We start from the raw sequence: 56,565 nt of genomic DNA, 5'->3' as shown, positions 1-56,565 counted from the left end.
GGGCGCGGCCTTGGGCACACCGGCGGAACGCTCGACAAGCTCGAGTCCATCCCCGGGTGGCGAGCCGACCTCAGCGGTGAGGAGATGCAGCGCATTCTGGCCGATCCGTTGGTGGGTGCGGTCGTCTGCGCCGCCGGTGCCGATCTGGCTCCTGCCGACAAGAAGCTCTACGCGTTGCGCGACGTGACCGGAACCGTCGAGTCGATTCCGCTGATCGCCAGCTCGATCATGAGCAAGAAGATCGCCGAGGGCACCGGCGCACTCGTGTTGGACGTGAAGGTCGGCGCCGGCGCGTTCATGAAGAACATCGACGATGCGCGCGAACTCGCGACCGCGATGGTCGAGCTCGGAACCGATGCGGGTGTGCGCACTCTGGCGGTGCTGACGGCGATGGACACCCCGCTCGGGCTCACCGCAGGCAATGCGCTCGAAGTGCAGGAGTCGGTCGAGGTGCTCGCCGGAGGCGGCCCCGCCGACATCGTGGAGCTGACGATCACGCTGGCACGCACCATGCTCGCCGCGGCCGGGATCGAGGGCATCGATCCGGCCGACAAGCTCGCCGACGGGTCCGCCATGGACCGGTGGCGGACGATGATCGCGGCACAGGGCGGCGATCCCGACGCCGCGCTGCCCGTCGCCCGGGAGAGTCAGGAATTCACCGCGACGCAGGACGGCGTCGTCACCGGGTTGGACGCGATGGGCGTCGGACTCGCTGCGTGGCGGCTGGGGGCAGGCCGAGAACGTCAGGGTGAGCCGGTGCAGAGCGCGGCCGGTGTGCGGCTGCACGCCAAGCCGGGGGATCGGGTGCGGGCCGGGGATCGGCTCGCAACCCTGTACACCGACACTCCCGAGCGTTTCGAGTACGCGCAGCAAGCACTCGTCGGGAGCTGGGAAATCGGTGCAACGGCTGTCGAGCCGAGCCCTCTCGTCATCGACCGCATCGGTCGGTAACGAGCTCGGTCGGTAGCAGTCTCGGTCAGATCAGGTTCCCCGCCTCGGTCAACACGCTGCGCAGAATCTGTTCCATCTCGTCGAACTCCTTCTGACCACAGATGAGTGGCGGAGCCAGCTGCACTACCGGATCGCCGCGATCGTCGGCGCGGCAGTACAGCCCTGCGTCGAACAGAGCAGTCGACAGGAACCCGCGGAGGATGCGTTCTGCTTCGGCATCGCTGAACGTTTCCTTCGTGGCTTTGTCCTTGACCAGTTCGATGCCGTAGAAGAACCCTTCGCCGCGCACGTCCCCGACGATAGGCAGATCGTGCAGTTTCTCGAGCGTCGCGCGAAACGCCGGTGCCTTGTCTGCGACATGCGCGTTGATCCCCTCGCGCTCGAAGATGTCGAGATTGGCCATGGCGACCGCAGCGGAGACGGGGTGGCCGCCGAAGGTGTAGCCATGGGCGAAGCTGGACGTGCCGTCGTCGAACGGCTCGAACAGTCTGTCGGAGGCGATCATTGCGCCGATCGGGGAGTAGCCCGAGGTCAATCCCTTGGCGCAGGTGATGATGTCGGGAACGTATCCGAAGTCGTTGCAGGCGAACATCGATCCGATCCGTCCGAACGCACAGATCACCTCGTCCGAGACCAGCAGGACGTCGTAGCGGTCGCAGATCTCGCGGACCCGCTCGAAGTATCCGGGCGGGGGCGGGAAGCAACCCCCGGCATTCTGGACCGGCTCGAGGAACACCGCGGCCACCGAATCGGGGCCCTCGAATTCGATGGCCTCGGCGATGCGATCCGCAGCCCAGATTCCGAACGCCTTCGGGTCGGTATCCAGGGGAGCGGGAGCGCGGTAGATGTTGGTGTTCGGGACTCGGAACGCGCCCGGCGTCAACGGCTCGAAAGGCTCTTTGAGCGCGGGGATTCCGGTGATCGCGAGCGCACCCTGTGGGGTGCCGTGATAGGCGATGGCCCGCGAGATCACCTTGTGCTTGCCGGGCTTGCCGACCTTCTTGAAGTACTGCTTGGCCAGCTTCCACGCGCTCTCGACGGCCTCGCCGCCACCGGTGGTGAAGAAGACCCGGTTCAGGTCGCCGGGGGCGTAGCCGGCGAGGCGCTCGGCAAGTTCGATGGCTGGTTCGGTGACGTACGACCACAGTGGGAAGAAGGCCAATTCCTTTGCCTGCTTGGCCGCCGCCTCGGCCAATTCCTCGCGGCCGTGCCCCACCTGAACCACGAACAGGCCCGACAGTCCGTCGATGTAACTCTTGCCGTTCGAGTCCCAGATGGTCGAACCTTCGCCGCGGGTGATGATCGGTGGTGTGACCCCGGCACCGTGGCGGGTGAAGTGGCCCCACAGGTGCTTGGCTGCGGAGGCGTCGAGTTCGGCTGTCGTTCGTGTCATCGTGTTCCCCAATTGTATTGCTGCTTGACGAGTTTGAGATAGACCAGGGTTTCGGTACTGGTGACACCGTCCAGACTGCGGATCTGCTTGTTGAGAATCTGCAGAAGCTGTTCGTCGTCCTCGCACACCACTTCCACGACGACGTCGAACGACCCTGCGGTCAGGACGACGTAGTCGATCGCGTCGATGGCAGACAGTTCCTCGGACAGCGCATAACTGTCTCCGGTGCACTTGATGCCGATCATGGCCTGCCGTTTGAATCCGACCTGTACCGGATCGGTCACCGCGACGATCTGCATGACGCCGGAGTCCGTCAGCCGCTGAACACGTTGGCGAACAGCAGCTTCCGAGAGACCGACTGCTTTGCCGATCGCGGCGTACGAGCGTCGCCCGTCCTCCTGGAGTTGTTCGATGATCGCCTTGGAGACGTCGTCGAGTGCGATGGGTGGCTGCTCGGGCATGCGTCGATCTTGTCATTGTCGCGGTGGTGAACACAACCCTTCGACGATGAAATGCGTATCAATTGTCGATTCGGACGACAGAATCAGTTGTCACGAGGCGTGAAATGGAGAGAATCAGTAGCTTCGGCGGTACTGTGCAGGTATGGCGAACATTCCTGGTTGTTGGATCGACGGACGCGCGATGGACGGTAGTGGTCAGCGATATGCCGTCGACGATCCCGCAACGGGGTCGGTCTTGGCCGAGGTCGGGCTGGCGACGGCAGACGACGTCGATTCGGCACTCGCACATGCGCGGTCGGCATTTTCGGAATGGTCCGGCGCAACGCCCACTGAGCGCAGCGCGGTCCTGACGGAGTTGGCTCGGCTGGTTGCCGCCGATGCCGAGAACTTCGCGGCCGAGGAAGTGGCGCAGACGGGCAAGACCGTGCGGCTGGCAACGGAGTTCGACGTGCCGGGCAGCATCGACAACATCGAATTCTTCGCCGGAGCGGCACGGCACCTCGACGGCAAGGCCACGGCGGAGTACTCGGGCGAGCACACCTCGTCGATTCGCCGCGACGCCGTCGGAGTCGTCGGGTCGATCACCCCGTGGAACTATCCACTGCAGATGGCGGTGTGGAAGGCGATTCCGGCTCTCGCGGCCGGGTGCGCCATCGTGCTCAAGCCCAGCGAACTCACTCCGCTGACCACGCTGCGTCTGGCGCGCTTGGCCACCGAGGCGGGAGTTCCCGACGGCGTGTTCAACGTCGTCACCGGAACCGGAGAAGATGCCGGGGTCGCGCTGTCCTCGCACGAGGGCCTCGATCTGATGACCTTCACCGGCTCGACTCCCGTCGGCAGGCGAGTCATGGCACAGGCCGCCGTCCACGGCACTCGGGTGCAGCTCGAGCTCGGCGGCAAGGCACCCTTCGTGGTGTTCGACGACGCGGATCTCGATGCCGCCATTCACGGTGCCGTCGCCGGATCCCTGATCAACGGCGGCCAGGACTGCACAGCGGCCACCCGCGCCATCGTCGCCGAATCCCTCTACGACGACTTCGTTGCTGGAGTGGCCGAGTTGATGGGACGCGTCGTGATGGGAGACCCGACCGATCCGGCGACCGACATGGGTTCGTTGATCTCGATCGCTCATCGCGATCGTGTTGCGGCCATGGTGGATCGGGCTCGCGACACCGGAGCCAGGATCGTCACCGGTGGCCGCGTTCCTGAGGGCAGGGGTGCGTTCTACCCACCGACATTGGTCGCCGATGTCGGCGAGCAGGACGAAATCTATCGCGACGAGGTGTTCGGCCCGGTGCTCACGGTGTCCAAGCATCACGGTGACGACGATGCGATCCGGCGCGCCAACGACACTGCGTTCGGACTCGCCGCCTCCGCGTGGACCCGAGACGTGTATCGCGCAGGACGAGCGACGCGCGAGATCGCCGCCGGCTGTGTGTGGATCAACGATCACATCCCGATCATCAGCGAGATGCCACACGGAGGATTCGGAGCCTCGGGGTTCGGGAAGGACATGTCGAGCTATTCGCTGGACGAGTACCTCACCGTCAAACATGTCATGACCGACATCACCGGTGTGGCTCGAAAGGCTTGGCATCGAACGGTGTTCGCGTCGGCCGATCCCGAAGCACAGGAGGACGCCCGATGAGCGCATCATGGGCAACCGAACCCACCGACCGCGGCGTGGCGATGGTGGCGGGCGCGGCACCGGAGTCCTATTGGCTCGACCGTCCCGAACGGCCCGCTCCGCGCAGTCGGCACACCGGCTCTGCAACAGCAGATCTGGTGATAGTCGGCGGCGGATTCACCGGCCTGTGGGCGGCGGTGCATGCGGCAGAGGAGAACCCGAACCGGTCGATCGTGCTGCTCGAAGGCGACCGCATCGCCGAGGGTGCAACCGGTCGCAACGGCGGCTTCTGCGCGGCCAGCCTGACGCACGGACTGAGCAACGGGCTCGACCGGTATGCCGACGAACTCCCCGAGTTGCTGCGGATGGGCACGGAGACGCTCGACGCGATCTGCGCGACTGCGGAGAAGTACGGAATAGACGCCGACATCGAACGCACCGGCGAGCTCGACATCGCCAATTTCGACTGGCAGGTGGACGACCTGCGCGAGCTCGGTGACGAGGGTGCACGCCTGTCGCAGCCGATGGAATACCTCGACGCCGCTGCAGTGCAGTCCAGGATCACCTCACCGATGGCGCGCGGTGCACTGTTCGACCCCGATGTCGCGATGATCGACCCGGCCAAACTGGCCTGGGGCCTGGCCGACGCGGCCGAGTCGCTCGGTGTACACATTCACGAGAACACCAAGGCACTGTCGATCGACAAGTCCGGCAACGGTATTCGGGTGAAGACGGGCTACGGAACCATCGAGGCGGGCAAGGTACTGTTGGCCACCTCGGCATCGAAGTCGTTGCGACGAAAGCTCCGTCACTGGATCGTGCCCGTGTGGGACTACGTCATCATGACCGAGCCGCTGAGTCCGTCTCAGCTCGCCGACATCGGCTGGTCCGGCCGCGAAGGATTGGCCGACTCCGGCAACCGATTCCACTACTTCCGGTTGACGGCGGACGATCGCATCCTGTTCGGCGGGTGGGACGCGCACTACTTCTACGGTAGCGACACCGACCCTCGCCGAACCCAGCATCCCGAAGAGTTCGCATTGCTCGCCGAACACCTGCTGCAGATGTTCCCCGGCCTCGAAGGAATCCGCGCCACCCACGCCTGGGGCGGATCGATCGACACGTGCTCGCGGTTCAGTGCGTTCTGGGATCTCGGCATGAACGGACGGGTGGCGACGGTGGCCGGGTTCACCGGACTCGGCGTCGGCGCGTCCCACTTCGGAGCCCGCACCGCGCTCGACCTACTCGACGGCAAGGACACCGAACGAACGCGACTGAAGATGGTGCGCAGCATGCCGCTGCCGTTTCCGCCTGAGCCCATCAAGTCGATCGGAATCAACATCACCCGCGCGGCATTCGCCCGAGCCGACCGCAACGGCGGAAAGCGCGGCCTGTGGCTCAAGGGAATGGACGCGCTGGGTCTGGGCTTCGACAGCTGAGGGAGCGGCTGCGCCGCACGTGCGCGGAAACTCGACCCCTGCTACGAAGTTTCGCTCACATGCGGCGAAGCCGCTCTACTCGTGCGGAACGACGACCACCGGAACCGGGGCGGCCCGCAGTATCTTGGCCGCACTCGATCCGAGGAAGACCCGCTTGGGGCTCGCCAACCCACTCGATCCGAGGAACAGCACATCGCCCGGCTTCCAGTCGAGGTTGCCCATGGCCTCGTCCAACGAAGACCCGTCGGCGACGATCGACTGCAAGCCGTCGATATCGGGGAGAGTGCGGGCCGCGTGCTCGAGATTCTCCTGCGCGGCCGCGACCTGTCGTCGACGCGTGTCCAGTGAGGTCTCGTCGCTCGGTGCTCCGGTCGGTTCGAGAGACACCAGCGACACCAACCGGACCGGCACGTGCGCCGCGCTGGCAAGAGTGATCGCGAACGGCAACGGATTCGGTGCCGATGCCCGGGTGGGGACGGCGACGGTGAGGTCGGTGATCGGAGCGTCGGAGAGCCGGTAGCCCCGAGGGGCAAGTGCCAGTGGCACTTCGGAGGCGTGCAGAAGCTGACCGGCAACCGACCCGATCGAATGCCGATTCAACAGACCGTCGCCTGCGCCGCCGACGACGATCATGTCGGCATCGTTCTGTACGGCGAAGTCGATGAGGGCCCGCGCGAAAGATTCGTGCGAGAGCACGTGGGTGGTGACCGCGATGCCCGACGGGACCTGGGCAGCGGCGTCGTCCACCCAACCCTTCGCTTTCGCCTCCAGCACTTTTCGGTACGGTCCGCTGCCTTCCATGACCGGTTCGTCCACGGCCATGACCAGCACGATGTCGATGGAGGCGTCGAGAGCACGAGCGAGGGCGATGGCCAGGGCTACGCCGTCGTCGCCGCTGGGAGTGGCGAGGTAGCCGACGGTGATCTTCATGAGTTTCGGTCCTTCTCTTCTAGTAAGTGTCCGGAACCTTGACTTCGGTGGACGCGGTGAGTGTCTTGCCCTGGAAGAAGTCCTTGTTGCCCACGAAGCACAGCAGCATCAGCGGGATTCCGAGTACCAGCATGCCGACGCCGAGGACGAACACTCCGCCGATCGGTCCGTAGACGGTGTAACCGTAGTCGGGTTTGATCATGTCGATTGCGCTCTGCACGAACGCCCACGTCATCGACAGTCCGCCGAGAAACGGAAAGATGCCGCGCATGAACAGGTTTCGGACGGACGAGAAGAGCGTCCGGCGGAAGTACCAGGTGCACGCATACGCGGTGATGCCGTAGTAGAACGCGACCGCGAGCCCGAGCGAGGCCACCGAATCCTGCAATGCGTTGGCGCTGACGAAGGTGAGCACCAGGTAGAACAGCAGGGCCGCGGCCCCCATCACGAGTGTGCCGAAGCCAGGGGTCATGTACTTGGGGTGCACGCTGGCGAACCGCTTGGGAATGGCCTCGTACACAGCCATCGACAGAGTTCCTCGGGCAGTGGGCAGAATGGTCGTCTGAGTCGAGGACAGCGCCGAGATCGAGACGGTCAGCAACAACAAGGACGCCACGATCGAGCCGGCGACAGGATCTCCGAGAATGGTGAGTACATCGTCGACGTTGTCCGGGTTGTTCAGGCCGATGCCGGTATCGCCGAAGCCGGCGAACGACTGCACGGCGTATCCGACGAGAACGTACGTGGCGACGAGGATCAGCGTGGTGATCACCGCGGCACGTCCCGGCGTCTTCTCCGAATCCTTCGTTTCCTCGCCGACGGCCAGGCAGGCGTCCCATCCCCAATAGATGAAGATGCACAGGATGATGGCCTGGGCCGCGTCGGACATCGTCACCCCGGTGGGAACCAACCAACTCCACTGGGGCGTGATGGCCTGAGGTCCGGCGGTGCCGGTCCCCACCTTGACCAGTGCCGTCACCGACACTCCGATGAGCACACCGAACTGCACGACCAGCAGCACGTTCTGCATGCGTTCGCTGATCAGGATGCCGCGAAAACTGACGTAGGTCATCGAGACGATGAAGAACGAACCGAGTGCGACCTTGGCCGCAGTCGACTCCGCCAAGTCCGACAGACCGAGGAACTCGAACAGATAGATGGCAGCGATCTCGGCAACGTTGGCGAGCACGATGATCGCCGAGACTGCCAGCCCCCATCCCGCCATCCAGCCGACCCACGGGCCGAATGCCTTGGTGCCCCAGGTGAACGACGTTCCGCAGTCCGGGGTGTCGCGTCCCAATTCTCGGTAGGCGAAGGCCGTGAGCAGCATCGGGACGAAAGCGATGAGAAACATCGACGGTGCTTTGTCGCCGACGGCCAGGACGACGTAGCCGAGGGTGGCGGCCAGACTGTATGCCGGCGCCACCGCCGACAGTCCGATGACGATGTTGCCGACCAACCCGAGAGCGCCGGTGTTGAGTCCCTTACCCGGAATGGTGTTCGGCGGTTCCGCAATCGACATAGGTCTCTCCGAGGTTCGAGTCGACCGAGGACGTCGGAAGGAGACCCGACAGAATCGGTCGCGTGTGTTGGATGAACACTACGATTTCCGTCGCCGATTCGCTGTGTATCGACGGAATTGTTTTCATTGGAGTAACAATGCAACGAAATGGGTCGCAGAAGTAGCAGGGTTCGCCGGAATCCGCGGACTCGCCGAGGGGTTCCGGCGGACGCGCGTACGCACGGGCTGCGCGCTACCGTCGACACATGAGCACCACGGAGAACACACAGTCTTCGATCGGTGGCAGCGCGCCACTCGATCTCGCGTCGATCACGACAGCTCCGAAGGCGTTGCTGCACGATCACCTCGATGGCGGACTTCGACCGCAGACAGTGCTGGAACTGGCCGACGAGTGTGGTTACGACGGGCTTCCCGCCACCGACGGCGCTGCACTGGGCGAATGGTTCCGCGAGTCCGCCGACAGCGGCTCGCTGGTGCGCTACCTCGAAACGTTCGCGCACACGGTGGCAGTGATGCAGACTCCCGAGGGACTGTTTCGAGTAGCGCGCGAATGCGCCGAGGATCTCGCCGACGACGGCGTCGTGTATGCCGAGGTGCGCTTCGCCCCGGAGCAGCATCTCGAACGCGGACTGACACTCGACGAGGTCGTCACCCATACCCTCGCAGGTTTCGAGGCGGGGATCTCCGCAGCCAAGGTACGAGGCAAGAACATCACGATCGGCACCCTGCTCACCGCGATGCGACATGCGGCTCGCTCGCGGGAGATCGCGGAGTTGACGGTTCGATTCCGCGATCGCGGTGTCGTCGGCTTCGACATCGCCGGTGCCGAAGCGGGCTTTCCTCCCAGCCGCCACCTCGATGCCTTCGAGTACATGCGAGCAAGCAACGCACACTTCACCATTCACGCGGGCGAAGCCTTCGGTCTGCCGTCCATTCAGGAAGCAGTGGCGTTCTGCGGGACCGACAGGCTCGGTCACGGAGTTCGGATCACCGACGACATCACCCACGAAGCCGACGGCTCGCCCACGCTCGGTTTGCTGGCCGCATACGTGCGTGACACCCGAATGCCCCTCGAACTCTGCCCGAGTTCCAACGTGCAGACCGGCGCGGTCGAGTCCTTGGCGACACACCCGTTCGATCTGCTTGCACGCCTACGCTTTCGGGTCACCGTCAACACCGACAACCGGTTGATGAGCGACACCTCGATGAGTCGCGAGATGGTCAAGCTCGTCGAGACCTTCGGCTACGGCTGGAGTGATCTCGAGCGGTTCACCATCAACGCGATGAAGTCCGCGTTTCTACCGTTCGACGAGCGGCTGGCGCTGATCGACGACGTCATCAAGCCCGGTTATGCGGTCCTGATCGGCTGACCCTCCGCGCGAGGGCCGGTTGTTACTTCTTGCGGAGTCGGCCCTCGAACTCGCGCTCGAGCGCGCGCCATGCTTCGGCCTCGACGGCGAACGGCGCGCTCGGAGCGAGTCGATCGGGACTAGGTTCGAGGGTGTACGAGACGTACCAGCCCAACGGCGTCGACGTGGCGAGCGCCTCCTCGACGGATGTGTCACCGGCGAAATCGGCTGCATCGGTGAACAATTCGACGGCCAGATCCAGCTGATCGGCATCGACCGCAGTCGGGCCCTCGGCGAGATCGTCGGCCAGGCCGGGGAGCACGTACACGTTGTCGTCGGTGATTGTGATGTCGAGCGAGCCGTCGATGGCGGCGGTCTGAATGTCCGAGTACGTGCTGACCTGAGCGAGATCGTGGTCGTGATCATCGGCCAGGTACCGGGCGAGCGAGCGCTCGGAGCCGAACACGCTGATCGCACCGCCGCGGCCGAGGAACACCGGTTTGTCGCCGAGGTAGCAACGCAGGGTGTACAGCGTGTCGTCCGAGGTGATGATGCGAATCGGATCGATGCCGACAGTGGTCCAGAACGTCTCCTCGGCGGCCGCCGCGGCGATCGGATCACGATCGACATCGTCGTCTTCGGAATCGTCGTCTTCGTCTTCGTCGTCGTCGTCGGAATCGGAGTCGATGTCGTCCGTGGCGTCATCGGCGTCGACGGCATTCTCCGCCGCTGCTGTGATCTCGGCTTCTGCTACGGCAACGGCAGCGGAATCGACGTCGGGCGAGGTGACGATGGAGTCGACTGCGTCCAGTACGTCGTCCCAGTGTTTGGCAACCGCCGCTCCGATGCGATCCCACAGTTCGGCTCCCTCACGACCGAGGAAGTTCTCGACGCCTCCGCCGACTGCCCCCACGAACGGATTGGTTCCGAAAAAGCTTGTGACGGGCCGCAATTCGCATACATCACCGATGGAGGCGACGATGTCGAAGGTTGCCTGCAGTTCGGCGAGGACGTCGGCTTCGGGTTCCGAGGCCACCAGCTCCGGTACGGCCACCAGATCGAAGCGATGCAGATCGTCGGGCTCGAGCTCGTACGCCGCCAGAGCGGAGACCACCGGCCACGACGGATGGTCGGTGAGATCGTTGTCGTCGTCGGATCGGACGAACGCCGCGAGCTCTGCGACGGTCGAGAATCCGTACAGATCTTCCTCGTGTCCGAGGAATGCCTCCCACTCGTCGTCGCCTTCTCGCCACTCCGGTGCCCACAGTGTCGAGAAGTCACCGGCGGTGAGACCGAGTTCGATCGGGATGATGTCTCCAGCCATGGCGCGAAGCCTATCTCAGGAGTCTGTGAACGACGCTTGCAGAGTTTGCAGGATGCCTTCGCGGTGGTCGAGTGCCCCAGCGGCGGCCTCGGCAGCCACGGAGGTGATCGTCGACGCGAGTACGCGAGCGGTCACCGATCCGAGGTTCTCGGCGAGTTCGAGTTCGACCATGGCACCGGATCCATCGGCGACGACGGTCACCAGGTTGTCCGGAGAGGTGACTCGAAACCTGATGCGGTCCAGTCGCTCGTGAGTCTCGCGCAGGGTGTCCAGCCGGTGCTGGGCTCCGCCGACCAGAGCGTCGACTTCGGTGGTGTGCGTGTGGGTCATGCCTGCCTCAACCAACTCGCGGGGGCGACATCCTCGGCCGAGTCCTCGTTCGCAGCGGCAGCCACTCGGGCGCTCGTGGGTAATCCGAGGCGATCGAGAACGTCGGCAGGAACGCCGTCCTCGGCCAGCATGGTACGGCGCTGCGCGCGGGCCGCGGCGCTCGCCCGCTCGCTTTGCTGCAGAATCGTCGCCGCCAACGCGCCTCCGCCGTAACGCAGTTCGCGCTCGTCGATGGCAACTGCGATCGGTAGCCCGTGTTCGGTGGAGCGCACTGTCACCGATCCCGATCTGGTGCCCGATACCGCACTGACAACGGTGGTGTCCGAGTCCGTCACTGGCCGGCCCTTCATTCGGTCGGACGGTAGAAGCCCTTGAAGCCCATACCGCTGTTGGTCGTTCGGATCGGTCCGACCTGCACCGGATCTCCGGCTTCGACCAGCTGGCCGTTGCCGATGACCATGGCCACGTGGCCGTCCCAGACCGCAAGGTCGCCGGGCATCACCTCACCCGGTGCCACGGCCGAGCCGATGCCTTGTTCCTGCGCCAGACGGGGGATCTCGACGCCCTGTTGCGAGTACGCCCACTGAGTCAATCCGCTGCAGTCGAGCCCGCTGCCCGGAGTGGTACCGCCCCACGCGTAGGGCACGCCCTGTTGCGTCAATGCACTACGAACGGCACCCGCGGCCTCGGGGTTCGGTGCGGTGACGGTACTGCCGTCGGGCAACCGCACCTCGACGCCGCGACCGGCGCTGTCGGTCGACCGGGAAGAGTCGGCTGCCGGATCACCCAGATAGTTCAGTGCGCCACCGCCGCCACCACCCGGCACGTCGGCTCCGGTAGCAGGGGAGGACAACGACTGCGCGAACGTCTTCGCCAATTTCTCACCGGCCTCGATCACCTGCGACGTCGCAGGTGAGGTCATGAGATTCGAGGAAGATCCGGGTGCAGGTACCGGTCCTCCGCCCACGGGGGCGGGCACCGTCGGCGGAGCGGCGAGTGCCCCGACTTTCGCAGTGTGCGCGGCCAATTCGGCTCGAACACGGGCAACCACCACCAGGGCCCGCTCGAGGTGCTCGATGGCTGCCGAGATCAGCATGGTCTGCCCTACCGGCGTAGCGATGATCGGTCCGGCCGAGAGTGCGATGCCCACGAACGACGCCGCGATGGCCTGCAGTTCGAGGAAACCCTGGTTGGTATCGCGGCAGGCCTGATCGACGACGGCGGCGATTTCGTCGGCGTGGTCCGCGAGGGCGATCGCGGACGAGTGTGCGTTCTCGGCGTATCGAATTGCGGCGTCGGCGGCGGCACCGTTCCAATTCGCGGCGAGCTCGGTGATCGCGACCCTGCCGACTCCCTGCGCCGCCTCGATCGCTGCCGAGGACACACGAAGCACATCGGCCGGACCCCCGGTGGGAACCGCTCCGTTGCCGAAGGCACCGAGCAGGTCGACGATCGGACGGGCCAACAGATCGATCATGGCCGCTACCTCGCGTCCGGCGCGATACCGGCCGCCGAGCCCGCGACGGTTGCTCCGGTGCCGGCATCGGTGAGGGCGTACGACACCGCCGATGCCGTGGCCGCGGAACCGATGCTCGCCACCGCTCCGGCCAAGCGCACCACGGCGTCGGTGTGCGCAAGATGGGTACCGGTGACAGCACCGAGAAATTCCTGTCCGATCAGGCCGAACACCGGTGCGAGCACGGCTGGACCGCACGCAGCAGCGGCAGCGCCCGCCGCGGCGATCTGTTGGGCCATGGTCGACGCCACCGCACTGTATGCGAGGACCCCCTCGGTGTCGACGACGAGTTCGGCCATCAGTGCCCCCTGAGAAAGCAATCGATTCAGGGCCGCCGAGTGCGACGCCCAACTGGTTCGACGCGGATGCCCGCCATTCGGTTCCCCTGACTTGCCGTTCGCGTCCGACCACCGAAGTCCTATCCTGGACGGCATGGAAACACACGTGGTCGACCACCCACTGGCCGCAGCCCTGCTCACCACGATGCGGGACGAGCGCAGCGACAATGCCACGTTCCGGACGGCTCTTCGTCAACTCACCCACATGCTGGTCTACGAGGCCACCCGAGACGCCGCCATCGATACCTTCGAAGTGCGCACCCCCGTCGCCGTGACCGAGGGCACCAGGCTGGCACGCCCGCCGTTGCTCGTACCGGTTCTGCGTGCAGGTCTGGGCATGGTGGAGAAGGCCAGCAGTCTGATTCCGCAGTCCCGCGTCGGATTCGTGGGGATGGCCCGGGACGAACAGACGCATCAGCCCGTCCCGTACATGGAGTCCTTGCCCGACGATCTGTCGCAGACGCCGGTATACGTGCTGGACCCCATGCTGGCCACCGGCGGCTCCATGGTGCACACGATCGAACTGCTCGTCGGTCGCGGTGCGGCGGAGGTTACGGCCATCTGCGTCGTGGCCGCTCCCGAAGGTGTTGCCGCGCTGGAAGCCTCGGGCCTGCCGGTGCGATTGGTGGCAGCGAGCATCGACGACGGCCTGAACGAGAACGCGTTCATCGTCCCCGGCCTCGGTGACGCAGGCGATCGTCAGTTCGGTCCACGCTGACCTCCGCTACCGCCGCCCGCTTGGTCCTCGGGGTCTCCTGGCCCTCGGAGGCGGCACCTGCACCCCGCCCGAGATTACGGGTGCTCGATGTCGACACCGAGCAGATCGAGTTTCACGAACTGGTCGGCCGCACATTCGGTTACCGCGCGCCGGGTGCTTCGACCGATCGGTACTGCACCGGGCGCATGGCATTTCGGGCCGACGGCCCGCCGCGCTACGTGCCGTGCCCCGGCCGGGAGCGCGCCGTCGCGTCGGGCCAGTGCGCGACCTGCGCCGACAAGGACAGTTTTCGATTCGTGCACACCGTGCATCGCAGCGGCTTCGTCTCGCGTGATCTGGAAAAGCATGTCATGCAACCGCATTGGCTCTATCTGGCGGCATTCGCGAACGGTACCTTCAAGATCGGGACGGCAGCGGACACACGTAAGTGGGGTCGGCTCGCCGAGCAAGGAGCCATTTGTGCGCGGTACGTCGCCCACGCCGACGACGGGAAAGCTGTTCGGGTGGCCGAGGATCTCGTGACCGAGTCGATGGGGCTTCGGCAAGCAGTGCGATCCGCGGCGAAAGCGGCCTCGCTGTGTCTACCGATCGACGTCGAGAAGCTCGACGCCGCCACCGCTGCCCGGGCCGAGCAGGTCCGCGAGATGCTGACCGGCGCGGGCATCGCAGGGTGCACCCCGATCGACGAACGATGGACGCCGCCCGCCGGACGCGAAGCGTTGAGCGAGAACGTCAGTCGCGTCACCTACCCCGCGGATGTCGCGACCGGAGCTCATGGACTCGAAATCAGGACATGCGTCGGGCAGGCGGTGATCGCCACTGTGGACGACGACACCTACGTCGTGGATCTGGCAGCACTCAAAGGTCGGCGAATAGAACTCGGTGCCTTCACCTCGGATCTGCCCGCGGTGCAATCGGCCCTGTTCTGACTCCGGGGGTCCGTCTCGTCTAGAGCTGCTGGGCGAAGGTGGTCAGCTCGGCCAGCAGTTCGGCCGCCGTCGCCCGCGCTCGCGTCAGGTCCTCGGGTCTGTCGACCTGCTCGATCACTTCGAGGTACGCCTTGAGCTTGGGTTCGGTACCGGACGGCCGCACGATCACCCGCAGTCCCGATCCGCTGATTTCGACTGCGTCGGTGCGCAACTCATCGTCACGGTCACTGTAGTCCAGTACGGCGACAGGGCGGCCGGCCAGTGTCGTCGGCGGTTCGCTACGCAACCTGCGCATCATGTTGCCGATCTCGGCGAGGTCCTCGACCCGCCGCGACACCTGTGAACCCAGGTGCACGCCGAACTCGACCGCGAGCTCGTCGAGTACGTCGAGCAGGGTGCGCCGGTCCTGTTTCAGTCCGGCGGCCAGATCTGCGAGCACTACCGCTGCCGAGATGCCGTCCTTGTCGCGCACCACGTTCGGGTCGACGCAGTGCCCGATGGCCTCCTCGTAGGCGTACACGAGACCCTCGCCCGCGCGGACGAGCCATTTGAATCCGGTCAGGGTGCGGGCATAGCGGGCACCACGCGCCGGAGCGAGCGCGGAGAGCAGTTGTGACGAGACGATGGTGTTGGCCACCAACGGGTCGGCGGGCGCATAGGCGAGGAGATGGTTCGCGAGCAGTGCTCCGGTCTCGTCGCCGGTCAGCATGCGCCACCCGCTGTCCGTGGGCACCCCGACGGCACAGCGATCGGCATCGGGGTCGAGGGCTATCGCGATATCGGCGTCGATCTCGGCCGCGAGAGCGAGCACCGCATCGGCAGCGCCCGGTTCCTCGGGGTTGGGGAACGTGACGGTGGGGAACGCAGGGTCGGGCTCGAATTGTTCCTCGACCACCTGGACGTCGCGGAACCCTGCTCCACGCAGCGCCGCTGTGGCCAGCTCGCCGCCGACGCCGTGCAGCGCCGTGAGGGCGATGCGGATATCTCGGCGCGTCGAACGAGGCAGTGCAACAACCGAATCGAGGTAACGCGCAGCGATGTCGGTACCGCTGGGTTCGACGATCGAACGGGGAACGTCGACCGCGTCGCCGGTGGCGGCGATGAGCGTCTCGATCTCCGCGTCACTCGGCGGGATCAGTTGCGAGCCGCCGCGGAGGTACACCTTGTAGCCGTTGTCCGCCGCGGGGTTGTGTGACGCCGTGATCTGCACGCCGAGCTCGGCGTCGAGGGCACGTACCGCGAAGGCGACGACGGGAGTCGGGAGCGGTCGAGGCAGCAAGACCACCGAAAATCCCTGGGCGAACAGGGTTTCCGCGGCCGCGAAGGCGAACTGTTCGGAGCCGGTTCTGGCGTCGCGGCCGACGACGACGGTCGACCCGCCGAGGCCCTTCTCGATCAACCATGCTGCGATTCCGGCGGTGGTCTTCACCACTACCGCCTCGTTCATCCCGTTGGGTCCCGCGCGTACCGGTCCTCTCAAGCCCGCCGTGCCGAACGTCAGTGGGCCACTGAACCGATCGGTGAGTTCGGCGTCGGACAGGCTGCGCAGTTCGTCACGGGTAGTGGGGTCCGGATCGCCTGCGATCCAGCGCTGCACGCGTTCGGAAAGCTCCTCGGTCACAGCCGAGTGACCAATTCGTGCAGCAAGGCACCCATCCGGGCAGCGGAATCCTTACCGGCAGCGAGTACTTCGGTGTGGTTGAGGTGCTCGCCGGTCATTCCGGCCGCAAGGTTGGTGACCAGCGAGATGCCGAGGACTCGAGCGCCCTTCGCCCGTGCGGCGATCGTCTCGTGCACCGTCGACATACCCACGAGGTCTGCTCCGAGAGTGCGCAGCATCCGGATCTCGGCAGGCGTCTCGTAGTGGGGGCCGGGCAGACCTGCGTAGACGCCGTCTTCGAGAGACGGATCGATCTGGGCCGCAAGAGCGCGAAGTTCGGGGGAGTACGCGTCGACCAGATCGACGAACTCGGCACCGACGAGAGGCGAACGTGCGGTGAGGTTGAGGTGGTCGGAAATCAGGACGGGCTGCCCGACGCTCATGCCATCGCGAATTCCGCCTGCGGCATTGGTCAGCACGACGGTCGTCGCGCCTGCAGCGATCGCGGTGCGCACGGGGTGCACGACGCGTCGCAGGTCGTGACCTTCGTAGGCGTGGGTGCGGCCCTGCAGCAGCAGGGTGTGGGTACCGCCGACGTCCACCGAGGTGATGGTGCCCGAGTGACCCGACGCCGACGGCGGCGCGAAGCCGGGCAGGTCGGCCATGCGCACGGTCGCGGTGGGGGAGCCGAAGACATCGGCTGCTGCCTGCCAGCCGGAGCCGAGGACGATGGCCACGGAATGGGTGTCGACTCCGGTCGCCGCGGCGAGAGCGTCGGCGGCGGTGCGCGCGGCCCCCTCGGGGTCGGTCACGGGGTCGGTCTCATGTGCGTCGGTGGTTGCCACGATGAACAACAGTAGGAGATCGACGCGATGGATGTGCGACCGATGGAGGTTGCCACCAGCAAGTTACCCCCGAGTAGTATCCGCTGCATGCCTTATCTCGAACGCGACGGCGACGTCCACATCCTGTTCCTCGGTGCCCAGGACGGCGCGGACAATCCGGAGAATCGGTTCCACCCGGACTGGATCGACGCCGTCCACGCGTTGCTCGACGAGGTCGAGGCGTCGACCGGTCCGGCGGCACTGGTCACCACGTCGGCGGGCAAGTTCTACAGCAACGGTCTCGACACCGATTGGCTCTTCGCCAACCTGGACAAGATCACCTGGTACCTCGACCGTGTCCACACGCTGTACACCCGGCTCCTGGCGTTTCCGATGGCCACCGTCGCCGCGGTGCAGGGGCACGCGTTCGGAGCGGGCGCAATGTTCGCCACCTCGCACGACTTCCGTATCCAGCGCGCCGACCGAGGCTTCTACTGCCTGCCCGAGGTGAACCTGAACATGCCGTTCACCGTGGGGATGTCCGCGTTGATCAACTCCCGGCTGCCCAAGCAGACGGCCGTCGAGGCAATGACGACCGGTCGCCGCTACGGCGGTGCCGACGCCGTGACCGCCGGAATCGTCGAGGCGACGGCACCGGAGGAGTCTTTGGTGTCCGATGCGGTCGCGAAGGCTGCGGCGCTGACGAGCACCCGGGGTGCAAATCTTGCCGGTATCAAGGCACGTATGCACGTGGATCTGCTCGCCGCGCTGAACACCGCAACCGACGACAGCAACTTCAGCTTCGGAAAGTAGCAAGCCGGTCTCTGCCTGCAAGTCGGCACAGCCGTTCCGACACTCGGCCACGCTAGTGACACACTGTCTCTCGTGACGGACGAATCGAACAGTGCTGCTGTGGCCAGTGCCATGGACCGCGCCCTGGCCGCCGCGACCGGCGAACTGGTCGCACTGTCGCACTCGATTCATGCCGAGCCCGAGCTGGCGTTCGAAGAACATCGCAGCGTCGCCAAGATCCTCGAAACGCTCAGAGCCCACGATTTCGAGATCGAGTCGAACGTGGCAGACATGGATACCGCGTTCACCGCGTCGTTCGGCAGCGGGGACCTGGTGATCGGTATCTGTGCGGAGTACGACGCCCTGCCGGAGATCGGTCATGCGTGCGGGCACAACATCATTGCGGCGTCCGCGGTGGGGGCGGCGCTTGCATTGGCTCCGGTCGCCGACGCTCTGGGCGTCACCGTCCGAGTGCTCGGCACCCCGGCCGAGGAGACCGGCGGCGGCAAGGTGCTGATGCTCGAGCGCGGAGTGTTCGACGGCATCGGCGCGGCACTGATGGTCCACCCCGGACCCTTCGACATCGTCGGTGCGACGTCGCTGGCTCTGGCCGACGTCGCCGTGCAGTTCACCGGCCGCGCCGCGCATGCCTCGGCCGCTCCGGAATGGGGAATCAACGCAGGCGATGCGGTCACCATCTCCCAGGTGGCGCTCGGTTTGCTGCGTCAGCACCTGGCACCCGGTCAGCAGTTCCACGGCATCGTCAGCGATGGCGGGGCGGCGCCGAACATCGTTCCCGGCCATGCCGAGTTGCTCTACTACCTGCGCGCGAACACCACGGAGTCGCTCGAGGCGCTGACGACCAAGGCGTTCGCGTGTTTCGAGGCCGGGGCACTCGCCACCGGGTGTACTCACGAGATTCGTACGGTGTCACCGACATACGCTGCGTTGACGCCGGATTCGTGGCTGGTCGCGGCTTTTCGTCAGGAGATCGAAGCGTTGGGCCGATCGCCGTTGGCTCCGGATTTGGAAGGATTTCGCCCGTTGGGCAGCACAGACATGGGAAACGTGACGAATGTTCTACCTGGTATCCATCCCGTCGTCGGGCTCGACGCAGGCGGGGCGGTGACGCATCAGCCGGAGTTCGCCGCTGCGTGCGTCACCGAGTCCGCCGACCGAGCATTACGCGACGGAGCCCTCGGTCTGGCCAGAACTGCCGCGCGTGCTGCAGCCGATCCCAGCACTCGGGCCCGCCTGCTCGACGGCGTGAGCGCCCGATCGGCTGGGCAACAGTGAACACTCGTGAGGCCGCGATCGATCGGTGGATCGAGTCGCACACGGCAGATCTGTCGCTGTGGCGTCGGCACATTCACGCCAACCCGGAACTCGCTCGACGCGAATTCGGCACCACCGCATTCGTGATCGAACAACTGGAAGCAGCGGGCCTGTCACCCAAGCCCCTCCCCGGCGGAACGGGGTTGATCTGCGACATCGGACCCGACGGTCCTCGTGTCGCGTTGCGGGCAGACATGGATGCCCTACCGCTGCAGGAGAACACCGGCGCGGCGTATTCGTCGACTGTGCCCGGGGTGTCGCACGCCTGCGGCCACGACGCGCACACCACGGTGCTGCTCGCGACCGGGCTGGCGCTGGCATCGCTGCCGGATCTGCAGTACGGGGTGCGCCTGATCTTTCAGCCCGCCGAGGAGGTCATGCCCGGGGGTGCGCTGGACGCGGTGGCCGCGGGCGCGCTCGACGGTGTCACCAAGATCTTTGCGCTGCACTGTGATCCGCGGCTCGAGGTGGGGCAGGTCGGCGTACGTGTCGGTGCCATCACCTCCGCCGCCGACACCGTCGAGCTGCGGCTGGACTCACCCGGCGGTCACACGTCGCGGCCACACCTGACGACGGATCTCGTGTACGCGCTCGGCACGGTCATCACCGGCCTGCCCGGGATGCTGAGCAGGCGCATCGATCCTCGGACCAGCACGGTCATGGTGTGGGGAGCGGTGGTGGCGGGCCAGGCCCCCAACGCCATTCCGCAGACCGGCATGCTGACCGGTACCGTCCGCACCGGCGATCACGAGACCTGGGCGTTGCTCGAACCGTTGGTTCGCGAGATCGTCACCGGATTGCTGGCTCCCACCGGGGTGCAATTCGAGTTGCACTACCGCCGCGGCGTACCGCCGGTGGTCAACGACCCCTCGTCCACGCACACCTTCGAGAAGGCGATCACACGGGTCGGGGCAACCGCCCTCGCCGATACCGCGCAGTCCGGTGGCGGCGAGGATTTCTCGTGGTACCTCGAAAGGGTGCCGGGGGCGATGGCTCGGCTGGGCGTATGGCCAGGTACCGGCCCCCAACTCGACATCCATCAGCCCACGTTCGATCTCGACGAGCGAGCACTGGCCGTGGGTGTGAAGGTGATGACCGGAATCGCGCTGGATCCGAACTAGGGGCAGGGAACGAGATGGCTTTCGAAGTGTCGCCGATCGGAATCGTTCGATCCGACCGTGCCGAGGTGGTGGACGACAACTGGGGATCCGTCGAGTCCGTCATCGACCTCGACCGGACCGTGCTCGACGTCGACGCGACTCTCGGTCTTGCCGACTTCTCGCACCTCGAGGTCGTCTACGGCTTCCACCGATGTGATCCGGCCGCGACGACCACCGGCTCGCGCCACCCCCGCGGCGACACGACGCTTCCTCGGGTGGGAGTCCTCGCCCAACGCGTCAAGGACCGCCCCAACCATCTCGGAGTGTCGCGGTGCGAGATCGTCGACGTCGACGGACTGCGCATCCGAGTTCGAGGTCTCGACGCTATCGACGGCTCACCGGTCCTCGACGTCAAACCGTTCCTGCAGTCCATGGTTCCGGAGCGTGCGGACGTGACCGAGCCGGCCTGGGTGGCGTCGGTGATGAAGAACTACTTCTGATCTGCCCTTCGAGCTACGAGGCTGTGCCGGGACCCACGTTGCGGCTGTTGCGGGTTCGCAGGTCTCGCACGTATTCGGCTGGGGCACCGGCAATTTCGGCTGCTTCCGCCATCACTCCGAGATAGCGGGCCGACGGCAGGCCACCCTCGTAGGCATCGAGCACGTACATCCACGCCAGTACCGGCTCACGGCCGGTCTCGATGCGTAGTCGGATCTTGCGGTGAATGCCGAGTTCGGAGCCCTCCCAGCGATCCAGACTTTCCTCGTCCTCGTCCGATACGTCGTAGAGGACGACGAAGACCTGAGAGTCGGGATCCTCGACGATCGTGGCGAGTGCGCCTTCCCAGCCGATGTCGCCGCCGCCGAAGGTCAACCGCCATCCGTGCAGCCACCCGGTTCCCGACAGGGGGGAGTGTGGGCATCGCTGCAACATCTGCTCCGGATGCATGTTCGATCCGTAGGCGGCATAAATTGGCACGTCGGCCAGCCTAAACCGTATCGGTGCCGGTTGACGCGTCGTGGTCCTGTTTCGGTGAGTCGTCGCAGGTCCGGTCGCCTCCCGGGTCACCGAAGCCAGCCCTACCGACGCGCCGGGGCGGCCTCTGCAATACCGTTGAGGGGACAAAGCGAGAGAATTTCGAGCACGCGAGAAGAGGATCAATGACCCGGATTGTGATCATCGGTGGTGGTCCGGCAGGGTACGAAGCAGCATTGGTAGCCGCCCAGCACGGCGGACAGGTGACGCTCGTCGATTCCGACGGTATCGGCGGTGCCTGCGTTCTGTGGGACTGCGTGCCGTCGAAGACGTTCATCGCCTCGACCGGCATTCGCACCGAAATGCGTCGAGCCAGCGACCTGGGTATTTCGCTCGATCCATCGCAGGCCGCCGTTGCGCTTCCGAAGATTCACGACCGAGTCAAGAGTCTCGCGCAGGCTCAGTCGGCCGACATCGCCCACCGCGTCACCTCGGTCGGCGTCGAACTCCTGGCCGGCCGCGCCGAGATGATCGACACCCATGTCGGTATGGCCTCGCATCAAATCAAGGCGGTGTTGGCCGACGGCGAGGAACGCATCCTCGACGCCGACGTCGTCCTCATCGCGACCGGTGCCCGCCCCCGCGTGGTCAAGGGAGCCGAGCCCGACGGCGAACGCATTCTCAACTGGCGTCAGCTCTACGACCTCGAGGCCCTACCCGAGCACTTGGTTGTCGTCGGATCCGGTGTGACCGGTGCCGAGTTCGTCTCGGCCTACACCGAGATGGGCGTCAAGGTCACCGCGGTCTCGAGCCGCGACCGCGTCCTCCCACACGAGGACGAGGATGCCGCTCTGGTCCTCGAGGACGCGTTCAACGAGCGAGGTGTCACCCTCGTCAAGCACGCCCGTGCGGACTCGGTGGTTCGCACCGACGACGGTGTTCTCGTCACGCTGTCGGACGGTCGCACCGTCGAGGGCAGTCACGCGCTGATGACCGTCGGATCGGTTCCCAACACCTCCGGTCTGGGACTCGAGAAGGTCGGCATCGAACTCGACAAGGGTGGATACCTGCGAGTGGACCGCGTATCTCGTACCGCGGTCGCGGGCATCTACGCAGCCGGTGACTGCACCGGTCTGCTGCCGCTGGCCTCGGTCGCGGCGATGCAGGGACGCATCGCGATGTACCACGCACTGGGACAGGCCGTGAGCCCGATCAAGCTCAAGACCGTGGCCTCCGCGGTGTTCACGCGGCCCGAGATCGCGTCGGTCGGCGTCGCACAGTCCAAGATCGACGCCGGTGACGTACCGGCGCGCGTGGTGATGCTGCCACTGACCACAAATCCGCGAGCGAAGATGAGCGGGCTCAAGCGCGGTTTCGTCAAGATCTTCTGTCGCCCGGCCACCGGCGTCGTCATCGGCGGCGTTGTGGTCGCCCCGAGTGCGTCGGAGCTGATTCTGCCCATCGCGATGGCGGTGCAGAACAACCTCTCGGTCAACGACCTGGCCAACACGTTCTCGGTGTATCCGTCGTTGTCGGGATCGGTCATCGAGGCTGCGCGTCAGCTGATGGCGCACGACGATCTGGACTGATCTCACAATGTGAGAATTACGTTTCATATTTCGGTAGCACGTGAGACAGTCGAGAGAGCGGACACACCCGTCCGCTCTCTCCTCGACTCAGCGGATCCGCGGGCCGTTCCTTCGTTCCTGCTGCCCCGGAGTCTCTTTCATGTCTTCTACTCACCTCCCCGTCGGCTTGGCCCGACGTACCGCATCGTTGTCCAGCTCGGCCATCCGTGATCTTCTTGCCCTCACCTCTCGCGACGACGTCATCAGCCTGGCGGGAGGCCTGCCGGCCACGGATCTGATCCCCGTCGACCGCATCGCGGCTGCCGCCGACGCGGTACTGCGGAGCCCCGATGCCGTCCAATACTGCGAGACTGCCGGTCATCGCACGCTGCGCAGCGTGATCGCGGCCAGAGAGAGCGCCGTGCGCGGGGGAGTGACGGTTCCGACGGACACCGTCGTCGTCACGCACGGATCGCAGCAGGCCCTGACGTTGCTCGCGCAGGCGCTGATCGACCCAGGTGCCGTTGTCGTGGTCGACGAGCCCGCGTATACCGGTGCGCTGCAGGTGTTCTCGATCGCCGAGGCACGGATCGAGGCCATCGAAATCGACGCCGACGGGATGGACACCGCGGAACTCGAACGACGGTTGACGGCGGGGCTGCGTCCTGCGGTGGTCCACACGGTCGCCAACTTCCACAACCCTCGCGGGGTCACGATGAGCGAGCACCGGCGTCGGCACCTCGCGGCGCTCGCGGATCACTACGGATTCTGGGTGATCGAGGACGACCCGTACGGCGAGATCTGGTTCGCAGCAACAGGCTCTGTGCACGGTACGGGCGCACCGCCGCCGCCGATAGCCTGTTTCGGCGATCGTGTCATCCGGCTGTCGAGTGCGTCGAAGATCCTCGCTCCGACGCTGCGTGTCGGCTGGTTCGTCGCACCGCCCGCCGTGTGTGCGGCTGTGGAGCTCCTCAAGCAGGGTGCCGATCTGTGCGGTTCCTCGATGACGCAGCTGATGGCGGCGAACATGCTCGGCGACACTGCGTGGTTGGACGCACACTTGGCGATATTGCGTCGCGAGTATGCATGCCGTGCAACGGCATTGACGGATGCGCTCGATGCCGAGTTCTCCGCGCGGCTCACGGTCTCGCGCCCGACTGGTGGAATGTTCGCCTGGGCCACGTTCGAGGACGGGACCGATACGAGCGGGTTGCTCGCGGTCGCCCTGGAGCATGGAGTCGCCTTCGTTCCCGGCTCGGCGTTTGCGTCGGCCGAGCAGTACGGCCGCTCGCTCCGGTTGAGCTTCGCGGGATCGACCCCGGCAGAGCTGGCGGAGGCGGTGCGTCGATTGGGCGCTGCACACACGTCCATCCGCACTCGCTGACCTCGCGGAGCCCGGTCGGCAGGTTCTGCGCGTGGCGGACCTGGGGCGGTAACCTGACATGCACGTAGTGCGCGGGGTTTTTCGACGGATAGGGAGCGTCACAGTGAGCAACCGATCGAACACGAAGTTCCTCGGACCCACCCAGCGGGTGGAGGCGTGGGATCAGCTCGGAACCGAGCAGTTCGACGTCGTGGTCGTCGGCGGTGGCGTCGTCGGCTCCGGTGCGGCCCTCGACGCGGCGACGCGGGGTCTGAAGGTGGCTCTGGTCGAGGCGCGTGATTATGCGTCGGGCACCTCGTCTCGCTCGTCGAAGATGTTCCACGGCGGGCTCCGCTATCTCGAGCAGCTCGAGTTCGGGCTCGTACGCGAGGCGCTGCACGAACGAGAACTCTCGTTGTCCACACTCGCACCGCACCTGGTCAAGCCGCTGAAGTTTCTGTTTCCGCTCACTCATCGCCTGTGGGAGCGCCCGTACATCGCCGCGGGCATCTTTCTCTACGACCGGATGGGTGGGGCCAAATCGGTTCCGCAGCAGAAGCATCTGACGCGTTCCGGTGCGTTGCGGATGTCGCCCGGCATCAAACGGAAGTCGCTGATCGGCGGAATTCGGTACTACGACACCGTCGTCGACGATGCCCGGCACACCATGACCGTCGCCAGAACGGCCGCTCACTACGGCGCGGTGGTTCGTACATCCACCCAGGTCGTCGGGTTCCTGCGGGAGGCAGATCGGGTATCCGGTGTGCGAGTGCGCGATTCGGAGACCGGTGCCACCACGGAAGTACGCGCACACGTGGTGATCAACGCCACCGGCGTGTGGACCGACGAGATTCAATCGCTGTCCAACATGCGCGGACGGTTTCGGGTGCGAGCATCGAAGGGTGTGCACATCGTGGTGCCGCGCGACCGAATCGTCAGCGAAGCCGCGATCATTCTGCGCACCGAGAAATCCGTGCTCTTCATCATCCCGTGGGGTGCGCACTGGATCATCGGCACCACCGACACCGACTGGAATCTCGATCTTGCCCATCCGGCCGCGACCAAGGCCGACATCGACTACATCCTGGGTGAGGTCAACGGTGTGCTCGTCACGCCGCTCACCCATGAGGACATCGACGGTGTGTATGCGGGCCTGCGGCCACTGCTGGCAGGCGAGAGCGACGAGACCTCCAAGCTCTCTCGCGAGCACGCGGTCGCTCGCGTGGCACCGGGACTCATCGCCATCGCCGGCGGCAAGTACACGACCTACCGAGTGATGGCCGAGGACGCCGTCGATCTGGCGGCGGAGGACATTCCGGTGCGGGTGGCGTCATCGATCACCGAGAAGGTGCCCCTCGTCGGTGCCGACGGTTACTTCGCTCTGGTCAATCAGGCACCGCATCTGGGCGAGATGTACAACTTGCATCCACATCGGGTGACGCACCTGCTCGACCGATACGGTTCGCTGATCGACGAGGTGTTGGCGATGGCGGACGGGAAACCCGAACTGCTGCAACCACTCACCGATGCACCGTCCTATCTGCAGGTCGAGGTGGTCTATGCGGCGGCGGCGGAGGGCGCGTTGCACCTGGAGGACGTGCTGTCGCGTCGTACCCGGATTTCCATCGAGTACTCGCACCGTGGGATGAACTGCGCGGGTCAGGTGGCAGCGTTGATCGCGCCTGTTCTGGGGTGGGACGAGGCCATGGTCGATCGTGAAGTCGAGACCTACCGCGCCCGGGTGGAGGCCGAGATCGAATCGCAGCGCCAGCCCGACGACGAGTCGGCGGACGCGTTGCGGGTCGTCGCTCCTGAGGCCCGACAGGAAATTCTGGAACCGGTTCGCGGGTTCTGAGTCAGCGAGTTCGCACCAGTGTTCTGGGTGCGCGAGCCGCCGTTGCGCCGGAGACGGCCATGACCAGCAGGGTGAGTATCGCCAATGTCAACATGGGATCCATGGTGATCGGCGAAGCTGTGAGCAGGCTTGGTCTCACCTGACAGTGAGCCGTCAGGTTTGGTCCCGGCGGTGCTGATCAGAGTGAGTATGCGAGTCGAGCTGCGCTCGCAGGAACGCCCTTTCGGCCGGCGACGGGTCGAGAGCCAGAGCGGTTGTTCGTGCACTTCTGGCTTCCTCCGCCCGGCCGAGTCGATCCAGCATCACAGCTCGACAGGCATGCCAGAGATAGTGCCCACTCAGAGAGTCGATGGCGTCGAGTGCATCGAGTCCGGCGGCAGGACCCTGACTTTCCCCGACGGCGACACCTCGGTTGAGTGCCACGATCGGTGTGTTCTCCACGACGGCAAGAGCGTCGTACAGCACGACGATCCGAGACCAGTCGGTGTCGGCGTAGGTTGCCGCACCGGAGTGACATGCTGCGATGGCTGCCTGGATGGTGTATCTGCTGGGGTGGGTGTCGTTTCGCCGTAGCGCACTGTCCACCCACTGCATGCCCTCCTCGATGGCCTCTCTGTTCCAGCGAGATCGGTCCTGATCTTCGAGCCTGACCAGGCCGCCCTCCCCGTCCGTTCTTGTGGCCCGGCGCGAATCCGTGAACAGCATCAATGCCAGCAGCCCTCGAAGAGACGGCTCGTCCGGCATGAGGTCGATCATCAGGCGGGCCAACCGAATTGCTTCGTCGCATAACTGAGGCCGCACCAGAGTCTCGCCGCCGAGATGCCCCGCGGTGAACAGCAGGTACACAGTGGTGGACACCGCGTCCAGTCGTTGCGGTAACTCCGCCGAATCCGGTACTCGGTACGGAATGTTGGCAGCGGCGATCTTCTTCTTCGCGCGCGTGAGGCGTTTGGCCATGGTGGCTTCGGGCACGAGCATCAGGCGTGCGACGTCGACAGTGGCCAGCCCGCAGAGGGTGCGCAGGCTCAGTGCCACCTGCGCCTCGACGGAGAGAGTCGGATGGCAGCAGGTGAAGACCAACCGCAGTAGGTCGTCACTGACCGAATCCTGGTCGCCGTCACTCCAATCCTGTTTCAGCAGTGCAAGATTCGCTGCCTCCCGCTCCTTGGCGCTGCGCCCGGCCTCGCGTCTGACGATGTCGAGCGCCTTGTTGCGAGCCACGGTCGTGAGCCAGGCGCGGGGGTTGTCGGGCACACCCGACCGAGGCCAGTGGGCGAGTGCGGCCACCACGGCCTCGGACACCGCGTCTTCGGCGACGGCAAGACTGCCGGTGATCCGCACGAGGGTCGCCAGAACTCGGCGACCCTCGTCACGAACCACGGCCGCCAGGTGCTCGGCCGGTGTGCTCACTGAGCCATCGGGATGATCGGCCGTACTTCGATTGCTCCGTTCCACGCCGCGGGGATCTGTGCTGCCAATGCAATTGCCGCGTCGAGATCCTGTGCCTCGAGGAGGAAGAACCCTGCGAGTACCTCTTTTGCTTCGGCGAACGGACCGTCCGTCGTCAAAACGTCGCCGCCCTTCCCACCCGACACGCGCACCGTGGTGGCGGTCGACGTGGGGTGAAGGACAGCGCCGCCGGTGATCGCGGGTCCGGCCGCGGCACTGAATGCACCGTATTCGGCCATTTCGTCCGCCACGTCGGGCGAGGTCCAGTCGGCATCATGGGTGTAGACGATGGCTGCGTATGCGGTCATGGTGAGCTCCTGAAGAATCGTCGTGGTCGGTGCCGTTCGCCGACCTACAACTGAAGGACGAACGGGGTTCGTCGAAAAGGACACCATGGACCGGACAATCTCGCCAGACCTCAGTTCTGACAGTGCGGGCAATAGTAGATCTGCCGCTCCTCGAGCGGGTTGTCACCGACGAGCCCGAACTCGATGGTGGTTCCGCACCGTCGGCACGGCTTGTTCTCCCGGCCGTACACCCAGAAGTGTCGGCCGGGTCGCCGATCTCCAGTGGTGACGCGCTGATTTCGATCCTTGTTGGCCATGATCAGTCGATAGGACAGGTCGATGGTCTTCTTCAGGTCGCCGGCGTCGGCGACCGGCGTGCGCGGGTCGATTCCACGCAGAAAGCAGATCTCGTTGCGGTAGACATTGCCGAGGCCGGCGATGTTGCGCTGGTCGAGCAGAGCGAGTCCGACGGGACGAGCCGGATCCGACTCCAGATTGGTGAGGGCGACGTCGGGGTCCCAGTCGGGTCCGAGCAGGTCCGGTCCGAGGTATCCGACGGCCTCCTCTTCGTCCTCGATGATGTCGAGCACTCCGAGTTCGAACCCGATGGCCTGCGCGTTCGCGGTGTTCAAGATGATGCGCGCCTGGAACGCCGGGCGACGCCACCTCGCACCGGGTGCATAGACGTGCCAGGTGCCCTCCATCTTGAGGTGCGAATGAATGGAGTAACCGCCCACCCGAATCAGCAGATGCTTGCCGCGCGACGCGACAGAGTCGACCGTCTTGCCGGTGAAATCTACTGTGGCATAACGTGGTACGCGAATGTCACAGGTGGTGAGTTGCTGTCCATCCAGCGCCGCCCGCAGAGTGTTGGCCGCGCGCCAGACCGTATCGCCCTCGGGCATCGGTGTCGGTGTCCTCTCTGATGTTCTTCTCGGTCACGGATGATTCAGCGGCGCAAGCGAAGCCCTCGTGGTGTTGCCGAGAAACCTGCTTCGGTCAGTGTCTTGGAGAAGTCTGTGCCGTGGATGTCGTGACCGTTGATCCGTTCGACGAGCAGTTTGTCGACTCCGCCGCGCTTGACTGTGCCTGCCAATGCTGTTGCCGCAGAGGCGATGTCCTCGGTATTGTCGCCGAACGTCAGCACCGACTTTCCGCCACGTTCGACGAACATCGTCAATTCGCCTCGGACGAGGACGACCAATGCACCGGCCTTGCGGCCCGGCCGATGCTTCGTCGTTTCGTCCGGCTTCTCGCCGACACCAGCCTCGCCACCACCGGCTTTCGGCCAGGGCAGTGCTCCGCCGTAGGGGTTGGCCGGATCGCACGACGCGAGTACGACGGCGCTGGCGTTCTTCTTCGGTTCGTCGTAACTGCGCAACCGGTCGACCACGTCGGAGGTGGAGAACTGGGCACCGCCGAGCGAATCGACGAAGTAGCCGCGACGGCATCGACCGGAATCCTCGAACCCGGTGAGCACCTTGTACATCGTGGCGAATCCGCCCGGGACCCCTTCGTTCATCACCGAGCCGCGGGTCACCACGCCGTAGCGCTCGAGAAGTACGTCTGCGGTGGCATGAGCGCGAACGGTGAGGTCGGGTTCGAGTTCGGGCAATCGTGACCATCGACCGCCGGCCGTCGGTGGGCCGGTGCGGGTGGGCAGTGACGGCCGCTCGAACTGACGGTAGGAACGCAGGCGCGGTGTGCGACGTGGGGATCGATGACTCGGGGCCGAGCGGGTGGCTGTGGAGTTCAGCAGTGCGCGCAGCGGCGCGAACGTGTCGTTGCTCAGACGCCCTGCCCACACCAACTCCCACAAGGCAGCCTGCAGCGCCGTGTCGTCGGTACTGCCGACGGTGTCGGAGAGTTGCCGAAAGAAGTACGCACCGCCGCCCGCGACGGCGTCCTGAATTCGAATCTGCAACTCCGACAGATCGGATTCGGCTGCGGGTACGAGGGTGAGGGGTGCGGTGTCGGCCATGTGCAGGCTCACCCAGCCGTCCTTGGACGAGATCGCACCGTGCCCCGACCACAACACCTCACCGGTGGAGGTGAGTTCGTCGAGCATCGCCGGGCTGTAATCGGTCACTCGCGACGAGAGCACGAGAGATTCCCAGGCCGATGCCGGAACAGGAACGCCCGCAAGTTGTTCGATGACGGTTGCGACTCCGTCGATGCCACTCAGACGTCGGCTGTCCACGTGCTGCCACGCGGGCAGGAAGCGGCCGAGGGTGGCGGTGGAGACGGGTTCCACCTCCTGCCGAGCCGCAGCGAGCGACCGACGCCGCAATCGCCGGAGAACCTCGCCGTCGCACCATTCGCTGCCCGCGGCACCGGGTCGGAACTCGCCCTCGACGACGCGTTTGTCGACAGCTAATCTGCGCAGGACGTCGCGTACCACGGCGGTGCCGACGCCGAACCGCGCCGCTGCGTCGTCGAGGGTGAACGGTCCGTGGGTTCGTGCGTACCGGCTGATCAGGTCGACCAGCGGGTCGTCGACGGGTTCTATGAATGCGGCCGGGGTGCCGATGGGTAGTGGAACACCGAGTGCGTCGCGCAAGCGAGCCGCGTCCTCGATGGCCGTCCACCAGGTCTGTCCGGCGAACGTGACCTCCATGGCCCTTTTGGCATCGGCGAGTTCGGTGAGCCATTGCGGGAATTCGTCGCCGTTGGTTCGCAGCCCGATTTCGTCCACGGTCAACGGGCCGAGCAGCCGCAACAGATCTGCTACGCCTTCGATGTCCTTGGCATGTCTGTCCTCGGGCAGTCTCTGCAACTCAAGTTCGGTGGTGGTGATGACGCCTGCGTCCAGCAACTCTCGCAGCTCGACGCGTCCGAGCAACTCGGCCAGCAGCGCGGAGTCCAGTGACAGTGCAGCGGCCCGGCGTTCGGCCAGGGGGCTGTCGCCCTCGTACATGAAAGCGCCGACGTAGTTGAACAGCAGCGAATTGGCGAACGGTGACGGCGATGGTGTCTCGACGTCGACGATTCTGATCTGGCGCCGACCGATGCGGGCCAGGATGTCTTCGAGGGCGGGGAGGTCGTAGACGTCCTGGAGGCATTCGCGGACGGTTTCGAGCAGGATCGGGAACGTCGGGTACTTGCGTGCCACGTCGAGCAGCTGCGCCGAACGCTGCCGTTGTTGCCACAGCGGTGCCCGCTTGCCCGGGTTGCGGCGGGGCAGAAGTAGTGCGCGAGCGGCACATTCCCGAAATCTGGACGCGAACAATGCCGATCCGCCGACCTGTTCGGTGACGATGTCGGCAATCTCGTCGCGCTCGAACACGAACAGCTCCGCGCCGGGTGGCTGATCGTCGGTATCGGGGAGTCGGACGATGATGCCGTCGTCGGAGGCCGTGGGGGCGGCATCGATGCCGTAGCGCTCGATCAGTCTCGCGCCCACCGCGAGTGCCCACGGCGCGTGTACCTGCTGGCCGTAGGTCGAATGCAGCACCAGTCGCCAGTCGCCCAGTTCGTCGCGGAACCGTTCGACGATCATCGTCTTGTCGGTGGGCAGTTGACCCGTCGCCTCGAGTTGCTCGTCGAGCAACGCGATCAGGTTGTTGACGGCGTTCGCATCGAGGCCGTCGGTGCTCAGTCGTTCGGCCAAGTTGCTGCGATCGGTGGTGCTCCGCAGGAACTCGCCCAGAGCCCGACCCAGTTCCGCCGGCCGACCGAGACCGTCGCCGTGCCAGAACGGGAGCCTTCCCGGTTGGCCGTACGCCGGACTGACCAACACCCGGTCGTGGGTGATCTCCTCGATGCGCCAGCTGGTGGCACCGAGCGCGAAGACGTCACCCACTCGTGACTCGTAGACCATCTCTTCGTCGAGTTCGCCTACTCTGGACTGCTTTTCGCCGACCATGTAGACGGTGAACAATCCGCGGTCGGGGATGGTTCCGCCAGAGGTGACCGCCAATCGCTGCGACCCGGGCCGGCCGGTGAGGGTGTTGGCGTCGCGGTCCCACACGAGCCTCGGTCGGAGTTCGGCGAACTCGTCCGAGGGGTAGCGCCCCGAGAGCAGATCCAGAGTCGATTCGTAGGCCGAACGGGGCAGCGTGGCGAAACTGCCTGTGCGACGGACGGAATCGAACCAGTCCTCGGCGTCGATGGGTTCGAGGGCGCAGGCCGCGACAGTTTGTTGGGCCAGCACGTCGAGCGGATTGGCGGGTACGAACAGTGCCTCGATCTTGCCCGACGTCATGCGTTCGACTGTGACCGCGCAGTGGATCAGGTCGGTGCGGTGTTTGGGGAACAGTACGCCCTTGGAGATCTCGCCGACCTGGTGTCCCGCGCGTCCGACGCGTTGGAGCCCGCTGGCCACCGACGGCGGTGCCTCGACCTGAACTACCAGATCGACCGCGCCCATGTCGATTCCGAGTTCGAGGCTGCTGGTGGCGACGACGCAGCGCAACCGCCCGGTTTTGAGGTCGTCCTCGATCAGTGCGCGTTGGTCCTTGCTGACGCTGCCGTGGTGGGCCCGGGCCAACAACGGATCGGCACCGTGGTTCACGTCGTTGGGAGTGCCGACCTGCGACGGCGGCTTGTGTTGTGTCTCGACGCCGTCGCCGATTCGCTCGGCATACACCTCGTTCAGCCGCGCCGTGAGTCGCTCGGCGAGCCTTCGCGAGTTCGCGAACACGATGCACGAACTGTGCTCGAGGATGAGATCGACCATCTTCTCTTCGACGTGCGGCCAGATCGAGCCCTGCGCCGGGGGAGCGGCGGAGGTATCGGCGTTCGGATCGGTGACACCCAGTTCGGTCATGTCCTCGACGGGTACCTGGACCGTCAGGTCGAACGTTTTGGGGGCAGGCGGGGCGACGATCTCGATGGGAGCAGCTCCGGCCAGGAACCGTCCGACCTCCTCGTGCGGGCGAACCGTCGCGGACAGGCCGATGCGCTGCGCCGGCTTGTCCAGCATGCCGTCGAGCCGTTCGAGCGACACCGCGAGATGTGCGCCGCGCTTGGTGCCGGCCACGGCGTGCACCTCGTCGACGATCACGGTGTCGACCTCGGCGAGAATGTCTCGCGCTGCCGAGGTGAGCATGAGGAACAGCGACTCCGGGGTGGTGATCAGAATGTCCGGGGGAGTCTTGATCATGTTCCGACGGTCGGCGGCGCTGGTGTCGCCGGAGCGCACGCCCACCGAGATCTCGGGTGGATCGAGGCCGAGTCGCTTGGCCGTCTGAGTGATACCGACCAGGGGAGCGCGCAGGTTACGTTCGACGTCGACCGCCAGCGCTTTGAGCGGGGAGATGTAGAGGACCTTCGTCTTGCGCTTGCTGTCCGCACCCAGTTGCGCCAGCTCGTCCAGAGCCCACAGAAAGGCCGAGAGGGTCTTGCCCGATCCGGTCGGTGCGACGACAAGAGTGTGAGCGCCGCTCGAGATCGACGACCAGGCACCCAGCTGCGCGGAGGTGGGGGCCGGAAAAGCGCCGGTGAACCACTCGCGAGTAGGCCGCGACAGCTTCTCCATCACTGACAGCTCGTCCGCTGCTTCTGCGCCGATACCGTGCCTGGCCATCCCACCATCATGCCCCGGGGCGCCGACAGATAATCCCCGTGCAGCTCGGGTTCACCGAGCCCGTGTTGTTTCCCTCGATTCGGGTACCCGGTCGCCATGACCGACGACCAAGAGACCATGCAGAAGATTTCCGCAAAACTCGATGCTCTGCTCGGCAGCAAGACCAACGGCCTGCAGAACGAGGTTCCCCCGGGAGCGAGCATCCAGTCCGACGAGGACGACGCCGAGCAAGGGCCGCTCGGTCGTGACTACCACCTGGCGAGCAAGTACGCACAGGCGCTCGCGATCAACGAGCCCCAGGTCATCGACCGCGACGAATTCGACCGGTTGGTCGCCGAGTACGGCTGATCCAGCTCTGGCATCGACCCCGGCCCGGTAGGGCCGGGGTCTCGTCGTGTCCGGAGAACCTGGCGAACACCGCGGCATCGGATCTACAGTCGATGGGGTGACCGAACGCAAGAAGCCAGGAGTCACGTTCGAGTCCTGGGTGGACAAGCAAATCCGTCAGGCCCAGGACGAGGGTGCCTTCGAGGGGCTGGAGGGGGCGGGTAAACCGATTCCCCTGGGCGATCCCCGCGACGAGCTGTGGTGGGTTCGCGGCTACCTGAAGCGCGAAAACCTCCCGGCCGACGCGTTGTTGCCCACTGCACTGCAGCTTCGCAAGGAGATCGAGCGGCTGCCGTCCACGCTGATCGGCATTCGACGCGAAGACTCGGCACGAGATGTCCTCGACGAGTTGAACGCTCGCATCGTCGACTGGATTCGGTTTCCGACGCCGCCGATCGTTCCGTTGGGGCCGGTCGATGTCGACGCATGGCTGGAAAAATGGCGAACCAACCGAGCCGAGGTGGACCGGCTCGAGCGTGAGCATCGCTCGCAGTCGGTCGAGCCCCCTGCGGCAGACTCCGATACCTCTCGACGATCGTGGTGGACGCGTGTGCGTCGAACATTCACCTGGCGGCGCTGAGACCCGTTGTGGTCGTACACAAGGCGAGCGCATCGGCGGCTGTCGACACGAACGGAATGCCGGATGTTCCGTCGACCCGAATTCTCGACGGCAGCAGCCCGTCGGAGTGTGACGGTTCTTCCATCGTCTTCCAGCCGGTGGCCCGCCTGAGAAGTCCGCCGACCAGAGTGTCCGCCGCGTGACGGGTTCCGCTGCGTACGGTGATCGGCGCGGTATCGAGCTCGACTCGAGCGAAACGTAGTGCTGCATCCACGGCCTCGGTGGTCTGCGCCGCCGACGATCGACCGCGTGGACCTGTGCTCAAGCCGTGCCCGGGTAGATCGAGGACCACAACATCGACACCTCCGGCAGTGATGTCCGAGGCCAACGGGGTGAGGTACCGCGCATGCAGACCTGCGTCGGCGACGAGCACCACCGACTGCTCGGATTCGATGGACGCTCGATGGATCTCGGCGTGCACGCTTCCGTGCCCGGTATCGAGCTGTCGATGTTCCACCTGCAGTGCGACAACGTCAGCGCGGCTCAGTGCAACGGCCTCCGATGCCGGGCGTAGCGCTGCTTCGCACGCTATGCCCCGCGCCAGGGCGTCCCCACGACGCAACAGTGACTTGCCCTGCAGCAGAATCATCACCGCGGCACTCTCGTGTGCCGTGAGTGTCGGTGCCCAGCCTGTGGCGCGGCCGAGAGCCGAGGAATCGACGATGGGTTCGCCCGGTGTGACCCACTGGCCGGAAAAGGGGGTGAGCCCCAGTCGGAACGCAACGTTCGCAACATGCGTCGCAGCTTTCTGCGGAACGTCGAACATCAACTGGCCCTGCATCGCAGCGAGTTCGCGCACACCGACCCAGTCCACCGGACCCAGGTTGTACGGGCCGACGAGGTCGGTCTTGGCCGCGCGATGGAAGGCGTCGGCCATGTCGTCCTGGTACAGGAATTGATACGACGCCCGATCCGCCTCCGGGAATGCGCCGATCGGCCCGGTGAACTGGTCGATTCCGTCGTTGGCGAAGTCGGGTCCGATGATGTAGGTGCACCGCAACATGGAGATGGTCATCTCGCCGGGGTGCCTACGGAGCCACCACTCCGCATAATGTTCCACCTCGGCCTTGTCGTAGAAGTAGTAGCGATTGGGATCGCCTGCAGGATAACTGTTCTCGGTGAGCGGCTCCGGAGCGATGTCGGCACCGTACGCGTTGATGCTCGACGCGATCACCACTCGAGCCACGCCCGCTCGATAGGCCGAATCGATGACGTTGCGTGAGCCGCGCAGGTTGATGTCGTGGGTTTCGGCCTTGTCTTTGAGCTCTTCGACCACGAACGCCAGGTGCAGCACGACGTCGCATCCAGCGAACGTTTCCTCGAGGTCGGGAGAGCGAATGTCCGAGCGGAGCGAGGTGAACTTCGGGTGCGTGATCCGGGCTGGGCGACGGGCTATCCCGATGACCGTGTCCACCTCGGGATCCTCGAACAGCCTCGGAAGTATCGCGGCCGCGAAGTCACTGGTGGCTCCGGTGACCGCGATACGCAAGCCGCGGGCGTGCTCGCTCATCGGGGCAGCTCTGCTACGGCCTCGATGATCTGCTCGGTGGCGGTCGACAGCTGTTGTTCGGTGTGTGTCGCCATCACGCACAGGCGGAGTATGGCACCCGACTTCGGTACGGCGGGATGCAAGGCGGCGCTGGTGAAGATGCCTCGGTCGTAGAGGTTCTTCCACAGGCTCATGGCCACGAGGTCGTCGCCGATGTGCAGGGAGACGATGGGGGCAGCCGTATCTCCGTGCGGGGTCACGGAGCGGCCTGCTACGTCGAGCCCGGCCGACTGCAATCCGCCGCGCAAGATCTCGGCGTTCTCGAGTACGCGCCGAGCCCGGTCCTTACCCTCGTCGCTACGGATCAGGCGTACGGAAGCCAACGCTGCACCCACTGCAGCAGGCACGCCCGAGGTCGTGAACAGGAAGGCGCGGGCCTTGACCCGGAGGGTGTCGATCAAGTCACTCGATCCGGTGACGAACCCACCGGTGGAGCTCGGGCTCTTCGACAGCGATGCCATCGTGACGTCGACGTCCTTGGTGATGCCGAACAGCTCGGCTGCTCCGGTGAGTTCGGGCCCGTAGACGCCGAGGCTGTGGGCTTCGTCGACCATCAGCGCTGCGTGGTAGCGGATACACAGATCGGAGACGGCGTCGAGCGGTGCGAGATCGCCCTCCATGGAATACAGGCCGTCGACGATGACCAGCACGGCTCCGTCATCGACGACGGGCTGCTGAAGTTTGGCTTCGAGATCGGCCATGTCGTTGTGCTTGAACTTGACCACCGACGCGCCGGAGAGTGCGCTGCCGTCGCGGATCGATGCGTGTGCCGCCGAATCGACGATCACCGTGTCACCGGGTCCGACGATCGCACTGATCGTTCCCAGATTCGTTTGGTACCCCGTGGTGAAGACGAGTGCGTCGTCGGTTCCGTGCCACTGGGCAATTTCGTGTTCGAGTTCGAGGTGGAGGTCCAAAGTGCCGTTGAGCAAACGACTTCCGGTGACAGCACTTCCGAATGTGTCCAGTGCGTGCTGGGCACCCTCGACAACCTTCGGGTGGTCGGCAATGCCGAGGTAGTTGTTGGACCCGAGCATGATCTTGTCTCGGCCCTCGACGCGGACAACCGGCGCGACGGCCGATTCCATCTTGCGGAAGTAAGGGACCACATCGGCTTCTCGAACCGCACGCAGCAAGTCCACGCGTTCGTCTCCGCCGAGTCGTTTCATCAATCTGTTGACAACCATCGTTTACCAGAACTCCTCACAGAGTTGATTGTGGATTGTCGCGAATTCTTGAGTTCATTCGGAGCGGGCAGCATCATCGATTGGTATTCGGCCGAAGAATATTCGATGTTCAAAAAGACGCTCTTGCAGCGGAAAGCAGTTGGTAAATCAGTCCGAAAAAATGATTTGGGTACTTTTTTCTGGGTCAAATTTTACGATATCTTTAGTTTATCTGTGCAGGTAGAGGGGTACGTTGATGGCCAGCGCGAATTCACCCGCTCCACCGCTGTGCTCGAAAATCTTCGACCGCTTTGTCGCGATCAAGTGATGGTACAAATGGTCGTCGCTGCAATCAATTAGTGACACACGATCAACTAGTGACACAAGGAGATGAACTGTGACCGGATTAATGGTGCGCGAAAGAGAAACTCTCGAGAAGTACATGCCCGGCCTTCTGAGCTATCTGGACGCAACCCCGCTGGACCGACTCGAGTCGCGCGAATCGGATGCGATCGACAAGTTTCGGGAGTTCGGTGGTACCGGTTTGGTGGTCCCGGGCGAACTGGGCGGTCTCGGTGCTCCGGCCATCGACGCGGTCCGGGCGCAGAGGGCCATCGGGTCTCGCTCGCCCTCTCTCGGCGCGGGAACCACGATGCACCATCTTTCGCTCGCCTCGCTGACGGAGTTCGCGCGCGGTGCCACCGAGGACGACCGAGCACTGATCAAGGGGTTGGTCGAACAGAAGGCGATCGTCGCCTCCGGATTCTCCGAGGGCGTCACCGGCGGGAGTGTGTTCATTCCGACGATGACGGCTGTGAAGAAGGGCGACAACTACATCGTCAACGGAAGCAAGAAGCCGTGCAGTCTGGCACGTTCGATGGATCTGCTGACCTGCAGTGTCGAGATCGACTCCGGTGACCGCGCGGTCGCTCTGATTCCGGCCAGCCTCCCGGGTATGAGCGTGCAGCCGTTCTGGACCACCGACATTCTGGCCGGCGCACAAAGCGAAGAAGTTCTGCTCGAAGACGTCGAAGTGCCCGCGAGCCTGGTCCTGCCCAACAAGGACGACGACCCCGATGGCGTGCACGAGATGACCGGTTACCTCTGGTTCGGCATGTTGATCTCCGCCAACTACATCGGTGCGGCGACTTCACTGCTCGAGCGGATGATCGAGCAGAACAAGGGCGACTACGAGGGCTACGTTCGGGCGGCGGCCGAACTCGAGGCGTCCATGGCGGCTATCGAGAACGTGGCCCGCGCCTTCGACGAAGGTGAACGCGGACAGGACATCTCGGTGAAACTGTTGTTCAACCGCATTGCGATCCGTGACGCACTGGTCCGTAGTAGTTCGGCTGCCATCGAATCGCTCGGCGGGATCGGCTTCATCAAGTCACCCGAAATCGCTTACGTCGCAGCAGCATTGCACGCGTTTGCATTTCACCCGCCATCACGGCGGTCCATCTCGGAGACCCTGGCCCGTTTCCATGCAGGTGAAGATTTCGCCTTCGTCAAGTAGTGGTCACTCTTCGGTGCGCTCTTCGTCGTTCAACTTGTCTTCGCCTCGGTTTCGAAAGAACTTGAACCCGGGGATGCCGATCACCGCGCGGCGGACGTCTTTGGTGACTCCGAGCAATTCGTGAATCTCGGGGGACACCGTGTCGAGGGTGGCGAGGATGGGGAGCAGAGCTTCCATGTGAGCGAGAAGGCCGGGTAACTGATCGACCATGGCAATGGCGGCGTCGACCTCTTCGTCGGACAGGTTGTCGACGAACCTCCGCGCCATGGGCTCGGCCTGCTTGGCGATGGGATCGAACAGTTCGATCAGCTCGAGCGCAGTGTGCGAGGCGACCGATGCCGAGGCGACGACCTCGTCGGCGGCACCGGTCGTTCGCTGCACGCTGGCGACAACGGCGTCGGCCGAGTCGATCACCCGGTCGATGCGTGTCATCAATGTCTCTATGTGGTTCATCAGTGCTTCGATTCGGCCGGGCAGGGTAAGCGCGAATTCGGTTGTGGTGATCATCCAGGTCACCCCGACCCGCGCCACCGCGACTCCGCGCCGGAGCACCGTTTCGGTACCGAGTGGATCGGGGAGCACCACGCCTGCCAACACCAGAGCCATAGGAGCGACAATGCCACACCGACACCACGCCCCGAGTGCCGTTAGCCTCGTAGCATGAGAGCCCTCGTCACCGGTGCCAGCGGATACATCGGGTCGCGGCTGGTGGCAGCTCTGCTGGCAGACGGTGCGGACGTCGTGGTCGGTTCTCGTACGCCGAGCAACCTGCGAACCTTCGACTTCTACGACTCCGTCACTGCGGTGTCGCTGGATGTCACCGACCAGCAGTCGTGTGCCGCTGCGTTCGCAGAATCCGGCGACATCGATGTGGCGTACTACCTGGTGCACGCCATCGGTGAGTCCGACTATCGTGCGCAGGATCGACGGTCCGCGGAGCAGTTCGCCGCGGCTGCGGCCCGGGCGGGTGTGCAGCGGATCGTGTATCTGGGTGGCTTCGTACCCGACGACGACCACCTCTCCGAGCATCTCGCGAGTCGCGCGGACGTGGGGGAAGCGTTGACGGTGGACGGGGTCGAGTTGGTCTGGCTCCGAGCCGCCATCGTCATGGGTGCCGGTTCGACGTCGTACGAAATGTTGCGTTATCTTGCCGATCGCTTGCCGGTACTGCCGCTGCCGAGCTGGCTCGCCGAGCCCGTGCAGCCGATCGCCGTCGACGACGTGCTGAACTATCTGGTGGCGTCCGCGGACGGCGAGAAGGTCCCGGCGGGCTCGTACGACATCGGTGGGCCGGACGTGGTGCCGTACCGCGATCTGGTGTTCGCGTATGTCGAAGCTGCCGGTCTTCAACGGGTCGGGGTCCCGGTGCCGTTCGTGCCCACCTCGCTCGCGGGCAAAGTGATCGGCCTGATCATTCCTGTTCCGGCCGGGCTCGCCGAGGATCTGGTGGGGTCGCTGCACAACACGATGACGACGTCGGAGAGCCGGATACGTGAACTCGTTCCCGACCCTCCACGTGGTCTGACCACCATCGCAGACGCCATGGCCCGTAGTGTGCGGGGCATGGTCGGTGAGCCTCCCGGTGTGTGTGCGCTGAAGGATCCGCTTCGGCTGGCGAACACGGATGCGGCGTGGAGCGGCGGCGATGCCCTGGGAGTCCGGCGTCGCGGTGTGGCAGCGTCCTCGGACCGAACCTGGGGCTTGATCGAAGCCCTCGGCGGGCGTCGACTGCTGTCCTCGAAGCCGGTGGCGGCAGCGGTGCGTACCAACCTGGACGTGGTGGCCGGTGTGAACCGACGCGTGTCATCGGCCGTGCGTCGCTTGACCGATACCGAGGAGGCGTGATGGGAACGTGGTCGACGACCGCGCTGAACGTGATGAAGTCCGCGCTGGTCGATCCTGTGGAGCGCGATCACCGAGAATCCGACGCAGCATTCCGCAAGCGCCGGATCATCGTCATGATCACATTGGTGATCGGTGCCACAGTGCTCTACTTTTCGCTCAAGGTCGAGCCCGGCGACCCGTCGTTCTACGCACTGACGCTCGTACTCGCTGCGGTGTGGACGGTGGGCGGACTGCTCTCGGGCCCTCTACATCTGGGACGCATCGTGGTCGGCGGTTCGATCCGTAGGCCGATCGTCACACCCATCCTGATCGGTCTCGCCGTGGGCGGGGTATTCATGCTCGGCGGCCTGGTCGTACGGCAGATTCCGCCGCTGGCCGACTTCACCGAGAACGTGCTCGCACACGCCAGAGTGGGCTCGCTGGTTCTGATCGTCTTCATCGCGCTGCTCAACGGGGTCGCGGAGGAGATCTTCTTCCGCGGGGCGCTGTACTCGGCGATCGGCGTGAAGAACCCGGTGATCATCTCGACCGTCGTGTACGCGATCGCCACTCTCGCGTCCGGCAATCCGATGCTCGGCTTCGCCGCTGTGCTGCTGGGGTACGTGATGGGTCTTCAGCGGCGTGCATCGGGAGGAATCCTGGCACCGATACTCACGCACGTCAGTTGGTCGGCGGTCATGGTTCTCGCTCTACCGCCGCTGTTTGTGTGACCGCCGATGTTCGAGCAGAAAGAGGCGCAAACACCGATTCGGTCGACGAAAACGGTCCTGCGTGCTGATTCTTTCCTGAACTGGGCTACATTGCGCAGGTGAGTGAAAATCTCGATCGCGTCGATCGCTTGATCATCGACGAGCTTGTCTCCGACGGCCGCGCCACGTTGGCGACGCTGGCGGAGAAGGCCTCCCTGTCCGTCTCGGCCGTCCAATCCAGAGTCCGACGGCTGGAGTCGCGGCGCGTGATCCGTGGCTACACCGCCCAGGTCGATCCGGAAGCCCTGGGGCGGCCGTTGTCGGCGTTCGTCGCCATCACTCCCATCGACCCGGCACAACCCGACGACGCTCCCGCCAGACTGAAGCACCTCTCGGCCATCGAATCGTGCCATTCGGTTGCAGGCGAGGAGAGCTACGTGCTGTTGGTGCGGGTCGAGTCGCCCCGTGCACTCGAGCGCCTACTGCAGGAGATCAGGGCCACCGCCAACGTGCAGACACGCAGCACCATCATTCTGCAGACGTTCTACGACCGCTGACGGCCCGCCACACGCGGTCCGAGGACATCGGTAGGTCGTACAGTCTGGCCCCTACGGCGTCGCGGACAGCGTTTGCCAAAGCAGGAGCGACGGGGTTGTACGGAGACTCGCTCATCGACTTCGCACCGAACGGACCCAACCGGTCGTACGTGTCGGCGAACAGTACTTCGGTCCGAGGAATATCTGCGAACTGCGGAACGTGATAGCTCCGGATGGAATCGGTGGTGACCAGACCGGCACTGTCGGTACGGATCTCCTCGTACAGTGCGCTGCCGATAGCCTGTGCAACGCCACCTTCGACCTGGCCGCGGCACTGCTGCGGGTTCATCACAGTTCCTGCGTCCGCGGCTTGCACCGAGTGCAGAATCTGCACGGTGCCGGTGTTCTCGTCCACCGCCACCCGGAACGCTTGGACATTGAACGCCAAAGATCTCGGTAGCCCGCCGCTGTTGCCCTCGGTGACCAGCGAGCCACCCGCCTTCGCCAAGATGTCGTCGAGGGTGACGAACCGATCGCCGCACCGCACGCCTTCCGGCCCCAGTATGCAGTCCGAGTGCCGTTGTCCGGTAACGGTTCCGGCGATATCGAGAATCCGTGCCGACAGAGCGCGGACCGCCGCGTAGAGAGCCTTGCCTGCCACCACCGTGCCCGCCGAACCGAAGGCACCGGTGTCGTAGGTGGTGGAGTCGGTGTCGGACTGACGAACCTGAATGCGATCGACCGACGTGCCCAACTCGCTCGCCGCGATCTGAGTGTGCACGGTAGTGGTCCCGTTGCCGAATTCCGCTGTTCCGACGCGTATCTCGTACCGACCCTCGGGCAGTAACGCTACCGACGTCTCGGCGCGATGGCCGCGTGGTGGAATGGTCGCGATCATGGCCACCGCCATCCCTTCGCCGACTTTCCATCCCGTCGGCGCATGCTCACCGTTGCCGCGTCGCAGGGCCGCCTCGGCGAGGTCGATGCACTGATCGAGGCCGTAGCTTCCGAACTGCAGGTCGTCCTCCTCGAGATGCGCGGCGACGATGTCGTCGCCGGGGACGATCACGTTGCGTCGCCGAAACTCGAACGGATCGACGTCGATCTCTCTGGCCAGATCGTCCATTGCCGATTCGATCGCGAACATCACCTGTCCCAGTCCATAGCCACGGAATGCTCCGGACGGAATGTTGTTGGTGTAGACGGTCTTCGCATCGACTCGCTTGTTGGCGCACCGGTAGACGGCGACGGACTCGCCGCACCCGTGGAACATCACTCCGGCGCTGTGATTGCCGTAGGCCCCGGCATCGGTGAGAACGTCGATCGACAGCGCGGTCAACGTGCCGTCGGCGCTCGCGGCAGCGGTGACGTCGACCCGGAACGGATGACGACACGGTGAGACGGTGAACTCGTCGGTCCGCGTGAACTCGAATTGCACGGGTCGGCCGGTGCGGAGCACTGCCAGCGCCACGACGTCCTCGGTCAGCAACTCCTGCTTGCCGCCGAAGCCGCCGCCGACGCGGGCGGTGAACACCCGTACCCCTTCGCGCGGAAGGCCGAAGATCTCGCAGATCTCGTCGCGTACCAGAAACGGAACCTGAGTGCTGGTGCGCAGATTCAGCCTCCCCGTCTCGTCCAGCCACCCGATGGTGCCGTGGGTCTCCAGGTGCACGTGTTGTACTCGCTGCGTCGTCCACCGCCCGGTGATCACCGCCGCCGCGTCACGGACCGCGGCGTCGACGTCCCCGGTGCTACCGTGCAACTCTGCCACCAGATTTCGTGACGGATCCGCAATGCGAGCCGTCGCATCCTTGTCGCCGTGGATCTTCGGCGCACCGGGTTCGAGCGCGGATTCGGGATCGAACACTGCAGGCAGCACGTCGTACTCGACGACGAGGGCGCGGCACCCTTCCTCCGCGGCAGCGACCGAATCTGCGACCACGATCGCCACCCGCTGGCCGATGAAGCGCACGACGGTGTCGAGTACGTGGGTGTCGTCGGGATCGTCGACGCGGCGATCGTGGCGTGCCGTCGAAAATGCGGTTGCGGGGCTGTCTTTCGCGGTGAGCACGAGAACGACCCCGGGCACCCGCTCCGCGGCGGCGACATCGATGGCGACGATGCGAGCATGCGCATGCGGGCTGCCGAGCACCGTGGCGTGCAGTAGCCCCTGGGGTGAGTGATCGAGTGTGTAAGGCTCGGTTCCGGTGACGATCCGGGCGCTGGCCGGTGCCGCGACGGATCGCCCGCAGGCCGGTCCGTCGACGGCTTTCTCGGTGTTCACCACACCACAGACTGCATCGGCTATGGCTCGGTACCCGGTGCAGCGACACAGATTTCCCTTCAGCCGCTCGGGGAGTTCGTCCATGTCGTTCTCGGTCAGCGTCGATGCAGTGACGACCATTCCTGCCGTGCAGAACCCACACTGGAAGCCCGCGGCCTCGACGAAGCGGCTCTGTATGGGGTGCAGGTCGTCCGGGGTGCCGAGCCCGGTAACGGTGGTCACGGATCGGTTCGCGGCACGGAATGCCGGGAAGATGCACGAATGCACCGGCTCACCGTCGACGAGCACCGAACATGCTCCGCAATCGCCTGCGTCGCAGCCTTTCTTCACCTCGAAATGTTCGAGTTCGCGCAGCATGGTTCGTAGGCACTGGCCCGGCCGCGGGTCGATGTCGGTCGGTACTCCGTTGATGTCGACGATCATGACAACTCCTCGCGAATCTGCTGGGCTGCAGTGCAACTGATGTGTCGACGCCAGTCCGGCGCACCGTGGGGGTCGTCGTACCACTGCTCGGGACCGATCGTCTCGGCCAGCGCCTCGTCGAGCTCGTCGGCCGTCGGCAGAGCCGGAAAGCGAAGTAAGAACGGGCGGACCGTCGATGCGCTGACCGTCAGAACGAACTTGCCGCTGGCGTCGACCCGCCCGATCACCACCGCGGCCGATCGGCCGAGTGGTGAGAGCGCGAGCTTGCGCATCGCCGTCCTCGCCTCGAGCGCATACCGTGGAATCTCGATGCTGCGCAACACGTCTCCAGGGCGAAGAGCATTGGTGTGCGGTCCGGTGATCAGATCGTCGATCGCGATGTCGTAGTCGTGTTCGGGACCGTCTGCCGACCACACCTTCCCGATTCCGTCGAGGGCTGCGGTGGCCGAGATCATCGCACCGGCGGGCAGGGCCAACGCGATGTTGCCGCCGACGGTGGCGGTTTTCCAGATCTTGAACGAGGCCAACAGTGCTGCGGCGCAGCGAGGAAACAGTGCGGCGGCAGGCCACGGCGAATCGAATCGCGCCAGCGTCTCGATCGTGCACGTGGCGGCGATCTCGAGCCCGGCCTCGGTGACCGTCAACGGCTCCCAGCCCAAGGCGGTGATGTCGACGAGGGTACTCAGATGATCCTGCTTCTCCGAGAACAGCCAGGTACCACCTGCGAGTACTGCGGTGTCCGCGCGTCCCGGCGGCAGGTCCGCTCGGGAGCCGGGAAGCAGAACGTCGTCGACAGTGCCGAGATCCATGGTCTTCGTTCACCTCATCCTCGCCGGGAGGGTCCACCGCGCCGGCAGGTCCACCACCCGATGTGTCACCTCGAACTCTAGTGAGTTTCTGTTACCGATCTGCGGTGGTCCGGCGATCCGTCCGAAACTCGGCGGAAACAACCCGCACCTACTGTGGTCTCGAACAAGCGCAGTGATGCCGAGCCGGGGGAGGGCGACAGTGCAGGTCAAGGACTTGCTCGACGCCACAGGGCTCTGCATTCGATTGCTCACCTCCGACCCGGACGCTCTGGACCGCACGTTGCGGTGGACGTACACCACCGATCTGCCGGATCCGTCGCGCTACATCGCCGGCGGTGAATTGGTCATCACCGGCCTCGTGTGGCGTCGAACGCCGGCCGACAGCGAGGTGTTCGTCCGGGCGGTCGCAGAATCCGGTGCCTCGGCACTGGCGGCGGGGGAGGGATTGCTCGGCCACATTCCACCGGATCTGATCGACGCGTGCGAGCGGCACGGACTGCCCTTGCTCGCCGTACCCGACAACGTCTCCTTCGGCGAGGTCACCGAGTTTCTCGTCGGGAGAGTCACCGGTGATCGAATCGCCTCGCTCAACAGCTCCCTCGTTCGGCACCGCCAACTGCTGACCGCGGTCGCAGACGGTAGGGCCCTCGACGAGCTGGCCCTGCACACTTCCAGGGAAACGGGCATGGCATGCCTGATCTTCACCGCTACCGGACGCCGGCTGGTTGCCGAAGTCGTCGCGTTCTCCGATGCCGACGTCGACACCTTGACGCACGCCGCGCTGTCCTCCGAAAGGCTACCCACAACAACAACTCTCAGCGACGGTGAGCCGTACAGCATCTTCGGAATCGGCCCGTCGCTCGCGCAGAGAACCACGCGGTGGTTCCTCGCGGTGGCGGGAGACAGAGACACGTTCCCTCCAGCGATCTCCGACGCGTTCGGTCAGCTGGCAGCCATCGCCGCCCTCGATCGTGCTCGACGCGAGGAAGGACGGCTGGTTCGCCGCGAAATAGCAGACCAGGCCGTGGCATTGATCGAAGCCGACAGCACCAGGCCCGAGGCGCTGACTCGGCTGCGTCAGGCAGCCGTAGATCCAGACCGTCCGCTGGTTGTCATCAGGATCGTGCACAGCGGTAAAGCCGATCTGCGCGAGATGCTGCGGACAGTGCTCAGCGACACTCTGACCTCCTTCGGTGGCGGCTGCGTCGGTGCCAGCACACACGGCGACATCGTCGCGATCGTGAACACCGAGGATCCATACATCGCGCAGACCCTCCGAACCCGACTGTCCCGCTTGGGTTCCGGTATCGGCCGCAGTCGCCTGCTCGTGGGTGTCAGCTCGGAGGCCACCGGTCTCACCATCGACGGCGCGCTGCGTTCGGCCCGGCACGCCCTCGACATGAGCAGGCAGGGGACCGGCCCCGTCACTGTCACCACCGGTGCGCAGCTGACCTCGGCAGTGTCGATGCTGTCGGCACTGCCCGACGACGTGCGTCGATCTTTCGTCGAGCATGTTCTGGCACCCCTGCTCGAGTACGACCGGCGCGCCGACGCCGGTCTGATCGACACACTTCGTGAGTTTCTTGCCACCGGCGGATCCTGGAACCGAACCGCCGACTCGTTGCATGTGCACCTCAACACCGTCCGATATCGAATCAAGCGTGTCGAGGAATTGCTCGGCCGCGACCTGGGCTCCACCGAGGACAGACTGGACGTCTACCTCGCTCTGCAATCCATCCCTCGGCCGTCGGCCACGGGAGCGGCATAAGATCGATCTATGACTGGCTTCACCGGGATCCCCTTTGCTGCGTTGGACTTCTACGAGGACCTCGAAGCCGACAACAGCAAGCTCTGGTGGAACGAGCACAAAGCGGTCTACGACAACGCGGTCAAGGGGCCGATGACGGCGTTGCTCGCGACGCTGGAACCGGAGTTCGGTACTGCCAAGGTCTTCCGCCCCTACCGTGACGTTCGCTTCTCCAAGGACAAGACCCCGTACAAGACTCATCAGGGCGGATTCGTCGCTCGCGGCGACAGTCTGGGCTACTACGTCCAGATCGACCCCGCCGGACTGTTCGTCGCCGGCGGCTTCTACAACTCCTCGACCGACGGTGTTGCCCGCTACCGCCGCACCGTGGACGACGATGTGCGCGGGGCCGAGCTCGAGCGGATATTGGCGACGCTGACCAAGGCCGGATACGAGATCGGCGGAGACAAGCTCAAGACCAAGCCGCGGGGATACGAGCTCGATCACCCGCGCATCGACCTTCTGCGCCACAAGTCACTCACCGCGGGTAAGCATTTCGGCTCACCCGCCTGGCTGGAGACAGCCAAGGCCGCGACGAAGGTGCGCGACGCCTGGCGTGCCCTGACCCCCTTGGTGGAATGGTCTGCGGCGCTGCATACGTGAGCGCAGCGATCTATCCGACGACAGAGTACGTTCGCCAGGCACTTCCGGCATCCGGGGCATCCTCGCGTTCGACCGTCGCCTGAATGAGACCGTACGGACGATCGTCGGCGTTGAACACCTCGAGATTGTTCTCGATGCCGAACTTGCCCAGGTCGTAGACGAAGTGATGTTTGTTCGGTGCGGACATGGTGATTTCGGCGATGAACGGATACTTCTCGAGCACTGCCTCACCCATGGCGTACAGCGTCTGCTGCAACGCCAAGGACTGCAGATTGGCGAACCTTTCGATCATGGCGGCCTTCACGCCCGCGTACACCACGTCCCACTCGACATCGGTTGTGGTGTAACGCCATTGCGCCGTCAGTGACGTCGCCATGACGCGGTCGGTGGTGGGCTCGAGAACGGTCAGGTCGTCCTCGAGGAAGCCGTGGAACTCCGAACCCGTCGACTTCAGGATCACCATCTCCTTGAAGCCGCTGATCACCCACGTTCGCTGGGCATCGCCCTTGCCTTCGACGGTCACCGCCGACGTGCGGATCTCCTCGCCCTTGCGCGTCCAGGTGTGATCGTGCTCGACGCCGTCGACGACCACTCGAGCCCAGGCATACTCCTCGAGTTCGATGCGGGCACCGTCGACGGGCTCGACGTCGTCCACGTAGTGGCGAGCCAGATCGAGACCGTAACTCTCGAGGTGCAGTAGGCCCTTGGTCTTGGCATACGCGTACGCAGTCTGCTTCTGGGTGTCGGTGGGCAGCACGTTGGACTGATCACCCACCAGATGCGCGGGGGAGAAGTTGCCGCGCAGCGCGCTCGAGACGTTGATGTCGTGGATTTCGTGCCGCGGCGAGTCTCGATAGATCCGCACCACGCGGTTCTCCGCCTTGCCGTACTGATTGGATCCGAGGACGATCTTGCCGGTCAAATCGGTCATGTCAGCTCCCGCGATAGGTCGAATAAGCGAAGGGGGACAACAACAAAGGCACGTGGTAGTGCGCATCGGGATCGGTGACGGTGAACGAGATCGACACCTCGGGATAGAAACTCGGTGTCGCTGTTGCCTCGAAGTAGTCACCCGTGTCGAACGAGAGGCGGTAGACGCCCGGATCGATCGGCCCTGGCACTACTTCACCGATGCGTCCGTCCCCGTCCGTGGTGGCGGTGGAGATCTCGCCCTTCTCGGGGTGGAACAACCGCACCCGCATCCCGACCGCCGGTGTTCCCGAGGTGGCGTCGAGTACGTGCGTCGACAGCCCGGTCACTGCTCCGGACCCAGCATGCGGCCGAGGCGAATTCGATTGATCTTGGCCAGTTCCACGCGGAGCACCCGTCTTTCGGTTTCGGCATCGTTGTCGAGCCTCTCCTCGAGGGTAGCGAGCAGGTCCTCTGCGGACCTGCCGGTGGCACACACCAGATAGACATGGCCGAACTTCTCCTCGTACGCACGGTTTCCCGCCGCCAATTTCTCGAGCACCGCGGTGCCGGCGGTCGTCACCGCCGCCTGCTCGCGCTTCGACGACGGGTTGTCGGCCTTGCCGCCGATTCGGGGATGGCCGTCGAGCGCATGGTCGATCTCGGCTTCGGGTAGCTCGGCGAGCACTCGATCTGCTCTGTCCAAGAGCAGATCTCGACTGTCGAACGGGCGGCCCTGGGCGACCCGACGGGCCCAGATCGACGATGCGCAACACTCGTAGAGTGCGTGCATCGCCTGTCGATCACTGAGCCGATTGAACCCGTCGAGCCCTATCCATTCGTGTAGCAACTCGCGCTCACTATCTGAAGTCGTTGATGCGACCGAACCGCGCGGCCGCGATCGGGTTGGCATCGGCCACAAGATCGTCGAATCGGTAGTTCGCGATCTTGGCTATCTCGATCATCGCAAACGACCGCTCTGCCGACGGCGCGTTCTCGACGCGCGACCAACCGTTGGCCAGGACTCGATCGTAGCGCTCGGTCTCCCGCGCGCAGATCACCAGCGGGAAGCCGAAGTGCTCGCGGTATTCGGCGGCGAGTTGCACGATGTTGTCGTGCTCGTCCTCCTCGAGGTTGGACAGTCCCACGTGGTCGGCGGCGTTGAGGGTGCCGGTGGCGTCTTCGCTGCCGAGATCGGGATAGCTGTTGATCAGCTCGATCTGCTCCTCGGTGGTGCCGGCCAGCAGTGACTCCTGGAACGCCTCGCGCAGACCGTGAGCATCGGCGAAAGGCCGCTGCTGGTACGCGCGCTCGACAACCCACGGAGTGCCCTGCACCAAGCTGCCGAACGTGGCAGCGAAGTCCTCGGAGGACATCTCGTTGACCTGGTCGAGGGTGATGCCCTTACCCGGACCGCCGGCGACTGCCTGACCGCGGTTGCCGATGTGGAAGAACAGCACGTTGAGCACGATCGCGGAGACAGCGCCCAGAACGATGCCGCTGCCGAACAACATCTCCAGCCAATCGGGCACGCCTTCGGAGACCGACGGTTGAATCGTCACGAGCATCGCGAGCCCGAGGCTCGTGGCGACGATGATCAGGTTGCGGTGATCGGTGAAATCCACCTTCGACAGGGTCTGGATTCCGACCACGGCGACGGTCGCGAACAGGGCGAGCGCGGCTCCGCCGAGCACCGGCGGCGGGATGGATGCCACGACGGCTGCCGTTTTGGGCAGCAGGCCCAGCAGAATCATTATGCCGCCTGCCGTGGCCACCACCCAGCGGCTGCGCACACCGGTCAGGCGCACCAGGCCGACGTTCTCCGAGAAGGCCGTGTACGGGAACGAGTTGAACGTACCGCCGATGACGGTGGCAACGCCGTCCGCGCGCAGAGTCGCTGCGATGTCGTCCTTCTTGATGCGCTTGCCGACGATCTCACCCGTCGCATACACACTGCCGGTGGTTTCGACCGCGATGATGAGCATGACGACGATCATCGAAATGATGGCGATGACACTGAATTTGGGCACCCCGAACAGGAAGGGCTGCGTGAAACCGACCCACGATGCTTCCGAGGTGCCGTCGAAGTTCATGTCTCCCAACACGAATGCGACCGCGCTGCCGATGACGAGGCCCAGGAGCACGGCGATGGTGGCCATGAATCCCTTGAAGAACCGTTGGATCAACACGATGATCAGCAGTGTGCCGATCGCGTACGCCATCCACCGCCCGTTGGTCGGGTCCTGTTCGTGAGTAGCGGGATTGGTCACCGCGTCGTTGACGGCCACCGGGAGGAGCGCCACACCGATGATCGTGATGACGGTACCGGTCACCACCGGTGGGAAGAAGCGCAGCAGCTTACTGAAGTACGGCGCCATGAAGAACGTGACGAGACCGGCGACGATGACGGCACCGTAGACGTACAGCAACCCCTCGGTGCCGCCGCCGTTCGCCATCGCGATTGCGATCACCGGTGAGACACCGGCGAACGTCACGCCTTGCAGTAGCGGTAGGCGGACACCGATCTTCCAGAATCCGACCGACTGAATGATCGACGCGATGCCGCAGGTGAACAGATCCGCATTGATCAGGTGGATCAGTTGTTCGTTGGTCAGTCCGATCGCGCTGCCGATGATGATCGGCACGAGCACGGCACCGGCATAGAACGCAACGACGTGTTGGAACCCGTACGCGGCAAGTTTCGGAACAGGAAGAACTTCATCGACAGGATGGACACGTTTGCGTGTGGTGGGCTTGACGGACATGGGTGGGCACCTCGCGGAAGCAACAGGGCAGGATTCCTGCGACGCTGCAGGAGAAGTGCACTAAGAATCAGCCATCACGCCTATCCTCGCTAGTCGAGCGCGCACAAACTTCGGGGCGTACTCGACGTGGACGTTGTGCGAACATCCAAGACTCCACCCACCAGTGAAGGGAGCGATCGTGTCGGACCTTGCCGTCGGAGTGCTGCTCGCCGCCGGTGCCGGAACGCGATACGGATCGCCCAAGGTTCTCGCCCACGACGGGCTGTGGCTTCGTACGGCAGTGCAGGCATTGCGTGACGGCGGCTGTGACCGCGTGATCGTGGTGCTGGGCGCGGCCCATGCCCCTGTCCCCGACGGCGCGATCGCCGTGCATGCACCCCGGTGGGAAGAAGGAATGAGCGCGTCGTTCGAGGCGGGGCTGACGGCGGCGTCGGACGCGAACTACGCAGTGGTGCACGTGGTCGATACCCCGGACGTCGGAGCCGAGGTGGTGCGGGCAGTGCTCGATGCTGCGCGGGGAACCGGTCTCGCCAGGGCGGTGTTCGACGGCCGCCCAGGTCATCCGGTCGTCTTGGCGCGGCGTCATTTCGAGGCGGCCGCGGCATCGGCGTCGGGCGATTTCGGTGCCCGGGGCTTCCTGAAAGGCCGCGACGACGTGAGTGCCGTCGAATGCTCGCAGTGGGCAACGGGAATCGATCACGACTATCGGTAGTTGCCGTGCTTCCGGATCTCGGCGGCAACGGCGTCGATCATGCCGTCGAACTGATGACCACCGGTCCGGAACTCGACCACTGTCGCAGACGGGAGAGCCTTCGAGTTCAGCGCCAGGTGAGAAATGGGAACCACGTCGTCGTCCCGGCAGTGGACGAGTGTCAGGTCGGTCTCGGGCTCAGGCTCGGTGAATGCGTAGTCTGCGACGTCCCACCCACGCGGAGTCCAGTCCGGCATCGCCAGTAGAGCAGCCCGGACGGGCCGATCCCGGCGACGTTCTGCCAGGACCCGGACGAGGATCGACGCGCCGAAGGAATGCGCGATCACCGAATCCGCCGGTCCGAGCCGATCCAGGTGCTGCCGAACCGGTTCGGCCCAGTCCTCGAAACCCATGGCTGTGTCGGACAGCTCCGGCATACGAAGGTCGAGACGCAGAGCCCCGGCCAACCCGTGCGCGAGCTCCGCGTCGTCGACGAATCCGCCGGCACCATGAACGAACAGAAGTCGACGAACCACGATGCTTCCCTTTCCTCGAGATCGGTCATACGAAGAAGACCGACCGGCCACCGCAAAATCACCGGTTGACCCGGACCGCCGCGCCTGGAATTGTCGACGGCAGCGTCGCGTGTCGATGACGGACTGCGTCAGGCATGGAGGCGTCGTACTGCCCAGGAGGCAGCGGTTGTCCATCTCGTTCGATCACACCATCATTCCTGCGAAGAACAGTTCTGCATCGGCGGCGTTCTTTCGTGAACTGTTCGCCTTACCCGAGGCTCCGTCGTGGGGGCCGTTCGTCAACGTGCAACTCACCGACGGCACGCTGATCCAGTTCGCCGAACCACCGGTGGAAGACATTCAGTTCCAGCACTACGCTTTTCGGGTCAGCGAGGACCTGTTCGACGAGGCCTACGCCAGGCTGTCGGACAACGATGTCGAACACTGGGCCGACCCCCGAATGACCGAACCAGGAACGGTCAACACCGAGCACGGTGGCCGCGGAGTGTATTTCCGTGACCCCACCGGCCACTTCTTCGAGATGCTGACGCACTCGTACCTGACCCCGCAGGGTGAGCCGGTACCGTAGCGATCGTGGCCGAGCAACAGCATGTTTCGATGACGAGGACCGCCTACGACACTGTTGCCGAGAGTTACGCGGACCTCGTTCGTCACGAACTCGACGGTCGGCATCTCGAGCTCGGTCTCCTGGCGACGTTTGCCGACCGGGTGCCGGGTGGCGAGGTTCTCGAGGTCGGTTGTGGCTCCGGCCGCATCACCGAGCACCTGCATCAGCTGGGCCTGGACGTGACCGGAATCGACCTGTCGCCGAACATGGTCGAGGTTGCTCGACGCGAATTCCCGCATCTGACATTCCGCGTCGGATCCATGGAGTCGTTGGCTGCGGCGGACAGCTCGGTTGCCGGGATCGTTGCCTGGTATTCGATCATCCACACTCCTCTCGAGCACCTGCCGGCGATATTCGCCGAATTGAACAGAGTGTTGACACCGGGGGGATTGCTGCTGATCGCGTTCCAATCCGGCAACGAGCGAGTACGGCTCGAACAGGTTTACGGACACTCGGTTTCGTACGACGCCTACCGACTCGACCCCGATGCGATCGTGGCCGATCTCGTCGATGCGAATTTCGCGGTGGACGTTCGAGTGCACCGGGCCGCAGTGGGATACGAGCCCACACCGCAGGCGTATCTGATGGCCCGCAAAGCGAACACCGCGAAACGCGACGACCGGTAGCGTCGAGACCGCGAAAGGTGGTGGCCGCTACAGTCGTCTCCGTGATTCTCGGACCGAACGATGCGGTATACCGTCGCCCCTCGAGGATCGTCGTTGCCGGGACGTCCGGTTCCGGCAAAACGACGCTGTCCGCTCGTCTCGGATCGCTTCTGGGAATCGAACACATCGAGATAGACAGCCTCTATCACGGGCCGAATTGGACGCCGCGGGCGACTTTCGAGTCCGACGTGGAGGAGTTCATTGCGCGCCCGTCGTGGGTCACCGAGTGGCAGTACCATGCTGTGCGGGATCGCCTCGCCGATCGTGCTGATCTGATGTTGTGGCTCGATCTGCCACGTCGAACGGTGATGCGGCAGATCGTGATTCGAACGTTGCGTCGACGCTTCGGCAGGCGCGAACTGTGGAACGGTAACGTCGAGCCGCCGTTGCACCGCATCTTCTTCGACCGTGACCACATCATCCGATGGGCATGGCGTACGTACCCTCGGACTGCGGAGAGAGTGCGTCACGTCAGCCTCCGGCGTCCGGAGTTGACGATCGTACGGTTCGAGTCACACAGGGAAGTGAACGCCTGGATTGCGCAGCGCCTCGTTCCGACCGAGTCGAGCTGAGGCAGCCGAACGTCAACAGTGAAGTTGCGTTGCGAGAGACTCGATCGAGTCGACGCTGTAGGTCCAGTCCGACTCCGCAACGAGGTCGGCAGTCTGGCCCGGTCCGTGTTCGAGCGGACGCGCGACGAACGCCGTTGCGAACCCGCAGTCGGCTGCCGCGACGAGATCGCTGTTGTGCGCGGCCACCATCATGCATTCGCTCGGCTCGAGGCCCAGAATATCCGCGGTACGCACGTAGGCGTCGGGGGTGGGCTTGTACGCCCGGACCGGTTCTGCGCCGAGGATTGCATCCCACGGCAGTCCGGCGTTCTTGGCCATGTCGAGCAGCAGTGAGATATTCCCGTTCGAGAGCGGGGCGATGATGAACTCGGTGCGAAGCCGGGTGAGTCCGGGGACCGAATCCGGCCAGGGATCCAATCGGTGCCACGCCTGATTCAACGCGGCAATGCGATCCTCGGCCAGCCGAATGTCGAACTCCGACAGGACGACTCGGAGCGATTCCAGATGCAGTACATCGAGCCGGGTGAAGGGCCTGCGACCGGACCGAACCTCTTCCATCGCGGGCTGGTACATGCTGCGCCAACGGTCGGCGAAGGAACAGCTGTCGACATCCGGCCCGCACTGAGTTCGGACGTCGCGAGCGATGCTGGTACGCCAGTCGACGACGGTGCCGAACACATCGAACAGGAGAGCCTTCAACGCTCCCTCTTCTTCTTTTTCTTCGGGCTCTTCGAGTGTCCGCCTGCGGACAACAATGCACCGGCGAGCGGGATGAGGAGGAAGAAGAGCCACTTGCTTTCGAAATCGGTGAGGAAGAACAACGCCAACGAACCGAAGATGACCAGCGGCATGACCACTGCACGCCAATCGAGGCCGCCGCCGGCCTCGGCCGGAGCAGGCGACTGCCCAGGCCGAGCAGGCGTATGCGACGGCGCCGACGCGGCGGGGAGGTCGACGAATACCGTGTCGAGCTCCCCGCGCGTCGTGGCGGACGCGATAGTGGCGCTGCGCTCGTCGAACTCGGGGACCGTGAGGCGACCCTCGCTGAAGTGCAGGCTCAGCGCGTCGAGCGCCTTTTCCCGATCAGCAGTACCGATACGAATTTCCGGAAGCTCGGACATCGCTACAGGGTAACGCCATCCAAGGCCTGGATATGAGCCGAACTTCGCATCGCTACCGATATGTCGTTATTTGATTTCTGTGAGGACGGTGCCTTGGGTGATGGCGTCGCCTGCGGTGACGCTCAGGCCGGTGATGGTGCCGCCTTTGTGGGCGGTGACGGGGTTTTCCATCTTCATCGCTTCCAAGACGGCGATGAGGTCCCCTGCCTCGACGGTGTGGCCTTCTTCGACGGCGACCTTGACCACGGTGCCCTGCATCGGTGCGGTCACCGAGTCACCGGACGCCGCGCCTGCTCCGGCACCGCCTCGGGTACGGGCTTTCGGCTTACGCCGCACCGCTCCGGCACTGCCGCCGCTGTTGCCGCCGAGGGACAGTTCCCCGGGCAACGAGACCTCGACGCGGCGGCCACCGACCTCGACGACGACGGACTGCCGCGGCAGGACCTCGTCCTCGTCGATGGGTTGCCCGGCGGTGAACGGGGGTACCTGGTTGTCCCATTCGGTTTCGATCCACCGGGTGTGCACCGAGAACGACTCGCCGTCGCCGATGAACGCCGGATCGGAGACCACCGCAGCGTGGAACGGAATCACCGTCGCCAAGCCTTCGACGGTGAACTCCGCGAGCGCCCGACGCGAACGCGCGAGGGCTTCGTCGCGGGTGGCTCCGGTGACGATGAGTTTGGCGAGCATCGAATCGAACTGGCCACCGATCACACTGCCGGATTCGACACCGGAATCGACGCGCACTCCCGGGCCGGAGGGGGCGGTGAAGGTGGTGACCGGTCCGGGTGCGGGGAGGAACCCACGGCCGGCGTCTTCGCCGTTGATCCGAAACTCGAACGAATGCCCCCGCGGTTCCGGATCGTCGGTGATCGAGAGTTCTTCGCCGTTGGCGATGCGGAACTGTTGCAGCACCAGGTCGATGCCGGAGGTTTCCTCGGTGACGGGATGCTCGACCTGCAGG

55 protein-coding genes (1 of these 55 only partly in view) are annotated in these 56,565 nt (G+C 64.9%); 26 read left to right on the top strand and 29 right to left on the bottom strand.

What is annotated here, in order from left to right; all coding sequences use genetic code 11:
* On the top strand, positions 1-951 hold the 3' portion of the coding sequence (locus CH294_RS00340; protein WP_094736693.1) for a thymidine phosphorylase. The gene continues 333 nt to the left of window position 1, outside the view; the window shows 951 of its 1,284 coding nt (coding positions 334-1,284); its start codon lies beyond the left edge, outside the window; the stop codon is at positions 949-951.
* Between the two features lie 25 nt (positions 952-976).
* On the opposite strand, the gene CH294_RS00335 is transcribed toward CH294_RS00340, so the two are convergent.
* Complete coding sequence (locus tag CH294_RS00335) at positions 977-2,344, bottom strand: aspartate aminotransferase family protein (RefSeq protein WP_037147909.1); 1,368 nt, start codon at positions 2,342-2,344, stop codon at positions 977-979.
* Positions 2,341-2,805, bottom strand: coding sequence for an Lrp/AsnC family transcriptional regulator (locus tag CH294_RS00330; protein WP_032376836.1), 465 nt, complete (start codon positions 2,803-2,805; stop codon positions 2,341-2,343). Before CH294_RS00330 ends, CH294_RS00335 begins: the two co-directional genes overlap by 4 nt.
* 142 nt (positions 2,806-2,947) lie before the next feature.
* On the opposite strand from CH294_RS00330, the gene CH294_RS00325 reads away from it, so the two are divergent.
* On the top strand, positions 2,948-4,453 hold the full coding sequence (locus CH294_RS00325) for a gamma-aminobutyraldehyde dehydrogenase (RefSeq protein ID WP_094736692.1): 1,506 nt from the start codon (positions 2,948-2,950) through the stop codon (positions 4,451-4,453).
* Positions 4,450-5,871: an FAD-dependent oxidoreductase gene (locus CH294_RS00320; protein ID WP_094736691.1), complete on the top strand. Its 1,422-nt coding sequence runs from the start codon at positions 4,450-4,452 to the stop codon at positions 5,869-5,871. The genes CH294_RS00325 and CH294_RS00320 overlap by 4 nt, the downstream gene beginning before the upstream one ends.
* Positions 5,872-5,946: 75 nt before the next feature.
* Here the strand turns inward: CH294_RS00320 and CH294_RS00315 are convergent, their stop codons facing one another.
* On the bottom strand, positions 5,947-6,801 hold the full coding sequence (locus tag CH294_RS00315) for a universal stress protein (protein WP_094616558.1): 855 nt from the start codon (positions 6,799-6,801) through the stop codon (positions 5,947-5,949).
* 19 nt (positions 6,802-6,820) lie between these two features.
* Positions 6,821-8,323, bottom strand: coding sequence for an APC family permease (locus CH294_RS00310; protein ID WP_032376840.1), 1,503 nt, complete (start codon positions 8,321-8,323; stop codon positions 6,821-6,823).
* A gap of 245 nt (positions 8,324-8,568) precedes the next feature.
* Between CH294_RS00310 and CH294_RS00305 the strand changes: the two genes are divergently transcribed.
* Positions 8,569-9,693: an adenosine deaminase gene (locus tag CH294_RS00305; protein WP_094736690.1), complete on the top strand. Its 1,125-nt coding sequence runs from the start codon at positions 8,569-8,571 to the stop codon at positions 9,691-9,693.
* Positions 9,694-9,715: 22 nt separating this feature from the next.
* On the opposite strand, the gene CH294_RS00300 is transcribed toward CH294_RS00305, so the two are convergent.
* Genes CH294_RS00300 through CH294_RS00285 form a run of 5 tightly spaced genes read right to left on the bottom strand, consistent with a single transcriptional unit; the run spans position 9,716 to position 13,141 of the window.
* On the bottom strand, positions 9,716-10,996 hold the full coding sequence (locus tag CH294_RS00300; RefSeq protein ID WP_212709760.1) for a primosomal protein: 1,281 nt from the start codon (positions 10,994-10,996) through the stop codon (positions 9,716-9,718).
* Positions 10,997-11,011: 15 nt separating this feature from the next.
* Positions 11,012-11,326, bottom strand: coding sequence for a YbaB/EbfC family nucleoid-associated protein (locus CH294_RS27685; protein ID WP_052058850.1), 315 nt, complete (start codon positions 11,324-11,326; stop codon positions 11,012-11,014).
* A complete protein-coding gene (locus CH294_RS00295) occupies positions 11,323-11,676 on the bottom strand; it encodes a hypothetical protein (RefSeq protein ID WP_052058849.1) in 354 nt (117 codons plus the stop codon). Before CH294_RS00295 ends, CH294_RS27685 begins: the two co-directional genes overlap by 4 nt.
* Complete coding sequence (locus CH294_RS00290) at positions 11,673-12,803, bottom strand: C40 family peptidase (RefSeq protein WP_037155870.1); 1,131 nt, start codon at positions 12,801-12,803, stop codon at positions 11,673-11,675. Before CH294_RS00290 ends, CH294_RS00295 begins: the two co-directional genes overlap by 4 nt.
* Positions 12,804-12,808: 5 nt before the next feature.
* On the bottom strand, positions 12,809-13,141 hold the full coding sequence (locus CH294_RS00285; protein WP_037155867.1) for a type VII secretion target: 333 nt from the start codon (positions 13,139-13,141) through the stop codon (positions 12,809-12,811).
* Positions 13,142-13,274: 133 nt separating this feature from the next.
* Between CH294_RS00285 and upp the strand changes: the two genes are divergently transcribed.
* Both upp and CH294_RS00275 read left to right on the top strand, forming a co-directional pair.
* Positions 13,275-13,898, top strand: a complete 624-nt coding sequence (gene upp / locus CH294_RS00280; RefSeq protein ID WP_032376845.1) for a uracil phosphoribosyltransferase — start codon at positions 13,275-13,277, stop codon at positions 13,896-13,898.
* A gap of 80 nt (positions 13,899-13,978) precedes the next feature.
* Positions 13,979-14,827 carry a DUF2797 domain-containing protein gene (locus CH294_RS00275; RefSeq protein ID WP_249304952.1) on the top strand — a complete coding sequence of 283 codons (849 nt, stop codon included), beginning with the start codon at positions 13,979-13,981 and terminating at the stop codon, positions 14,825-14,827.
* A gap of 19 nt (positions 14,828-14,846) precedes the next feature.
* Here the strand turns inward: CH294_RS00275 and CH294_RS00270 are convergent, their stop codons facing one another.
* Both CH294_RS00270 and CH294_RS00265 read right to left on the bottom strand, forming a co-directional pair.
* A complete protein-coding gene (locus tag CH294_RS00270) occupies positions 14,847-16,448 on the bottom strand; it encodes a phospho-sugar mutase (RefSeq protein ID WP_094736689.1) in 1,602 nt (533 codons plus the stop codon).
* Positions 16,445-17,239: a purine-nucleoside phosphorylase gene (locus CH294_RS00265; RefSeq protein WP_037156237.1), complete on the bottom strand. Its 795-nt coding sequence runs from the start codon at positions 17,237-17,239 to the stop codon at positions 16,445-16,447. Before CH294_RS00265 ends, CH294_RS00270 begins: the two co-directional genes overlap by 4 nt.
* 120 nt (positions 17,240-17,359) lie before the next feature.
* Between CH294_RS00265 and CH294_RS00260 the strand changes: the two genes are divergently transcribed.
* From CH294_RS00260 to CH294_RS00245, 4 genes are all read left to right on the top strand, one after another.
* Positions 17,360-18,064 (top strand): enoyl-CoA hydratase/isomerase family protein, encoded by a 705-nt coding sequence (locus tag CH294_RS00260; protein WP_094736802.1) that lies wholly within the window; start codon positions 17,360-17,362, stop codon positions 18,062-18,064.
* Between the two features lie 99 nt (positions 18,065-18,163).
* The gene (locus CH294_RS00255) at positions 18,164-19,339 is read left to right on the top strand and encodes a M20 family metallopeptidase (protein WP_170944550.1); all 1,176 of its coding nucleotides are present in this window, start codon (positions 18,164-18,166) and stop codon (positions 19,337-19,339) included.
* Complete coding sequence (locus tag CH294_RS00250; protein WP_032404791.1) at positions 19,336-20,499, top strand: M20 family metallopeptidase; 1,164 nt, start codon at positions 19,336-19,338, stop codon at positions 20,497-20,499. The genes CH294_RS00255 and CH294_RS00250 overlap by 4 nt, the downstream gene beginning before the upstream one ends.
* Positions 20,500-20,513: 14 nt before the next feature.
* Positions 20,514-20,978: a TrmO family methyltransferase gene (locus tag CH294_RS00245; protein WP_032404792.1), complete on the top strand. Its 465-nt coding sequence runs from the start codon at positions 20,514-20,516 to the stop codon at positions 20,976-20,978.
* A gap of 13 nt (positions 20,979-20,991) precedes the next feature.
* Here the strand turns inward: CH294_RS00245 and CH294_RS00240 are convergent, their stop codons facing one another.
* Positions 20,992-21,456, bottom strand: coding sequence for a gamma-glutamylcyclotransferase (locus tag CH294_RS00240; protein ID WP_032404793.1), 465 nt, complete (start codon positions 21,454-21,456; stop codon positions 20,992-20,994).
* A gap of 182 nt (positions 21,457-21,638) precedes the next feature.
* On the opposite strand from CH294_RS00240, the gene CH294_RS00235 reads away from it, so the two are divergent.
* From CH294_RS00235 to glpD, 3 genes are all read left to right on the top strand, one after another.
* Positions 21,639-23,042, top strand: coding sequence for an NAD(P)H-quinone dehydrogenase (locus CH294_RS00235; RefSeq protein WP_032376850.1), 1,404 nt, complete (start codon positions 21,639-21,641; stop codon positions 23,040-23,042).
* 139 nt (positions 23,043-23,181) lie between these two features.
* Positions 23,182-24,405, top strand: a complete 1,224-nt coding sequence (locus CH294_RS00230; protein WP_094736688.1) for a PLP-dependent aminotransferase family protein — start codon at positions 23,182-23,184, stop codon at positions 24,403-24,405.
* A 103-nt stretch (positions 24,406-24,508) separates the two neighbouring features.
* Positions 24,509-26,239, top strand: coding sequence for a glycerol-3-phosphate dehydrogenase (gene glpD / locus CH294_RS00225; protein WP_032404795.1), 1,731 nt, complete (start codon positions 24,509-24,511; stop codon positions 26,237-26,239).
* Between the two features lie 153 nt (positions 26,240-26,392).
* Here glpD and CH294_RS00220 read toward each other — a convergent pair whose 3' ends face one another.
* From CH294_RS00220 to CH294_RS00205, 4 genes are all read right to left on the bottom strand, one after another.
* Positions 26,393-27,649 (bottom strand): RNA polymerase sigma factor, encoded by a 1,257-nt coding sequence (locus CH294_RS00220; RefSeq protein WP_212709759.1) that lies wholly within the window; start codon positions 27,647-27,649, stop codon positions 26,393-26,395.
* A complete protein-coding gene (locus CH294_RS00215; RefSeq protein WP_032404796.1) occupies positions 27,646-27,996 on the bottom strand; it encodes a YciI family protein in 351 nt (116 codons plus the stop codon). The genes CH294_RS00220 and CH294_RS00215 overlap by 4 nt, the downstream gene beginning before the upstream one ends.
* A gap of 110 nt (positions 27,997-28,106) precedes the next feature.
* Positions 28,107-28,880 (bottom strand): DNA-formamidopyrimidine glycosylase family protein, encoded by a 774-nt coding sequence (locus CH294_RS00210; protein ID WP_094736687.1) that lies wholly within the window; start codon positions 28,878-28,880, stop codon positions 28,107-28,109.
* A 44-nt stretch (positions 28,881-28,924) separates the two neighbouring features.
* Entirely contained in the window at positions 28,925-33,454 is a 4,530-nt protein-coding gene (locus CH294_RS00205; protein ID WP_094736801.1) for an ATP-dependent helicase, read from the bottom strand.
* A 144-nt stretch (positions 33,455-33,598) separates the two neighbouring features.
* Here CH294_RS00205 and CH294_RS00200 point away from each other — a divergent pair, with 144 nt between their 5' ends.
* Together CH294_RS00200 and CH294_RS00195 are read left to right on the top strand one after the other, a co-directional pair.
* Positions 33,599-33,850 carry a hypothetical protein gene (locus CH294_RS00200; RefSeq protein ID WP_032376853.1) on the top strand — a complete coding sequence of 84 codons (252 nt, stop codon included), beginning with the start codon at positions 33,599-33,601 and terminating at the stop codon, positions 33,848-33,850.
* Between the two features lie 97 nt (positions 33,851-33,947).
* Positions 33,948-34,469, top strand: coding sequence for a DUF1992 domain-containing protein (locus CH294_RS00195; protein ID WP_094736800.1), 522 nt, complete (start codon positions 33,948-33,950; stop codon positions 34,467-34,469).
* On the opposite strand, the gene CH294_RS00190 is transcribed toward CH294_RS00195, so the two are convergent.
* Together CH294_RS00190 and CH294_RS00185 are read right to left on the bottom strand one after the other, a co-directional pair.
* Positions 34,453-36,018, bottom strand: coding sequence for an NAD-dependent epimerase/dehydratase family protein (locus CH294_RS00190; RefSeq protein WP_094736686.1), 1,566 nt, complete (start codon positions 36,016-36,018; stop codon positions 34,453-34,455). The genes CH294_RS00195 and CH294_RS00190 overlap by 17 nt on opposite strands.
* Positions 36,015-37,244 carry an aminotransferase class I/II-fold pyridoxal phosphate-dependent enzyme gene (locus tag CH294_RS00185; RefSeq protein ID WP_094736685.1) on the bottom strand — a complete coding sequence of 410 codons (1,230 nt, stop codon included), beginning with the start codon at positions 37,242-37,244 and terminating at the stop codon, positions 36,015-36,017. Before CH294_RS00185 ends, CH294_RS00190 begins: the two co-directional genes overlap by 4 nt.
* 48 nt (positions 37,245-37,292) lie before the next feature.
* On the opposite strand from CH294_RS00185, the gene CH294_RS00180 reads away from it, so the two are divergent.
* Positions 37,293-37,583, top strand: a complete 291-nt coding sequence (locus tag CH294_RS00180) for a hypothetical protein (protein ID WP_141216423.1) — start codon at positions 37,293-37,295, stop codon at positions 37,581-37,583.
* A 37-nt stretch (positions 37,584-37,620) separates the two neighbouring features.
* Positions 37,621-38,739 (top strand): acyl-CoA dehydrogenase family protein, encoded by a 1,119-nt coding sequence (locus CH294_RS00175; protein WP_094736683.1) that lies wholly within the window; start codon positions 37,621-37,623, stop codon positions 38,737-38,739.
* A 3-nt stretch (positions 38,740-38,742) separates the two neighbouring features.
* Here CH294_RS00175 and CH294_RS00170 read toward each other — a convergent pair whose 3' ends face one another.
* Complete coding sequence (locus CH294_RS00170) at positions 38,743-39,345, bottom strand: hypothetical protein (protein ID WP_032404802.1); 603 nt, start codon at positions 39,343-39,345, stop codon at positions 38,743-38,745.
* A 54-nt stretch (positions 39,346-39,399) separates the two neighbouring features.
* On the opposite strand from CH294_RS00170, the gene CH294_RS00165 reads away from it, so the two are divergent.
* The 3 genes from CH294_RS00165 (at position 39,400) to CH294_RS00155 (ending at position 41,830) form a co-directional block, all read left to right on the top strand.
* Positions 39,400-40,584, top strand: a complete 1,185-nt coding sequence (locus CH294_RS00165; RefSeq protein WP_094608005.1) for an NAD(P)H-binding protein — start codon at positions 39,400-39,402, stop codon at positions 40,582-40,584.
* On the top strand, positions 40,584-41,294 hold the full coding sequence (locus CH294_RS00160; protein ID WP_032376859.1) for a type II CAAX endopeptidase family protein: 711 nt from the start codon (positions 40,584-40,586) through the stop codon (positions 41,292-41,294). The genes CH294_RS00165 and CH294_RS00160 overlap by 1 nt, the downstream gene beginning before the upstream one ends.
* Before the next feature lie 98 nt (positions 41,295-41,392).
* Positions 41,393-41,830: an Lrp/AsnC family transcriptional regulator gene (locus CH294_RS00155; protein ID WP_032376860.1), complete on the top strand. Its 438-nt coding sequence runs from the start codon at positions 41,393-41,395 to the stop codon at positions 41,828-41,830.
* On the opposite strand, the gene CH294_RS00150 is transcribed toward CH294_RS00155, so the two are convergent.
* Both CH294_RS00150 and CH294_RS00145 read right to left on the bottom strand, forming a co-directional pair.
* A complete protein-coding gene (locus CH294_RS00150; protein ID WP_094736682.1) occupies positions 41,802-44,516 on the bottom strand; it encodes a molybdopterin cofactor-binding domain-containing protein in 2,715 nt (904 codons plus the stop codon). The genes CH294_RS00155 and CH294_RS00150 overlap by 29 nt on opposite strands.
* On the bottom strand, positions 44,513-45,325 hold the full coding sequence (locus tag CH294_RS00145; RefSeq protein ID WP_094736681.1) for an FAD binding domain-containing protein: 813 nt from the start codon (positions 45,323-45,325) through the stop codon (positions 44,513-44,515). The genes CH294_RS00150 and CH294_RS00145 overlap by 4 nt, the downstream gene beginning before the upstream one ends.
* 199 nt (positions 45,326-45,524) lie before the next feature.
* Here CH294_RS00145 and CH294_RS00140 point away from each other — a divergent pair, with 199 nt between their 5' ends.
* Positions 45,525-47,093, top strand: coding sequence for a PucR family transcriptional regulator (locus CH294_RS00140; RefSeq protein WP_249304951.1), 1,569 nt, complete (start codon positions 45,525-45,527; stop codon positions 47,091-47,093).
* Positions 47,094-47,102: 9 nt separating this feature from the next.
* Complete coding sequence (locus CH294_RS00135; RefSeq protein WP_094736680.1) at positions 47,103-47,735, top strand: DUF2461 domain-containing protein; 633 nt, start codon at positions 47,103-47,105, stop codon at positions 47,733-47,735.
* A 10-nt stretch (positions 47,736-47,745) separates the two neighbouring features.
* Here the strand turns inward: CH294_RS00135 and pucL are convergent, their stop codons facing one another.
* Genes pucL through uraD (CH294_RS00115) form a run of 4 tightly spaced genes read right to left on the bottom strand, consistent with a single transcriptional unit; the run spans position 47,746 to position 51,409 of the window.
* The gene (gene pucL / locus CH294_RS00130) at positions 47,746-48,666 is read right to left on the bottom strand and encodes a factor-independent urate hydroxylase (RefSeq protein ID WP_094736679.1); all 921 of its coding nucleotides are present in this window, start codon (positions 48,664-48,666) and stop codon (positions 47,746-47,748) included.
* Position 48,667: 1 nt separating this feature from the next.
* Positions 48,668-48,994, bottom strand: a complete 327-nt coding sequence (uraH, locus tag CH294_RS00125; protein ID WP_094736678.1) for a hydroxyisourate hydrolase — start codon at positions 48,992-48,994, stop codon at positions 48,668-48,670.
* Positions 48,991-49,494, bottom strand: a complete 504-nt coding sequence (gene uraD, locus CH294_RS00120; protein ID WP_094736677.1) for a 2-oxo-4-hydroxy-4-carboxy-5-ureidoimidazoline decarboxylase — start codon at positions 49,492-49,494, stop codon at positions 48,991-48,993. The genes uraH and uraD (CH294_RS00120) overlap by 4 nt, the downstream gene beginning before the upstream one ends.
* A 10-nt stretch (positions 49,495-49,504) precedes the next feature.
* Positions 49,505-51,409 carry a 2-oxo-4-hydroxy-4-carboxy-5-ureidoimidazoline decarboxylase gene (gene uraD, locus CH294_RS00115; RefSeq protein WP_094736676.1) on the bottom strand — a complete coding sequence of 635 codons (1,905 nt, stop codon included), beginning with the start codon at positions 51,407-51,409 and terminating at the stop codon, positions 49,505-49,507.
* 175 nt (positions 51,410-51,584) lie between these two features.
* On the opposite strand from uraD (CH294_RS00115), the gene CH294_RS00110 reads away from it, so the two are divergent.
* Positions 51,585-52,121: a nucleotidyltransferase family protein gene (locus tag CH294_RS00110; RefSeq protein ID WP_037156228.1), complete on the top strand. Its 537-nt coding sequence runs from the start codon at positions 51,585-51,587 to the stop codon at positions 52,119-52,121.
* Here CH294_RS00110 and CH294_RS00105 read toward each other — a convergent pair.
* Positions 52,112-52,636, bottom strand: coding sequence for an alpha/beta hydrolase (locus CH294_RS00105; RefSeq protein WP_032404810.1), 525 nt, complete (start codon positions 52,634-52,636; stop codon positions 52,112-52,114). The genes CH294_RS00110 and CH294_RS00105 overlap by 10 nt on opposite strands.
* A gap of 166 nt (positions 52,637-52,802) precedes the next feature.
* On the opposite strand from CH294_RS00105, the gene CH294_RS00100 reads away from it, so the two are divergent.
* The 3 genes from CH294_RS00100 to CH294_RS00090 are packed head-to-tail and all read left to right on the top strand — an operon-like array spanning position 52,803 to position 54,480.
* A complete protein-coding gene (locus CH294_RS00100) occupies positions 52,803-53,204 on the top strand; it encodes a VOC family protein (protein ID WP_094608000.1) in 402 nt (133 codons plus the stop codon).
* Between the two features lie 29 nt (positions 53,205-53,233).
* Entirely contained in the window at positions 53,234-53,869 is a 636-nt protein-coding gene (locus tag CH294_RS00095) for a class I SAM-dependent methyltransferase (RefSeq protein ID WP_032404812.1), read from the top strand.
* A gap of 41 nt (positions 53,870-53,910) precedes the next feature.
* Entirely contained in the window at positions 53,911-54,480 is a 570-nt protein-coding gene (locus CH294_RS00090; RefSeq protein WP_170944537.1) for an AAA family ATPase, read from the top strand.
* Between the two features lie 12 nt (positions 54,481-54,492).
* Here the strand turns inward: CH294_RS00090 and CH294_RS00085 are convergent, their stop codons facing one another.
* The 3 genes from CH294_RS00085 to CH294_RS00075 all read right to left on the bottom strand — a co-directional run.
* The gene (locus tag CH294_RS00085) at positions 54,493-55,179 is read right to left on the bottom strand and encodes a haloacid dehalogenase type II (RefSeq protein WP_094736675.1); all 687 of its coding nucleotides are present in this window, start codon (positions 55,177-55,179) and stop codon (positions 54,493-54,495) included.
* Positions 55,176-55,601: a DUF1707 domain-containing protein gene (locus tag CH294_RS00080; RefSeq protein ID WP_032404814.1), complete on the bottom strand. Its 426-nt coding sequence runs from the start codon at positions 55,599-55,601 to the stop codon at positions 55,176-55,178. Before CH294_RS00080 ends, CH294_RS00085 begins: the two co-directional genes overlap by 4 nt.
* Before the next feature lie 66 nt (positions 55,602-55,667).
* Positions 55,668-56,565 (bottom strand): biotin/lipoyl-containing protein (locus CH294_RS00075; RefSeq protein ID WP_141216422.1); only part of this gene is annotated, 898 nt, incomplete at its 5' end.

This window comes from Rhodococcus sp. 14-2483-1-1 (genome assembly GCF_002259335.1).
Lineage (GTDB): Bacteria > Actinomycetota > Actinomycetes > Mycobacteriales > Mycobacteriaceae > Rhodococcoides.
Note: the sequence above shows the minus strand (reverse complement) of the source record. Positions and strands in the feature narration are given on the sequence as shown.

What these genes read in the sequence shown, in the direction of transcription:
- CH294_RS00295 (WP_052058849.1), bottom strand. Translation starts at nt 11,676, where the DNA reads ATGAAGGGCCGGCCAGTGACGGACTCGGACACCACCGTTGTCAGTGCG.
- CH294_RS00245 (WP_032404792.1), top strand. Translation starts at nt 20,514, where the DNA reads ATGGCTTTCGAAGTGTCGCCGATCGGAATCGTTCGATCCGACCGTGCC.
- CH294_RS00135 (WP_094736680.1), top strand. Translation starts at nt 47,103, where the DNA reads ATGACTGGCTTCACCGGGATCCCCTTTGCTGCGTTGGACTTCTACGAG.
- CH294_RS00260 (WP_094736802.1), top strand. Translation starts at nt 17,360, where the DNA reads ATGCCTTATCTCGAACGCGACGGCGACGTCCACATCCTGTTCCTCGGT.
- CH294_RS27685 (WP_052058850.1), bottom strand. Translation starts at nt 11,326, where the DNA reads ATGACCCACACGCACACCACCGAAGTCGACGCTCTGGTCGGCGGAGCC.
- CH294_RS00095 (WP_032404812.1), top strand. Translation starts at nt 53,234, where the DNA reads ATGACGAGGACCGCCTACGACACTGTTGCCGAGAGTTACGCGGACCTC.
- pucL (WP_094736679.1), bottom strand. Translation starts at nt 48,666, where the DNA reads ATGACCGATTTGACCGGCAAGATCGTCCTCGGATCCAATCAGTACGGC.
- uraD (WP_094736676.1), bottom strand. Translation starts at nt 51,409, where the DNA reads ATGTCCGTCAAGCCCACCACACGCAAACGTGTCCATCCTGTCGATGAA.
- CH294_RS00300 (WP_212709760.1), bottom strand. Translation starts at nt 10,996, where the DNA reads ATGGCTGGAGACATCATCCCGATCGAACTCGGTCTCACCGCCGGTGAC.
- CH294_RS00145 (WP_094736681.1), bottom strand. Translation starts at nt 45,325, where the DNA reads ATGGATCTCGGCACTGTCGACGACGTTCTGCTTCCCGGCTCCCGAGCG.
- CH294_RS00290 (WP_037155870.1), bottom strand. Translation starts at nt 12,803, where the DNA reads ATGATCGATCTGTTGGCCCGTCCGATCGTCGACCTGCTCGGTGCCTTC.
- CH294_RS00230 (WP_094736688.1), top strand. Translation starts at nt 23,182, where the DNA reads ATGTCTTCTACTCACCTCCCCGTCGGCTTGGCCCGACGTACCGCATCG.
- CH294_RS00165 (WP_094608005.1), top strand. Translation starts at nt 39,400, where the DNA reads ATGAGAGCCCTCGTCACCGGTGCCAGCGGATACATCGGGTCGCGGCTG.
- upp (WP_032376845.1), top strand. Translation starts at nt 13,275, where the DNA reads ATGGAAACACACGTGGTCGACCACCCACTGGCCGCAGCCCTGCTCACC.
- CH294_RS00325 (WP_094736692.1), top strand. Translation starts at nt 2,948, where the DNA reads ATGGCGAACATTCCTGGTTGTTGGATCGACGGACGCGCGATGGACGGT.
- CH294_RS00305 (WP_094736690.1), top strand. Translation starts at nt 8,569, where the DNA reads ATGAGCACCACGGAGAACACACAGTCTTCGATCGGTGGCAGCGCGCCA.
- CH294_RS00335 (WP_037147909.1), bottom strand. Translation starts at nt 2,344, where the DNA reads ATGACACGAACGACAGCCGAACTCGACGCCTCCGCAGCCAAGCACCTG.
- CH294_RS00200 (WP_032376853.1), top strand. Translation starts at nt 33,599, where the DNA reads ATGACCGACGACCAAGAGACCATGCAGAAGATTTCCGCAAAACTCGAT.
- CH294_RS00205 (WP_094736801.1), bottom strand. Translation starts at nt 33,454, where the DNA reads ATGGAGAAGCTGTCGCGGCCTACTCGCGAGTGGTTCACCGGCGCTTTT.
- CH294_RS00215 (WP_032404796.1), bottom strand. Translation starts at nt 27,996, where the DNA reads ATGACCGCATACGCAGCCATCGTCTACACCCATGATGCCGACTGGACC.
- CH294_RS00150 (WP_094736682.1), bottom strand. Translation starts at nt 44,516, where the DNA reads ATGATCGTCGACATCAACGGAGTACCGACCGACATCGACCCGCGGCCG.
- CH294_RS00160 (WP_032376859.1), top strand. Translation starts at nt 40,584, where the DNA reads ATGGGAACGTGGTCGACGACCGCGCTGAACGTGATGAAGTCCGCGCTG.
- CH294_RS00190 (WP_094736686.1), bottom strand. Translation starts at nt 36,018, where the DNA reads ATGAGCGAGCACGCCCGCGGCTTGCGTATCGCGGTCACCGGAGCCACC.
- CH294_RS00320 (WP_094736691.1), top strand. Translation starts at nt 4,450, where the DNA reads ATGAGCGCATCATGGGCAACCGAACCCACCGACCGCGGCGTGGCGATG.
- CH294_RS00330 (WP_032376836.1), bottom strand. Translation starts at nt 2,805, where the DNA reads ATGCCCGAGCAGCCACCCATCGCACTCGACGACGTCTCCAAGGCGATC.
- CH294_RS00080 (WP_032404814.1), bottom strand. Translation starts at nt 55,601, where the DNA reads ATGTCCGAGCTTCCGGAAATTCGTATCGGTACTGCTGATCGGGAAAAG.
- CH294_RS00185 (WP_094736685.1), bottom strand. Translation starts at nt 37,244, where the DNA reads ATGGTTGTCAACAGATTGATGAAACGACTCGGCGGAGACGAACGCGTG.
- CH294_RS00310 (WP_032376840.1), bottom strand. Translation starts at nt 8,323, where the DNA reads ATGTCGATTGCGGAACCGCCGAACACCATTCCGGGTAAGGGACTCAAC.
- CH294_RS00315 (WP_094616558.1), bottom strand. Translation starts at nt 6,801, where the DNA reads ATGAAGATCACCGTCGGCTACCTCGCCACTCCCAGCGGCGACGACGGC.
- CH294_RS00210 (WP_094736687.1), bottom strand. Translation starts at nt 28,880, where the DNA reads ATGCCCGAGGGCGATACGGTCTGGCGCGCGGCCAACACTCTGCGGGCG.
- CH294_RS00170 (WP_032404802.1), bottom strand. Translation starts at nt 39,345, where the DNA reads ATGGCTCTGGTGTTGGCAGGCGTGGTGCTCCCCGATCCACTCGGTACC.
- CH294_RS00285 (WP_037155867.1), bottom strand. Translation starts at nt 13,141, where the DNA reads ATGGCCGAACTCGTCGTCGACACCGAGGGGGTCCTCGCATACAGTGCG.
- CH294_RS00235 (WP_032376850.1), top strand. Translation starts at nt 21,639, where the DNA reads ATGACCCGGATTGTGATCATCGGTGGTGGTCCGGCAGGGTACGAAGCA.